Origin of the sequence: Falsiroseomonas sp. (assembly GCF_041690465.1) — a bacterium.
GTDB lineage: Bacteria > Pseudomonadota > Alphaproteobacteria > Acetobacterales > Acetobacteraceae > Falsiroseomonas.
Genome location: NZ_JAWLHG010000016.1, coordinates 1 through 56,264, shown reverse-complemented (window position 1 = coordinate 56,264; position 56,264 = coordinate 1). Strand labels below are relative to the sequence as shown.

The 56,264-nt window shown below is 72.0% G+C and carries 47 protein-coding genes, 1 tRNA gene and 1 pseudogene (1 of these 49 running past the window's edge); 19 read left to right on the top strand and 30 right to left on the bottom strand.

The annotated features are described in order from the left end of the window. Nucleotides 1-871, top strand: the 3' end of a protein-coding gene (locus ACESM1_RS16575; protein ID WP_372621880.1) for a heavy metal translocating P-type ATPase. 1,430 nt of this gene lie to the left of the window's left edge; 871 of the gene's 2,301 nt are visible here — the last part of the coding sequence; its start codon lies off the left edge, out of view; the stop codon is at nucleotides 869-871. Continuing rightward, nucleotides 864-1,244 (top strand): YkvA family protein, encoded by a 381-nt coding sequence (locus tag ACESM1_RS16570; RefSeq protein ID WP_372621963.1) that lies wholly within the window; start codon nucleotides 864-866, stop codon nucleotides 1,242-1,244. The genes ACESM1_RS16575 and ACESM1_RS16570 overlap by 8 nt, the downstream gene beginning before the upstream one ends. Nucleotides 1,245-1,248: 4 nt before the next feature. Here the strand turns inward: ACESM1_RS16570 and ACESM1_RS16565 are convergent, their stop codons facing one another. From ACESM1_RS16565 to ACESM1_RS16540, 6 genes are all read right to left on the bottom strand, one after another. Beyond that, nucleotides 1,249-2,214, bottom strand: coding sequence for an SDR family NAD(P)-dependent oxidoreductase (locus ACESM1_RS16565; protein WP_372621878.1), 966 nt, complete (start codon nucleotides 2,212-2,214; stop codon nucleotides 1,249-1,251). Between the two features lie 66 nt (nucleotides 2,215-2,280). After that, on the bottom strand, nucleotides 2,281-3,849 hold the full coding sequence (locus tag ACESM1_RS16560; RefSeq protein WP_372621876.1) for a TRAP transporter large permease subunit: 1,569 nt from the start codon (nucleotides 3,847-3,849) through the stop codon (nucleotides 2,281-2,283). After that, complete coding sequence (locus tag ACESM1_RS16555) at nucleotides 3,846-4,328, bottom strand: TRAP transporter small permease subunit (protein WP_372621874.1); 483 nt, start codon at nucleotides 4,326-4,328, stop codon at nucleotides 3,846-3,848. Before ACESM1_RS16555 ends, ACESM1_RS16560 begins: the two co-directional genes overlap by 4 nt. Nucleotides 4,329-4,397: 69 nt before the next feature. Beyond that, a complete protein-coding gene (locus tag ACESM1_RS16550) occupies nucleotides 4,398-5,489 on the bottom strand; it encodes a TRAP transporter substrate-binding protein (protein WP_372621872.1) in 1,092 nt (363 codons plus the stop codon). A 132-nt stretch (nucleotides 5,490-5,621) separates the two neighbouring features. Beyond that, on the bottom strand, nucleotides 5,622-9,941 hold the full coding sequence (locus ACESM1_RS16545) for a choice-of-anchor I family protein (RefSeq protein WP_372621870.1): 4,320 nt from the start codon (nucleotides 9,939-9,941) through the stop codon (nucleotides 5,622-5,624). Between the two features lie 226 nt (nucleotides 9,942-10,167). Continuing rightward, nucleotides 10,168-10,926: an SDR family NAD(P)-dependent oxidoreductase gene (locus tag ACESM1_RS16540; protein ID WP_372621868.1), complete on the bottom strand. Its 759-nt coding sequence runs from the start codon at nucleotides 10,924-10,926 to the stop codon at nucleotides 10,168-10,170. A gap of 149 nt (nucleotides 10,927-11,075) precedes the next feature. On the opposite strand from ACESM1_RS16540, the gene ACESM1_RS16535 reads away from it, so the two are divergent. Next, nucleotides 11,076-12,629, top strand: coding sequence for an ArnT family glycosyltransferase (locus tag ACESM1_RS16535; protein ID WP_372621866.1), 1,554 nt, complete (start codon nucleotides 11,076-11,078; stop codon nucleotides 12,627-12,629). Nucleotide 12,630: 1 nt separating this feature from the next. On the opposite strand, the gene ACESM1_RS16530 is transcribed toward ACESM1_RS16535, so the two are convergent. From ACESM1_RS16530 to ACESM1_RS16500, 7 genes are read right to left on the bottom strand one after another with little or no spacing between them, the layout of a single operon-like run. Next, nucleotides 12,631-13,428, bottom strand: a complete 798-nt coding sequence (locus ACESM1_RS16530; RefSeq protein WP_372621864.1) for a YdcF family protein — start codon at nucleotides 13,426-13,428, stop codon at nucleotides 12,631-12,633. After that, nucleotides 13,428-14,300: a glycosyltransferase family 2 protein gene (locus tag ACESM1_RS16525; RefSeq protein WP_372621862.1), complete on the bottom strand. Its 873-nt coding sequence runs from the start codon at nucleotides 14,298-14,300 to the stop codon at nucleotides 13,428-13,430. Before ACESM1_RS16525 ends, ACESM1_RS16530 begins: the two co-directional genes overlap by 1 nt. Continuing rightward, nucleotides 14,300-15,178, bottom strand: a complete 879-nt coding sequence (locus ACESM1_RS16520; protein WP_372621861.1) for a glycosyltransferase family 2 protein — start codon at nucleotides 15,176-15,178, stop codon at nucleotides 14,300-14,302. The genes ACESM1_RS16525 and ACESM1_RS16520 overlap by 1 nt, the downstream gene beginning before the upstream one ends. Then, nucleotides 15,175-16,296: a glycosyltransferase gene (locus ACESM1_RS16515; RefSeq protein ID WP_372621859.1), complete on the bottom strand. Its 1,122-nt coding sequence runs from the start codon at nucleotides 16,294-16,296 to the stop codon at nucleotides 15,175-15,177. Before ACESM1_RS16515 ends, ACESM1_RS16520 begins: the two co-directional genes overlap by 4 nt. Then, nucleotides 16,293-17,339, bottom strand: coding sequence for a glycosyltransferase family 4 protein (locus ACESM1_RS16510; protein WP_372621858.1), 1,047 nt, complete (start codon nucleotides 17,337-17,339; stop codon nucleotides 16,293-16,295). Before ACESM1_RS16510 ends, ACESM1_RS16515 begins: the two co-directional genes overlap by 4 nt. Then, nucleotides 17,339-18,880 carry a flippase gene (locus tag ACESM1_RS16505; protein ID WP_372621857.1) on the bottom strand — a complete coding sequence of 514 codons (1,542 nt, stop codon included), beginning with the start codon at nucleotides 18,878-18,880 and terminating at the stop codon, nucleotides 17,339-17,341. The genes ACESM1_RS16510 and ACESM1_RS16505 overlap by 1 nt, the downstream gene beginning before the upstream one ends. 59 nt (nucleotides 18,881-18,939) lie before the next feature. Beyond that, nucleotides 18,940-19,689 (bottom strand): sugar transferase, encoded by a 750-nt coding sequence (locus ACESM1_RS16500; RefSeq protein WP_372621855.1) that lies wholly within the window; start codon nucleotides 19,687-19,689, stop codon nucleotides 18,940-18,942. 260 nt (nucleotides 19,690-19,949) lie between these two features. On the opposite strand from ACESM1_RS16500, the gene ACESM1_RS16495 reads away from it, so the two are divergent. Both ACESM1_RS16495 and ACESM1_RS16490 read left to right on the top strand, forming a co-directional pair. Next, nucleotides 19,950-20,129 (top strand): hypothetical protein, encoded by a 180-nt coding sequence (locus ACESM1_RS16495; protein ID WP_372621853.1) that lies wholly within the window; start codon nucleotides 19,950-19,952, stop codon nucleotides 20,127-20,129. A 210-nt stretch (nucleotides 20,130-20,339) separates the two neighbouring features. Then, entirely contained in the window at nucleotides 20,340-21,791 is a 1,452-nt protein-coding gene (locus ACESM1_RS16490) for a DUF6311 domain-containing protein (RefSeq protein WP_372621851.1), read from the top strand. On the opposite strand, the gene ACESM1_RS16485 is transcribed toward ACESM1_RS16490, so the two are convergent. Then, nucleotides 21,713-22,780 (bottom strand): glycosyltransferase family 2 protein, encoded by a 1,068-nt coding sequence (locus ACESM1_RS16485; RefSeq protein WP_372621849.1) that lies wholly within the window; start codon nucleotides 22,778-22,780, stop codon nucleotides 21,713-21,715. The two genes, ACESM1_RS16490 and ACESM1_RS16485, sit on opposite strands and share 79 nt — an antisense overlap. A 252-nt stretch (nucleotides 22,781-23,032) precedes the next feature. On the opposite strand from ACESM1_RS16485, the gene ACESM1_RS16480 reads away from it, so the two are divergent. Then, nucleotides 23,033-23,479 carry a flagellar biosynthesis repressor FlbT gene (locus ACESM1_RS16480; protein WP_372621848.1) on the top strand — a complete coding sequence of 149 codons (447 nt, stop codon included), beginning with the start codon at nucleotides 23,033-23,035 and terminating at the stop codon, nucleotides 23,477-23,479. A gap of 67 nt (nucleotides 23,480-23,546) precedes the next feature. Here the strand turns inward: ACESM1_RS16480 and ACESM1_RS16475 are convergent, their stop codons facing one another. From ACESM1_RS16475 to ACESM1_RS16465, 3 genes are all read right to left on the bottom strand, one after another. Next, a complete protein-coding gene (locus ACESM1_RS16475; protein WP_372621846.1) occupies nucleotides 23,547-24,314 on the bottom strand; it encodes a response regulator transcription factor in 768 nt (255 codons plus the stop codon). Between the two features lie 164 nt (nucleotides 24,315-24,478). Beyond that, nucleotides 24,479-24,892, bottom strand: a complete 414-nt coding sequence (locus ACESM1_RS16470) for a hypothetical protein (protein WP_372621844.1) — start codon at nucleotides 24,890-24,892, stop codon at nucleotides 24,479-24,481. Between the two features lie 95 nt (nucleotides 24,893-24,987). Beyond that, entirely contained in the window at nucleotides 24,988-26,034 is a 1,047-nt protein-coding gene (locus ACESM1_RS16465; RefSeq protein WP_372621842.1) for a YihY/virulence factor BrkB family protein, read from the bottom strand. Between the two features lie 256 nt (nucleotides 26,035-26,290). Between ACESM1_RS16465 and ACESM1_RS16460 the strand changes: the two genes are divergently transcribed. From ACESM1_RS16460 to ACESM1_RS16450, 3 genes are all read left to right on the top strand, one after another. Next, nucleotides 26,291-28,246 (top strand): AI-2E family transporter, encoded by a 1,956-nt coding sequence (locus tag ACESM1_RS16460; protein ID WP_372621840.1) that lies wholly within the window; start codon nucleotides 26,291-26,293, stop codon nucleotides 28,244-28,246. A gap of 4 nt (nucleotides 28,247-28,250) precedes the next feature. Continuing rightward, nucleotides 28,251-29,282: a hypothetical protein gene (locus ACESM1_RS16455; RefSeq protein ID WP_372621839.1), complete on the top strand. Its 1,032-nt coding sequence runs from the start codon at nucleotides 28,251-28,253 to the stop codon at nucleotides 29,280-29,282. 34 nt (nucleotides 29,283-29,316) lie between these two features. Then, nucleotides 29,317-29,391: transfer RNA gene (locus tag ACESM1_RS16450), tRNA-Thr, on the top strand. Between the two features lie 43 nt (nucleotides 29,392-29,434). On the opposite strand, the gene ACESM1_RS16445 is transcribed toward ACESM1_RS16450, so the two are convergent. From ACESM1_RS16445 to ACESM1_RS16430, 4 genes are all read right to left on the bottom strand, one after another. Then, the gene (locus tag ACESM1_RS16445; protein ID WP_372621837.1) at nucleotides 29,435-31,258 is read right to left on the bottom strand and encodes an ATP-grasp fold amidoligase family protein; all 1,824 of its coding nucleotides are present in this window, start codon (nucleotides 31,256-31,258) and stop codon (nucleotides 29,435-29,437) included. A gap of 8 nt (nucleotides 31,259-31,266) precedes the next feature. After that, entirely contained in the window at nucleotides 31,267-32,430 is a 1,164-nt protein-coding gene (locus tag ACESM1_RS16440; RefSeq protein ID WP_372621836.1) for a hypothetical protein, read from the bottom strand. 80 nt (nucleotides 32,431-32,510) lie between these two features. Next, a complete protein-coding gene (locus tag ACESM1_RS16435) occupies nucleotides 32,511-34,112 on the bottom strand; it encodes an ABC transporter substrate-binding protein (protein ID WP_372621834.1) in 1,602 nt (533 codons plus the stop codon). Then, nucleotides 34,102-35,016, bottom strand: a complete 915-nt coding sequence (locus ACESM1_RS16430; RefSeq protein ID WP_372621832.1) for an ATP-grasp fold amidoligase family protein — start codon at nucleotides 35,014-35,016, stop codon at nucleotides 34,102-34,104. The genes ACESM1_RS16435 and ACESM1_RS16430 overlap by 11 nt, the downstream gene beginning before the upstream one ends. A gap of 287 nt (nucleotides 35,017-35,303) precedes the next feature. Between ACESM1_RS16430 and ACESM1_RS16425 the strand changes: the two genes are divergently transcribed. The 7 genes from ACESM1_RS16425 to ACESM1_RS16395 all read left to right on the top strand — a co-directional run bounded on the left by ACESM1_RS16425 (nucleotide 35,304) and on the right by ACESM1_RS16395 (nucleotide 42,575). Continuing rightward, nucleotides 35,304-36,164 carry an ABC transporter permease gene (locus ACESM1_RS16425; protein ID WP_372621830.1) on the top strand — a complete coding sequence of 287 codons (861 nt, stop codon included), beginning with the start codon at nucleotides 35,304-35,306 and terminating at the stop codon, nucleotides 36,162-36,164. A 4-nt stretch (nucleotides 36,165-36,168) separates the two neighbouring features. Continuing rightward, nucleotides 36,169-36,894: an ABC transporter ATP-binding protein gene (locus tag ACESM1_RS16420; RefSeq protein WP_372621829.1), complete on the top strand. Its 726-nt coding sequence runs from the start codon at nucleotides 36,169-36,171 to the stop codon at nucleotides 36,892-36,894. Nucleotides 36,895-37,213: 319 nt separating this feature from the next. Then, complete coding sequence (locus ACESM1_RS16415) at nucleotides 37,214-38,326, top strand: glycosyltransferase (protein WP_372621827.1); 1,113 nt, start codon at nucleotides 37,214-37,216, stop codon at nucleotides 38,324-38,326. Further along, nucleotides 38,323-39,774, top strand: a complete 1,452-nt coding sequence (locus ACESM1_RS16410) for a glycosyltransferase family 39 protein (RefSeq protein WP_372621825.1) — start codon at nucleotides 38,323-38,325, stop codon at nucleotides 39,772-39,774. Before ACESM1_RS16415 ends, ACESM1_RS16410 begins: the two co-directional genes overlap by 4 nt. A gap of 57 nt (nucleotides 39,775-39,831) precedes the next feature. Then, on the top strand, nucleotides 39,832-40,827 hold the full coding sequence (gene msrP, locus ACESM1_RS16405; RefSeq protein WP_372621823.1) for a protein-methionine-sulfoxide reductase catalytic subunit MsrP: 996 nt from the start codon (nucleotides 39,832-39,834) through the stop codon (nucleotides 40,825-40,827). Between the two features lie 73 nt (nucleotides 40,828-40,900). Continuing rightward, on the top strand, nucleotides 40,901-41,170 hold the full coding sequence (locus ACESM1_RS16400) for a hypothetical protein (protein WP_372621821.1): 270 nt from the start codon (nucleotides 40,901-40,903) through the stop codon (nucleotides 41,168-41,170). Then, nucleotides 41,163-42,575 carry a sigma-54-dependent transcriptional regulator gene (locus tag ACESM1_RS16395; protein WP_372621819.1) on the top strand — a complete coding sequence of 471 codons (1,413 nt, stop codon included), beginning with the start codon at nucleotides 41,163-41,165 and terminating at the stop codon, nucleotides 42,573-42,575. Before ACESM1_RS16400 ends, ACESM1_RS16395 begins: the two co-directional genes overlap by 8 nt. Nucleotides 42,576-42,578: 3 nt before the next feature. Here ACESM1_RS16395 and ACESM1_RS16390 read toward each other — a convergent pair whose 3' ends face one another. From ACESM1_RS16390 to recG, 7 genes are all read right to left on the bottom strand, one after another. Further along, nucleotides 42,579-43,019 carry an NUDIX hydrolase gene (locus tag ACESM1_RS16390; RefSeq protein ID WP_372621817.1) on the bottom strand — a complete coding sequence of 147 codons (441 nt, stop codon included), beginning with the start codon at nucleotides 43,017-43,019 and terminating at the stop codon, nucleotides 42,579-42,581. Further along, complete coding sequence (locus ACESM1_RS16385) at nucleotides 43,016-44,116, bottom strand: DUF4340 domain-containing protein (RefSeq protein WP_372621815.1); 1,101 nt, start codon at nucleotides 44,114-44,116, stop codon at nucleotides 43,016-43,018. The genes ACESM1_RS16390 and ACESM1_RS16385 overlap by 4 nt, the downstream gene beginning before the upstream one ends. After that, nucleotides 44,113-46,065, bottom strand: a complete 1,953-nt coding sequence (locus tag ACESM1_RS16380) for a GldG family protein (protein WP_372621813.1) — start codon at nucleotides 46,063-46,065, stop codon at nucleotides 44,113-44,115. The genes ACESM1_RS16385 and ACESM1_RS16380 overlap by 4 nt, the downstream gene beginning before the upstream one ends. A gap of 2 nt (nucleotides 46,066-46,067) precedes the next feature. Further along, a complete protein-coding gene (locus ACESM1_RS16375) occupies nucleotides 46,068-46,799 on the bottom strand; it encodes an ABC transporter permease (RefSeq protein ID WP_372621811.1) in 732 nt (243 codons plus the stop codon). Continuing rightward, complete coding sequence (locus ACESM1_RS16370; protein ID WP_372621809.1) at nucleotides 46,799-47,551, bottom strand: ABC transporter ATP-binding protein; 753 nt, start codon at nucleotides 47,549-47,551, stop codon at nucleotides 46,799-46,801. The genes ACESM1_RS16375 and ACESM1_RS16370 overlap by 1 nt, the downstream gene beginning before the upstream one ends. Nucleotides 47,552-47,683: 132 nt before the next feature. Beyond that, a complete protein-coding gene (locus ACESM1_RS16365) occupies nucleotides 47,684-48,379 on the bottom strand; it encodes a sulfotransferase family protein (protein ID WP_372621808.1) in 696 nt (231 codons plus the stop codon). A gap of 96 nt (nucleotides 48,380-48,475) precedes the next feature. Then, nucleotides 48,476-50,590 carry an ATP-dependent DNA helicase RecG gene (gene recG / locus ACESM1_RS16360; RefSeq protein ID WP_372621806.1) on the bottom strand — a complete coding sequence of 705 codons (2,115 nt, stop codon included), beginning with the start codon at nucleotides 50,588-50,590 and terminating at the stop codon, nucleotides 48,476-48,478. Nucleotides 50,591-50,617: 27 nt separating this feature from the next. Here recG and ACESM1_RS16355 point away from each other — a divergent pair, with 27 nt between their 5' ends. The 3 genes from ACESM1_RS16355 (at nucleotide 50,618) to ACESM1_RS16345 (ending at nucleotide 55,338) form a co-directional block, all read left to right on the top strand. Next, on the top strand, nucleotides 50,618-51,025 hold the full coding sequence (locus tag ACESM1_RS16355) for a succinate dehydrogenase assembly factor 2 (protein WP_372621804.1): 408 nt from the start codon (nucleotides 50,618-50,620) through the stop codon (nucleotides 51,023-51,025). Continuing rightward, on the top strand, nucleotides 51,025-54,627 hold the full coding sequence (mfd, locus tag ACESM1_RS16350) for a transcription-repair coupling factor (RefSeq protein WP_372621802.1): 3,603 nt from the start codon (nucleotides 51,025-51,027) through the stop codon (nucleotides 54,625-54,627). The genes ACESM1_RS16355 and mfd overlap by 1 nt, the downstream gene beginning before the upstream one ends. A gap of 318 nt (nucleotides 54,628-54,945) precedes the next feature. Next, on the top strand, nucleotides 54,946-55,338 hold the full coding sequence (locus tag ACESM1_RS16345) for a hypothetical protein (RefSeq protein ID WP_372621800.1): 393 nt from the start codon (nucleotides 54,946-54,948) through the stop codon (nucleotides 55,336-55,338). A gap of 13 nt (nucleotides 55,339-55,351) precedes the next feature. On the opposite strand, the gene ACESM1_RS16340 is transcribed toward ACESM1_RS16345, so the two are convergent. After that, nucleotides 55,352-56,011: a DsbA family oxidoreductase gene (locus ACESM1_RS16340; RefSeq protein WP_372621799.1), complete on the bottom strand. Its 660-nt coding sequence runs from the start codon at nucleotides 56,009-56,011 to the stop codon at nucleotides 55,352-55,354. Between the two features lie 52 nt (nucleotides 56,012-56,063). Next, a pseudogene (locus ACESM1_RS16335) lies at nucleotides 56,064-56,264 on the bottom strand (hypothetical protein); the annotation flags it as partial.

Genomic DNA, 56,264 nt, shown 5'->3' with positions numbered 1-56,264 from the left:
AGAGCAGGCGCCGGACGACAAGATTGCCGCCGTTCGCGCGGAATCCGAGGCCGCGCCGACGGCTATGGTCGGCGACGGCGTGAACGACGCACCGGCGCTGGCTGCGGCCGACGTCGGCATCGCCATGGGCGCGCACGGCACCGCCGCGGCTGCCGAGGCCGGCGACGTGGTGCTGCTGGTGGACCGGGTGGACCGGGTGGCGGAGGCGGTGGCGATCGCGCGTCGCGCCCGGAGCGTGGCGCTGCGCGCGATCCTGCTCGGCATGGGCCTCTCGGGCCTGGCGATGGGCGTTGCGGCGGCGGGGTACCTCGCCCCGCTGGCCGGCGCGCTGGTGCAGGAGGCGATCGACGTCTTCGCCATCCTCTTCGCGCTCACCGCGCTGCGGCCGGGACCCGAGGAGGAGGCGCCGGCCAGCCTGCCGGCCGCGGCCGGCCTTGCCGAACGCCACGCCGAGCATGCCGGGCTGCGCGAACTCGCCGAGGCGCTGCGCGAGGGCGCGGAAGCGATCGGTCCCACGCCTGCGGCCCTGCCTGCGCTGGTCGAGGTGGAGCGCCGGCTGCGTGCGGAACTGGTGCCGCATCAGCAGGCGGAGGAGCGCGCGCTCTATCCCGCCGCGGCAGAGCGGCTGGGCGGGCAGGATCCGATGGGCGCCCTGCTGCGCATGCATGCCGAGATCGAGGGCCTGGCCGAGCGCATCGGCATGCTGCTGCGGCTCGCGGCCGAGGGTGACTGGCAGGCGACCGCGCCGGAACTGCGTCGGAGCCTGTTCGCCCTCGAGGCGCTGCTGCGCCTGCACCTGACAGCGGAGGAGGAGACGCTGGCGGGCATGTCGGCCGAGGTGGAGAGGGCAGGGCTTGCTTCACATGCTTGAGGCGGCAAAGCGCTGGGCACGCGGCATCAGGCGGGACGTGCATGCGGTGTGGCTCGCCGCGCGGCATCCCGCGACTCCCTGGTACGCAAGGGCGTTGGCGATCGCGGTCGCGGCCTATGCGCTCTCGCCCATCGACCTGATCCCGGACTTCGTACCGGTGCTGGGCTACCTGGACGACCTGGTGGTCGTGCCGCTCGGCATATTGGCGGTGACGAAGCTGGTTCCGGCACCGGTGCTCGCCGAGTGTCGCGCGGCCGCCGAGGCGGCAGGACGGCGGCCGCGCAGCCTGGCGGGCGCGGCTGCCGTCGTCGTTCTCTGGGCCGCCGGGGCGGCCCTGCTGCTGTGGTGGCTCTGGCCCGGAGGCGCGGCCTGAGGGGTCAGCTGCGCCGCGCCCCGGCGAGCAGGCCGCCGAGCGCCACCAGCCCCACCGCGGCGCCGATGGCCGTCACGGCGAGGCGATGCTGCGCCCTGGTCCGCAAGCCCAGCGTTGTCGCGGGGCGGTCCGGCATAGGCGCCAGCACGGCTCCGTTGGTGCGCGGCGCGCGCGGCCCTCGGTCCAGGCCGCGGCGCATGACGCGGCCAAAGGCCCGGCCCGCCGCCTCGGGTGCCAGCCAGAAGCCCGGCACGGCGGCATGCCCCAGGCCGATCCGCAGCGCCCGCCGCGGCCGCGCGACAAGGTCCAGGATCCGCTCGGCCACATGCGTGGGCGAGAGCATCGGCCCACCGGTGAAGGCGCGGCCGGAATGGTTGGCCGCGTGCACCACGGCCGGCGTGTCCACCACTGTGGGGTAGACCCCGCAAACCTGGACCCTCGAGCGCGACCGGAACTCGTGCCGCAGCGAGTCGGTCAGCCCCGCCACGCCCCATTTGCTGGCGGCATAGGCGGGGGCGAAGGGAACCGGCACGCGGGATCCGATCGAGCCCATGTTCACGATCACCCCGGCATCGCGCGCCAGCATGTGCGGCAGCGCGGCGTGGCAGCCGTTCAGGGCGCCGATCAGGTTGGTCTCGATGGTGCGGCGGTGCACCTCGAGCGGGATCTCCTCGAAGCGGCCGACGGCGCCGACGCCGGCCATGTTCACCCAGACATCGATGCGCCCGGTCTCCGCGATCGCACGGCGCGCGAGCTCCTGCATCGCGGCGGGATCGGCAACGTCGCCGGGGACGGCGATCGCGCGCGGGCTGCCGGCTGCCTCGCAGCGCCTGGCGCAGTCTTCCAGCGCCTCGGCGCGGCGCGCCAGCAGCACGAGATGCGCGCCGCTGCGCGCGAAGGCCAGGGCGGTCGCCAGCCCGATGCCGGATGTGGCGCCGGCGATGACGATCGTGCGGGTCTGGCTTGGCATGGCGGCGGCTCCGTGCTGTCGCCATGCAGCGCGGCGGGGCGGCTGGCGTTCCGCCGCCCCAGGGGCTCAGAACAGCACGCCGGGCAGCCAGGTCGCCAAGCCGGGGAAGGCCATCACCGTGGCGACCGCGATCAGCTGCAGGATCACGAAGGGGATCACGCCGCGGTAGATGTCGCCGGTGCCGACCCATTTCTGCGCCACCCCGCCGAGGTAGAACAGCGAGAAGCCGAAGGGCGGCGTCAGGAAGCTGGTCTGCAGGTTCAGCGCGATCAGCACGGCGAACCAGATCGGATCGATCCCCATCGCCAGCAGCACCGGGCCGACGATGGGCACGACGATGATGGTGATTTCCACGAAGTCGAGGAAGAAGCCCATCACGAACATCACCGCCATCACCGCCAGCAGCGCGCCCCATTGCCCGCCCGGTATCGCGCCGAGCAGTTCCTTCACCGTCTCCTCGCCGCCCAGGCCGCGGAACACCAGGCTGAACAGCGTCGCCCCGATCAGGGTGGCGAAGATCATCGCCGTGATGGTGGTGGTGGCATGCGAGACCGCTGCCAGCACGCCGCCGCGGAAGGTGCGCCACAGCGCCGCGGCAACGCCGGCCGCCAGCCCCACGCAAAGTACCGCCGCGGCCCCGAGCGCGATGCGATCCGCCAGCGGCGGCGCGGCGCGGCCGAGCCGCAGGTCGAAGGCCACGCCCAGCAGCACCAGGCCCACCGCGCAGAGCGCGCCGAGCAGGATGGGCCAGGCGCGGCCTTCCTGGCGCAGCCCCGCCAGCATCGTCGCGCCGATGGCGCCAACGGCGGCGGCTTCCGTCGGCGTCGCCACGCCGCCGAGGATCGAGCCGAGCACCGCGACGATCAGCACCATCGGCGGCACCAGCGCGCGCAGCAGTTCGGCGGTGCCGATCCGCTCCGCTTCCTCGCGCGGGATTGCGGGCGCCAGCTCCGGCTTCAGGAAGGCGACCACCAGCTGGTAGAGGATGTAGAAGCCCACCAGCATCAGCCCCGGGAGCATCGAGCCGGCGAAGAGCTGGCCGACCGAGACCGTCTCCACCGAGAACTTCCCCTGCGCGAGCTGCGCCTGCTGGTACGCCGCGGCGATCACCTCGCCCAGGATCACCATGACGGTCGAGGGCGGGATGATCTGCCCGAGCGTCCCGGCGGCGCAGATGGTGCCGCAGGCAAAGCGCTTGTCGTAGCCGCGCCGCAGCATCGCCGGCAGCGCCATCAGCCCCATCGTCACCACCGTGGCGCCGACGATCCCGGTGGAGGCGGCGAGCAGCGCGCCGACGACGGAGACGCTGATCGCCAGCCCGCCGCGCACCGTGCCGAACAGCCTGCCCATGGCTTCCAGCAGCTCCTCGGCGATGCGGGAGCGTTCGAGCATGATGCCCATGAAGACGAAGAGCGGGATGGCGACCAGCGTCTCCGTCGTCATCGTTCCGAAGATGCGCTGCGCCAGCGCGGCCAGCAGGAAGGTGTCGAAGACGCCGAAGGCGACACCGAGCGCGCCGAACACGATCGCGCAGCCGGTCAGCAGGAACACCACCGGAATCCCGGTGAGGATCAGCACGCAGAGCGCGCCGAACATCAGCAGGTCGAGGACCTGCCCGATCGCCGCTGTGCTCATGCGCCGCCCTGATGCGCGCGGTGCGGGAAATGCGTCTCCGCCGCGCCGGCCAGCACCGCGACGCAGCGTATCGCGATGGAGACCGCCTGCAGCCCGAGCAGGATCGCCATCGCCGGGATCAGCGACTTCAGCGCCGGCACCAGCGGCACGCCACCCACCGCCATCGGCCCTTCGTCCTGTGCCCAGGAGCGCGCCGCATAGTCCCAGGAGGCCCAGACGACCAGCGCACAGAACGGCAACACCGCGACCAGGATGGAGATCAGGTCCACCAGCGCCCGCCGGCGCATCGACCAGCCGGCATAGAGCACGTCCACCCGTACATGCTGATCCACCAGGTAGGTATAGCCGATGGCCAGCATGAACAGCGTGGCGTGCAGGTAGATCACGCTCTCCTGCATCATGACGAAGGAGGAGGCGAAGGCGTAGCGCAGCACCACCACCGCGAACTGCACCAGCACGGTGGCGAGCGCCAGCCACATGACGCCGCGCGCCAGCCAACGGCTCGCGGCGTCATGCGCTTCTGCCAGGCGTAGCAGGGCGTGCAGCGCTCAGCCCCAGCGGATCGGCAGCGCGCGTGCGGAGAAGATGCCCGCATAGGTCTGCAGCATGTAGGCCTGGCTGCGGTTGCGGAACTCCGCGTAGCTGTCGGCCACGCGCTTCACCAGCGGATCCTGATGCGCGCGGAACTCCGCCAGGATCTCGCCCGCCGAGTTGCCGAGCGCGATCAGCACGTCGCGCGGCACCTCCTTCGGCGTGACGCCGTGCCGGGCGACGAGTTCCGCCAGCGCGCGCGGGTGCATCGCGTCGTATTCGGTGGTGATCTCCTCGGCCACCGACTGGCAGGCGAAGCGCACCGCGTTCTTCAGGTCGTCCGGCAGCGCGTTCCAGCGCCCCATGTTGATGCCGATCTCCTCGGCCGAAGATGGCTCCTGCACGCCAGGGTAGTAGTAGTTCTTGGTCACCTGATGCAGGCCGAGCGGCGCGTCGCTGAAGGGACCGAGGAACTCGGCGGCGTCGATGGTGCCGGATTGCAGCGCGGCGAAGATCTGCCCGGCGGGAAGGGCGACCACCGAGGCGCCGGCGCGGCGGAACATCTCGCCGCCCAGGCCGGCGGTGCGGAACCGCAGGCCGCGGAAATCCTCGACGGAGTTGATCTCGCGACGGAACCAGCCGAACCACTGCGGCCCGCTGTCGCCGGTGTTGAAGGGCTTCACGCCGAACTTCGCATAGGCCTCGTCGTACAGCGCCTGGCCACCGCCATGCATCATCCAGGCCTGCCGCTCATAGACGGTCATGCCGAAGGGAAAGCTGCCGAAGAAGCCGATCGCCGGCGTCTTGGAGATCCAGAAGGAGGGGACGCCGTGGTAGAGGTCGGCGGTGCCGGCCGCCACCGCGTCGAAGGCGCCGGGGGCGGGCACCACCTCGCCGGCGGCGTATACCCGGACAGTGATGCGCCCCGCCGTCACCGCGCCGATCCGGTCCGCCACCTTCTGCGCGGCGACACCCGGGCCCGGCAGGTTGCGCGGCCAGAGCGTGACCATCCGCCACTCGATCCGCCCCTGCGCAAGCGCCGGCGCTGCCAGCGCGGCGGAGGCGAGGCCACCCGCGGCCGCCCCCGACACGAATCCACGACGCCTCATCCGCCTTCCCCTCTCGTTCCGCCAGCCCGCCGGTCCAGCCCGGCGATGCCTGCAACGTTCTTGTCGCAAGCGGCGAAGCGGCGCAAGCGGACAGGTGCGGCGGGCGGGGTCCGCCCCGCCCGCCGCGTCGCATCAGATGAAGTCCGATGCGTCCAGCGTGGTGACGCCGCGGACCATGAGCGCGAACTCGGCATCCTCATCCGCGTCGGTATTGCCCAGCACCATCACGGTGTCCGGCGCCACCAGCTCCACCCGCAGCAGGCCGGGGGAGAAGGGGATGAAGGGCAGGGTGGTGAAGGCGAAGTCCTGGATGCCCGGCAGCAGGCGGTTCGCGTCGAAGGCCAGCTCGATCCGGTCCTCGCCGCGGACGAAGCCGTCGATGAGATCGGTGCCGGTCGCGCCGCTGTCGCGCTCCTGCTCCAAGCGGAACACGTCGTTGCCCTCGCCGCCGCTGAGCGTGTCGGCCTGGCGGCCGCCCACCAGCGTGTCGTCGCCCGTCCCGCCCTCGAGCCGGTCGAAGCCGATGCCGCCGCTCAGCAGGTCGTCGCCCTCGCCGCCGGTAAGCGTATCGGCGCCGAGGCCACCCTCGAGCGTGTTGTCGAGTGTGTTGCCGACCAGGAGATTGGCCCTGCCGTTGCCGGTCCCCGCGAGGGCGTCGTCCTGGAGGACGAGCTGTTCGACCAGATCGGGCAGGGTGTAGCTCGCCAGGCTGCTGAACACCGTGTCCTGGCCGCCCCGGCCAAGCTCGACCACCAGGTCGCCGGCGGAGTCGACGAGATAGGCATCGCCGCCCAGCCCGCCTTCCATCGTGTCGTCGCCGCTGCCGCCATCCAGCGTGTCGGCGCCGACGCCGCCGGCCAGCATGTCGTTGCCGCCGCCTCCGTCCAGCTCATCCCGTCCTGCGCCGCCGTCCAGCGTGTCCGCACCGGCCAGACCCGTGAGGACGTCATCGCGGACGAAGCCGAAGATGCTGTCGTCGCCAAGCGTGCCTTCGATGCTGTCGGCCTGCACCGTGCCGGTCAGCGTGTAGCCGTCGAGCACGGCATCGGCCCGGACGTTGAGTTCCTGGATGCGCGTGTCGCCCGAGGCCGGCGTTTCCGGCTCGCTGTAGGCCTCGGCCGGCGTCGCGTGGTTGGCGGCCATGAAGTCCTTCATCGCCTGCTGCTCGCCGACTGCATTGGCCGGGATGTTGGCCGCATCGGTGAAGCTCAAGGCTTCGTCCAGCGGTGCGCTGAGCGTGCCGTCATCGAGCAGGAAGCGGAAGTTCGAGCCGTTCGCCTTGATCGGGTAGCCGTCGCCGCCATTGGCGAGGAAGCTCAGCGTGACCATGCTGATCGTGGCCGGCGCCTCGGGGCTGACCGCGCCGTTCTCGACGATCCGGGCGAGGATCCGCCCGGCCTCGTCGATCACCGCGACGTTCAGAACCCGCGAGCCGGCCGCGTTGTCAGGGTCGTAGGAGAAGCTGAGCCCGCCGATCTGCGGGAAGCGGCCCTGGCCGCCGAGCGAGGCGACGCCATGCTCGAGGATCGCCTTGATCCCCGCCGCATCGGTGTCGAATACCATCAGCAGGTTGTTGAAGCGCAGCGAGTTCTCGATGTCGAGGGTCGAGACGCCGCCTGCCGGCTTGCCGGCGCCGGGGTTGGCCAGCGGCGGCTCCTTGTCACCGGTGACTACGTCCACTGCGCCGATCTGCGCCCGGATGCCGCCGCCATTCTTCAGCGAGCCCACCAGCACGCCATCCCCGAGCGCCTCCTGCGCGGCGAGCAGGTTGGCGTCGGCGGTGATGTTGCCGAGGTTGGTCTCCTGGTTGCGGACCTGGTTGCGCTCACCTTCGAGGTAGACGTTGGTGTAGCCCCAGACCTCGCCGTCCTTCGCATCGATCACCGCCTGCACGGCCTCGGTGATGTCGGCCACCTGCTCGCCCTTGGTGCCTTCCGCGAAGGCGGTGGTGGCGAGGTCGGCCTCGTCCACGCCCCAGGCCGCGGCGACGTTCGCGGCGGTCGCCGCATAGGCGCCGTTGACGTCCTCGTCGAGCGAGCCGGGGATGATGTTGCCCTCGCCGTCGAACTCCACGACGAGGCGGCCGAGATAGGTGAACTCGTTGTCGGTGTTGACGATCAGCGTGGTGCCGCCATCGGCGCCGGTGGCGAGCAGCGGGTAGCTGTCGGCGAAATCCGCCCCATGGCCCGGGAAGGCCACCGGCACGTCGTTCGCGTCGCCGAGCCGCGTGTTGGAGCCGGCGGCGAGGATGATGTCCACGCCCTCCAGCAGCGGCGCCAGCGCGACCTCGAAGGCGATCTGCTGGAGATGCGCCATCAGGATGATCTTGTTCACGCCCTGGTCGCGCAGATCGTCGATCACGATCTGCAGCTGCGAGGCGAGCAGCGCCATGTCGTTGTCCTCGCTCCCGTCGCCCGCGAAGCCCTTCACCTCGACGCCGCCGGTGGAGGAGATCGTCTCGACGATCTGCGTCGTCGCGCCGACCAGGCCGATGAGCTGGCCGCCCTTGTTGAGCACCGCGGAGGGCACGATCTTGCGCGCCAATCCCGCGGCATCCTCGAGCCCGCCGAGGCCGACCGTCTCCTGATAGCGGCCGCTGATGGCGCCGTCGGCCGAGAAGTCGAGGTTGGCGGAGAGATAGGGGAAGGCAGCGTCGTTGATGATGTCGGAGAAGGCGTTGGTCCCGAGGTCGAACTCGTGGTTGCCGATCGTCGAAGCCTCGACGCCGATGCGGTTGTGGATCTCGATGTCCGCGGCGCCGGGGTTGTTGCCCTTGTTGTGTTGTGCAGCAACCGAGCTGTCGGTGCCGGCCGCCAGGAAGGGGCCCGGCAGGAAGTTGTCGCCGCCGGCCAGGATCAGCGTATTGGCGAAGTCGTCCTCGAAGGCGTCCACCAGGGCGGCGAGGTTGGGCGCGGTCTGGCTGGCCAGCAGCCCGGCCTCGCCATCGGCGAAGTGCAGCAGCTGCAGCGTGAAGCTGGGAGAGGCCTCGAAGACCGAGATGTTGTTGCTGCTCTCGTTGGCGGAGACGTAGAGCGCCTGGCCGGTCGGGCTGTCGGCGGCGGAGATGAACAGCGTGCCTTCGGGGTTGCGATCGCCGGGGTTCTGCGCCACGCCGGTGTAGGTCACGGTCAGCGGGTCGGTGACGTCGAACACCAGGGTCGTAGCTGCACGCTCGAGGCCGACGAAGGCGTAGATGCGGCCGTCGATCTCGCCGACGGTCACGCCCTCCGGCTCGCCTGCCTTGTTGTCGCTGCGGCCGTCGTCGAACAGTGCGGGGAACTGGCTGGAGATGATGCGCTCCATGAAGTCGCCGCTGTCGAACACCATGTCGCCCGCGGCGTCGCGGATGGTGAAGGAACGGCCGCCATAGGCGAGGATCTGGTCCACGTCCCCGTCGCCGTCGGTGTCGCCGCGCAGGCCCGGCGCATTGGAGACGGTCAGGCGGCCGAGTTCCGCATTGGTCTTCAGAACCGCCTCGTCCGGGAAGATGGCGTCATCGAGGTCGTATGAACCGCTGCCGACCCGGATGGTCTCGTCCGGGTTCAGGAAATCGTCGCGGTCATCGCCCTCGTTCGCCATCACGTAATAGGTCTGGCCGCCCGCCTCATAGGCGGCGATCGCATCCGGCATGTACAGCCCGGACACCGGGTTGCCGGTGGCGAGGTTGATCGCGGCGCCGCCACTGGCGCTGTCGCGATCGCTGAAGTCGGCCAGCAGCGCGCTGAAATCCTGGGTGCCGAGCGGGACGATGGCGGTGAAGGTCGCGGTCGCGATGTCGAGCAGGCCGACCGCATTCGCCTCCTGCAGCGTCACCATCGCCTTGGTGCCATCGGGCGACACGGCGACGTATTCGGGCTCGACGTCGTCGGAGACGGAATTGCCAGCGAAGATCCGCACGCCGGCGGCGCGCAGCGCGTCCTCCTGGCCGTCGAAGGCGGTGAAGCCGGCGGTCTGCACGGTCGCCGCGCCAACGCCGCCAGAGATGTCGATGATCGAGACCGAGCCCTTGCCGCCAGGCGTGCCGTCATCGAGGTATTCGCCCTCGTTCGCCGTCAGCACCTTGGTGCCGTCGGGGGTGAAGGTCAGGCTGTCCGGCAGGACGCCGACCGTCACCGCGCCGAGCAACGCATTGGTCGCCGCGTCGAGGAACACCACCTGGCCGTCGGATGCCTTGTCGGCGTTCGGCAGCGCCACCGCGACAATGCCGTTCTTCACCGCCACCGAGGTCACATCGGTGGTCGCGAAGCCATAGGGCGCCGCCGTCAGGTCGAGCGTGGTGATCAGCGCCGGTGCCGACGGGTTGCTCAGGTCCACCACCTGCAGGCCGCCACTGAAGGTGACGAAGAGCCGGTCGGTGCCCGGGTCGAACGCGGCGATCTCCGCGCCGCTCAGCGAAAGCGCGGCGATCGGCTGGAAGTAGTGGGCGTTCGTGGGGGTGGTCGAGAGCGACATCGCGTGTTCCTGCCGGCTTGCGTTGCGGACCGGCGAACGACGCGAAACCACGTCCCGACCAGCGCTTGCCGGCGCCGGCGGGTGCAGACGATTCGTTAACCCATCCGTGGGCGGGATTCCCACGCAATGAGCGAAGCCCCGATGACGAAATTGTTTCGGGCCCGTTAAATGCCGCACGCGGCATCCAGAAATGCCGCCGGCATGCGCAATTTCTGTCCGGCTGCCCTCAGGCCGGCGGCAGGCGCAAGGCCCCGTCCAGCCTTATGGTCTCGCCGTTCAGTAGCTGGGTCGCGGCGATCGCCAGCACCATGGCGGCGAATTCCTGCGGCCGGCCAAGGCGCTGCGGAAAGAGGGGCTGGCGCCCGAGCGCCTCGCGCACCTCCGCCGGGAAGCCGTCCATCATCGGCGTGTGGAACAGGCCCGGCGCGATGGTGACGACGCGCACGCCGAAGCGCGCAAGTTCGCGCGCCGCCGGCAAGGTCAGCGCCACCACGCCGCCCTTGGAGGCGGCATAGGCCGCCTGGCCGATCTGCCCCTCATACGCCGCGATGGAGGCGGTGCAGACCACCAGCCCGCGCTCGCCGCTCTCCTGCGGGGCGTTCGTGGTCATGCGCGCAGCGGCCAGGCGCAACAGGTTGCAGGTGCCGAGCAGGTTGACGCGCAGCACGCGCTCGAACAGGGCGAGGTCATGCGGCCCGTTGCGGCCGACGATCCGCGCGGCCGGGGCGATGCCGGCGCAGGCCACCGCGATCCGCAGCGGCGCCAGCGCCCCCGCGGCGTCGACGGCGCGAACAAGCGGCGCCTCCTCCGCCGCATCGCCGGCGACGGCGGTGCCGCCTATGCGGCTTGCCACCGCCTCGGCCTTCGCCTGGTCGAGGTCGAGCACCACCACCTTCGCACCCGCCTGCGCCAGCGCCTCGGCCGTGGCCGCGCCCAGCCCCGAGCCGCCGCCGGTGACGATTGCCGATGCCCCGTCGAGCCGCATGCCCGCCTCCCACCCTGCTTCTGCCGGTCAGCATAGGCCGGGCTGCCGCCGCCGTTGAGCCGGATGTGTGCCGCCTGGCGGGCTTGCGCGATGCGCGCAACGAGGGTTTAGGGTTTCACGGCGGCGTGGCCGCGTCCGCCCGAGGAGCCATGCCCGAATCTCCGTCCGCATCCTTCGCCGCCCGCGGCACCGCGCCCTGGCAGAAGGATGCGGCGGCGCTGCTTCTGCTGGTCGTGGCGGCCGTCCTGCTGCGCCTCACCTCCTTCGTGCCCGCCGTCGTGGACACCGATGAGGGGCTCTACATGGTGCAGGCGCGGGAATGGCTGAACGGCGGCTGGCCGCTGGTCGCCGCCTGGGACATGCACCCGATCGGCGCCCCGGCGATGGTGGCGCTCGCCTTCCTGGCGTTCGGCGTCTCGGTCGAGGCGGTTCGGCTGCTCGGGCTGATCTGCGTCGCCGTCACCGCCTGTGCGCTCTACGCCGCGGCGCGCGGGGTGGGGGCGCCGCGCGCGATCGGGCTGGGCGCCGGGCTGCTCTACGCCGCGCAATCCGTGCTGCTCACCGGCATCTGCACCAATACCGAGATCCTGATGGCGCCTTTCGTCGCCACCGCCATGGCGATCGCCATGCGCGGCGCGGCGCGGGCGCTCGGACCGGAGCGCGCGGCGCCCGGCTTCGGCGCGATCGTCGCCATGGGGCTGCCCATCGGCTGCGCTCTGCTGATCAAGCAGGTGGCGGCGCCGGAAGGCTGCCTGGCCTTTGCGCTGCTGGTCGGGCCGGCGCTGCTGCGCGGGCTGCTGCCCTGGCGGCGGCTGGCGGGGATGGCCGCGCTCTACGCCGCGCTCTGTGCCGGGCCCTTCGCGCTGGCGGGCTTCGCTTACTGGACGCAAGGGTGGCTTGATCAGTACCTCGATGGCTCGCTGCTCGCGCCCTTCCGCTACGCGATGGAGCGCATCGAACCCGCCGAGGCCATGCGCCGGATCACCGCGGCGGCGCTGCTGGTGGGCTTCGGCCTCGGCTTCGCGCTGGTGGCGCTCGTCGCCTGGCGACCGCGCGAGGCGTTGCAGCCGGTGCCGCTGCTCACGGCCTTCGCGGCGCTGTGGTTCGTGGTCGCCTCGCTCGCGATTTCCGCGCCCGGCTTCTACTTCGCGCACTATTTCCTGCTGTGGCTGCCCTCGCTGTCCATCCTGGCCGCAACCGGCGCCTTCCGGCTGGCGGTGGCGTTCGCGCGTCCCGGCCTGACGCCGGCGGCCTTCGCCGGCCTCATCGGCATCATCGCCGCCGATGCGTGGCTGTTCGAGATGCAGTATCGCTTCGACCGCGGCCCCGGCCTGGTGAACCGCGACCCGGTGCGCAAGGTCGCGGCGCAGGTGGCGCGGGCCGCCGGGCCGGGCGGCGATGCGCTGATCGCCAACTACCACGCCAGCGTCTATGTCATCGCCGGCGTCCGCACCGCCACGCGCTTTCCCTTCCCGCCGCACCTGACCGGGGTGTTCGAGGATCTGTCCGACACCAGCACCGAGGCCGAGCTCGACCGCGTGCTGGCCGCCCGCCCCCGGGTGATCGTGGTGGATCGCGGCTGGATGCAGACCATGCGCCCCGCCGCCGCGGCGCAGGTGATGGCCGCGGTCGCCGAGGGCTACGAGCTCTTCGCCAGCGTCCCCGAAACGCGCGGCCCGGTGGAGATCTACCGGGCGCGGTAGATCACGGCGCCGGGAACACCGCGTCTGTGCGACCCATCATCCGGTAGGCGGCCAGCCCGATCCACTCGCGCAGCGCCCATTCCGCCTGGTTGAGCCGCGTCGGGAACGGCCATTGCCACCACAGCCCGGGATCGCGGCCGGTGGTGTAGTTCACCGGCCAGGCCGTCACGTTCCACCCGGCCGCCCGGAAGCTGCCCATGGCGCGCGGCATGTGGCTCGCCGAGGTCACCAGGAGCCAGGTTTCGCCTTCGCCCGGCCGCACCAGGCGATGCGTCAGCACGGCGTTCTCATGGGTGTTGCGGCTCTCCTGCTCGAAGGTCAGGCGCCCGGCCGGCACGCCGAGATCGGCGAAGAGGCGCCGTGCGGTGTCGGCCTCGGTCGGGCCGCCCGGAATCAGCGCGGCGGAGCCGCCGGTGAAGACCAGCCGCGCCTCGGGGTGGCGGCGCGCGAGCGCGACGGCCTCGGTCATCCGCTCGGCGGCGCCGTTCAGCGCAGGGATGCCGTGCGCCTCGGTCAGTTGCTGCTCCACCGCGCCGCCCAGCACCACGATACCGGCGACCGGGCCGGGCAGGGCGGCGGGCCGGGGGAAGCGTGCCTCGAGTGGCAGGGTGAGCAGCGCCGAGACCGGCAGGACGAACACCGCCGCGTACCAGCCGAGCCCGAGCGCCAACGGCCAGCGCCCGAACCGCCGCCCGCGCCAGACCAGCACGAGGCCGAACAGCGCGAGCACCAGCGCCAGCGTGTTCGGCCGCGCCACCGCCCAGAAGACTTTCGATGCCAGGAACAGCGCGTCCTGCATCACAGATCCAGCACGCGCATGGGGTGCATCCGCCCGCGCAGCAGGTCGCCGAGCGCGATCAGATTGCCGCGCAGCCTGCCGGCGCGGTCCACATGCGGCTCCGGCTTCAGGCTGCGCAGGGTGTTCATCGCCAGGTGCCGCGCGGCGGAGCGCAGCGCGCGGTTCCAGGGATAGCAGCCCTTGCGCGCCAGGTAGATGGCGTTCGCCACCTGGCTGTAGCCGAGCTTGGTGCCGGGCACGCGGCCCGACTTGGTGCCGAGATGCACGCCACGCGCGCCCGCCAGCCGCAGGATGCTGCCATGCGCGCCGAGCCGCCGCGTCAGGTCGAGATCCTCGTACCAGCCATAGAGCGGCAGCTGCTCGTCGAAGCGCAGGCCGTGGGCGCGCATCGGGGCGAGGCGCAGCGCCATGTTGCAGCCATAGCCGTTGAAGTGTGGCGCGGCGGCAATCGGATCGCCGGCGTAGCTGTCCGCGGCGAGGATCGCGCGCCCCTCTTCGACCGAGATTCCCGGCCCCTTGGCGCCATCCGCAATCACCGTGCCGGTGGTGACGACGCAGTCGGGATGCGCCGCGAGGACGCGTTCGGTCACGCCGAGATAATCGGGCAGCGGAAGGAAATCATCGTCCAGGAACAGCACCGCGTCGTAATCCGCCACCGCGTCGAGGATAGCGTTGCGCTGGCGCGGCAGGCCCGCCGGCGCGGTGAGGAACTCGATGCGCGGAAAGCGCGCCGGCAACGCCGCGACGTCCTCCGGCCCGACATGGCAGACGATGGTTCGATCCGGCTGCCGCGTCTGCTGCGCGAGGTCCGCCAGCACCTCGCCCAGAACGGCCGCCCGGCCGCGCGTGGCAATGCCGATCGCCAGCCGCATCACGCGTCGCCCTGGATCGCCGGCTGCACGCGCCCGGCACGCGCATCGGCGCGCAGGAAGCCTTCGGCGCGGCCGAGCAGCGTCATCGCGTAATAGGCAGCGTCGCGCGGCCTTCCCTTCAGCAGGCTCAGCACCGCGCCGCCGAGCGGGCGCAGCGCGAAGCGCAGGCAGATGCCGGGCGAGGCGTGGTGCCGGCGCAGCGCGAAGCCGAGGCCGCGCCCGTAGAGCCGCGCGCGAGCCACCGCCACCTCGGTCAGCCGCTTGTCGGGATGCACCACGCGCAGCGCCGGCTCGTAGCGCGCCGCATGGCCGGCCCCGACGGCGCGCAGCACCAGATCGTTGCCCTCCGCCGAGCCGATCGGCGTGCCCGGCCCCATCCCCTCGTCGAACCCGCCGAGGGCAAGCGCCAGCGGCCGGCGGAGCCAGAGGTTGAACTCGATGACGCTGGTCCAGACGTTGGTGGCGTCTATCGGCCCGCCCTCCGCCCGCCAGCGGCCGGAGCCGAGGCCGCCTGCGGGACTCGCGGCGGGGCCGGTCAGCACCATCAGCGCCGGGTCGCGCCCGAAGGCGGCGGCCACCTGGTCCAGCAGGCCTGGCGGATAGAGGCAGTCATCGTCCGGGAAGCCGACGATTTGACCGCGCGCCGCGCGCAGGCCGAGGTTGCGCGCATGGTTGGCGTTCGCCACCGAGGAGCGCAGATGCGTCAGCGCAAGCCGGCCGCGATAGGGCGCGAGCACACCCGTCAGCCGGTCGTCGTCGTTCTGGTCCACCACGATCAGCTCGGCGTCGGCGCGATCCTGCGCCAGCAGGCTTTCGATGAATTCGGCGATCTCGGCGGTGCGGCCGCGCGTGGCCATCACCAGGCTGAAGCTCGTCACGGCGCCGGCATCCCCCGCGCCGCACAGGCGGCAGTCACCTCGCGCAGCAGGTTGGCGCGGAAGGCATCGCGCGAGAACCGCTCCGCATTGGCGCGGCAGGCCTCGGGCGCGATCGTCAGCGCCTCGAAGCGGCGCACCGCGTCGGTGATCGCCTCGACGCTTTGCGCGCCGAACAGCACGCCGGTCGCGCCATCCTGCACGATGTCGGCGGCGCCGCCGCGGCCATAGGCGATGAGCGGCGTGCCGCAGGCCTGCGCCTCAACCATGCCGATGCCGAAATCCTCCTCCGCGGCGAAGACGAAGGCGCGGGCGGATTGGAGCAGCGCCACCAGTTCCATCTGCGGCAGCCGGCCGCGGATGGCGATGTTGGTCGCGCCGGCCGCCGCCGCGCGCAGGCGCGGCATCGAGGGCCCATCGCCGATGACGATCAGCTGCCGGTCCGGCATGGCCCGGAACGCCTCGGCCACCAGCTCCACGCGCTTGTACGGCACCAGGCGGGATGCGATGACATAGGCTTCGCCCTTCGCCGGGCGGAAGGGGAAGCCCTCGATGTCCACCGGCGGGTGCACCACCGTGCTCTCCCGCCGCCATGCCTTGCGGATGCGCTCGGCGATCCAGGCGCTGTTCGCCAGGATCACGTCGGGCCGCGCGGCGGAGGCGTGGTCCCAGGCGCGCAACCGCCCCAGCAGCCAGCGCGTGGCCGCGCCCTTCACGCCGCGGTCCATGCCGGACTGGCGGAGATACTGGTGCTGCAGATCCCAGGCATAGCGCATCGGGCTGTGCACGTAGCTGACATGCAGCGTCGCGGGGCCGGTCAGCACGCCCTTCGCCACCGCATGCGAGGAGGACAGGACCAGATCGTACTCCGAGAGATCGAACTGCTCGACCGCCAGCGGCATCAGCCCGAGATAGTAGCGGAACCACTTCCGCGCGCGTGGCAGGCGCTGGATGAAGGAGGTGGTCGGCACCTTGCCGCGCAGGAAGCCGCGCTCGGCCTCCGGCATGAAGTCACAGACGGTGAACAGGTCGGCCTCGGGGAACAGCTCGAGCATCTGCTCGACCACCCGCTCCGACCCCGCATAGGTGTCCAGCCACTCATGGACGATGGCGATCTTCATCGCGTTCCCAGGATGTCCAGCAGCCGCCGCGCGGCTGCGTCCCATGAATACAGCTGTGCGCGCGCGCGCCCCTCGCTGCGCAGCGCATCGGCCAGCCCCGGCTCGTCGAGCAGGCGCGTCAGCGCGGCAGCCGGCGTCGCCGGGCCCTCGGCATCGAACCACAGCGCCGCCTCGCCGCAGACCTCCGGCACCGCGCCGGCTCGCGCCGCCAGCACCGGGCACCCGCACCACATCGCCTCCAGCGGCGGAATGCCGAAGCCCTCGTAGCGCGAGGGGAACAGCAGGCAGAGCGCGTTCTCGTAAAGCGCGCGCAGCTCCGCATCGCTGACCCGGCCGAGCAGCCGCACGCCGCTGCCCTCGGCATCCGCCGCGCCGCTGAATGCGCCGCCCTGCACCGCGCCGGCGACCGCCAGCACCATGCCGCGCGAGGCCAGCAGGGCGGCCGCTTCGCGCAGCGCGGCCAGGTTCTTGTGCGCCGCCCGCGTGCCCACCGCCAGCGCGTAGCCGCGCGGCGCCAGCCCGTGCTTCGCCAGCACGCCGGCATCGGCCGGCGCGCGCAGGATGTGCTCGCCGCCCTCCGGCATCACCGCGATGCGCGCCGGGTCCAGCCTGAGCCGCCCCGCCAGCCGCGCACGCGAGAAGCCGGAGACGGTGACGATCCGCGCACCGAGCCGCGGCAGCGCCAGGTGCAGGCTGCGGTACCAGGCGCGGAAGCCGAGCGAATAGCTCTCCGGCGTGTCGAACACGCCGGCATCGTGGATCACCACGAAACGCGGCCCGCCGCATTGCAGCGGCGCGGTGTTGCCGAGGCTGAGCAGCGGCAGGCTGCCGGAGGCGCGCGGCAGGTCGAGCTGCTCCCAGCTCTGCCCGACCCGTCGCCCGACATGCTCCACCGGCACGTTCCCCAGCCGGTCCGGCGCGCCATGCGGCGCGAGCAGGCGAAGCGGCGTGCCGGTGGCCGCGATCGCCTGCGTCACCTCGGCGGCGAAGCGCTGCACACCGGTGACGTTCTGAGTCAGGAAGCGGCCATTCACGGCGAGCATCAGGCCGGCTCGCCCTTCAGCACGGCGCGGATCCGCCAGGGACGGCGCAGCAGGAAACGCGCCTCGCGCCGCTCGGCCGTGGTCATCGCCAGCGTGGCGGCGACCCCGAAGCCGCCGAGCGCCAGCACGGCCACCGCCAGTAGCGGCGCCGCCGCGTCGAAGGCCAGCAGCGCGGCCAGCCCCGCGCCGCCGGCCAGCAACGGCAGCGCCAGGTCGCGCGCCGTCTCGCGCGCCGCCGGGTAGAGCCGCGCGACGAACCACAGCCGCCCCGCGGCATCGGTCGCGCAGCGCAGTGCCCAGGCCGCCGCCGCGCCCTCGATGCCGAGCCACAGCAGGCCGACCGCCGAGAGCGGCAGGAACACCGCCGCCTGGGCAAGCTGCCACTTGGCGTTCACGTCCGGCCGCCCGATCGCGTCCAGCAGCGCGCCCGGAGCGAAGGCGGTGCAGGAGAAGAAGATGCCGACCGCCAGGATCTGCAGCACCCGTCCGCCGCCGGCCGCGAACTCGGCGCCGAGCCACAGCCGCAGCAACTCCGGCCCGAGCGCCACCAACAGCAGGCAGGCCGGCAGCACCGCCGCCATCGCCAGCAGCGCGCCGCGCCTCAGCAGCCCCGCCGTCATCGGCGCATGCGTCGCATAGGCCGAAGCCATCGCCGGCAGCATCGCCTGCGCCACCGCCACCGGCAGGATCCACATGCGCATCACAAGATCGAGCGGCGTCGCGTAGAAGGCCACCGCCGAGAGTGTCAGCAGGGCGCCGACCAGGAAGCGGTCGGCATAGAGCAGTGCCTGCGTCAGGATGCCCGATGCGCTCATCCAGCCGCCCATGCGCAGCAGCGGCGCGACGGAGGCCCAGCGGGGCAGGGCGGGCCCGAGCCCCGGCAGGTCGCGCCGCGCCAGCCAGAAATAGCAGACGGTGTTCGCCAGCCGCGCCGCCAGCAGCACCAGGATCACGCCCACCAGGCTCTGCCAGACGAACAGCACCAGCACCGGGCCGAGATAGTAGAAGGTGGAGACCGGGATGGTGATCAGGTTGGCCGCGCGGAAGCGCTGATAGGCCGCCAGCGTGCCCCAAAGCGCGGCGTTCAGCACCACCAGCGGCGTCGCCAGGCAGAGCAGGCGGAAGGCGGTGACGGCCTCCGCCTGCAACTCCGGCGGCGTGTTCAGCAGCCGTTGCACCAGGAAGGGGACGAAGAGGAACGCCACCGCCGCAACCCCTGCACCGACCAGCGCCAGCGCCGTCAGCGCCGCGCCTGCAAGTTCCGTCGAGCCGGCCCGCTCGCCCTTGCCGATGCGCGCCGCCAGCGCGCGGGTCAGCGCCGCGCCGAGGCCAAGGTCGAACACGCCGAACACGCCAACCAGGGCCAGCGCCAGGGTGAACAGCCCCCAGCGCTCGATCCCCATCTGGTGCACCAGCACCGGCGTCAGCGCGAGCGCCAGCAGCAGCGGCAGCCCGCGGCCGGCAGCATTCCACAGCGTCCCGGAGAGCAGCCGCCCCCCGGAGGCGCGTTGTTCGGCCGTCTCGGCCATGAGCTGGGACATTCTCGCCTTGGGCCCGCCGGCAGGGGCGGGCCGTACTGCCTCTGAGGCGGCGGTGAGTATCAGTAGGCGCCGCGCCTGGCGAGGACCGCGAGCGGCGTGCGCAGCAGGATCTTCACATCTTCGAGCAGGGAGGGCCTGGTGGCATAGGCCACGTCGAGCGCGACGCGCTGGGCGTAGGAAGTGTCGTTGCGCCCGCTCACCTGCCACGGCCCGGTGATGCCCGGCCGCACCGAGAGGTAGTGCTGCGCCGCGGCACCGTAGAAGGCCGCGAGCTCGGCGGCCTGCACCGGGCGCGGGCCGACCAGGCTCATCTCGCCCTTCAGCACGTTGATCAGCTGCGGCAGCTCGTCGAGCGAGCTGGCGCGCAGGACCCGGCCGACCCAGGTGACGCGCGGGTCGTTCTTCAGCTTGCGGGTGGCGTCCCACTCGGCCCGCGCCGCGGGGTCGCTTTCCAGCAGCGCCGCGAGGCGGCGGTCGGCGTCCGTGACCATGGAGCGGAACTTGAGGCAGCCGAACAGCCGCCCGCCGCGACCGACCCGGGGATGTGCGTAGAAGACCCGCCCGCCGTCCAGCCGCACCAGCAGCGCGATCGCCAGGAAGACCGGCAGGGCGAGCAGCAGCAACGCGCCCGCGCCGAGCAGGTCCAGCGCGCGCTTGGCGCCGGGGCGGAGGGCCGCGCCCAGCCTGTCCCCGCCACCCGACAAGGCGCCGCCGATGGAACCGGCGTCACCCGCCAGCAGCGGATGGATGGAGGAGCACCGCGTTTCGGGCTCGCGGGCGAGCGTCTGGACGGCATCCAGGCCAGGCATGGAGGATCCTCGTCTACGGGTTTCCCCGTCTCTCCTTGGGGTAGTCGGCTCCCTGGATCCGCCGCGCAGCGCGTGCCGGCGGTTGCGATCCTCGAAACCGACCTTGTCGTGGGAGAGGGGTAGCCCCGATGCCCGGCCGGTTTGCGACGCGCTTGCGGCGGCATTGTGGCGTCTGGCGATTGATCGATTTCGTCCCGCCTTTCCGGCGAATCGGGACGAATCTGCGGGAATTGTCGCCTCAGTTCCGCCATGATTGGCCGATGGGTCAGATCCTCCTGCACCGTGTCCGCCGTCTTCCTGGCGACGCCGCCCACCACGACAGGCCGGCCCGGCCCTCGACGGATGCGCTCGGGCCGGCGCGCGGCATCCTCTGCGGCGTGGCGCTTTCCCTGGTTTTCTGGGGCGGCCTGGCGCTGCTGCTGATCAGCACCAGGGGCTAAGCCCGCTGCCACAAGGCGGGCGCGATCCTCGGATAGACGCGCGACACTCTGTTCGAGGATCCGAACCTGTCGCATCGTCAAGCATCGGCCCTGGCCTATGGCAGTGCCCTGGCGCTCGGCCTGGCGCTGGCGGCCTGGATCTTTCCGCCCGATTTCCTGTTCCCCACCGCCGGTGGGCCCTGGCGCCCGGTCGGGGACAGTGCGCAGCACATGATCGCGCAGCGCTATCTGATCGCCGACGATTGGCGCTGGCCACCCACCCTGGCAGCCAACCTGAACACGCTGGAAGGCGGTCTCAACACCGCCTTCGCCGACTCGATTCCGGCGCTGGCGCTCACGCTCAAGCTGCTGCGCGGCCTGTTGCCGGAAGGCTTTCACGGCGTCGGCCTCTTCTACGGCCTGGCCTGGGTGCTGCAGCCCATCGCCGCGGTCTGGGCGCTGCGCGGCGCCGGCGAGCGGCGCCTGCTGCCGGCGCTCGGCATCGCATTGGCGGCCACGGCGATGCCGGCATGGATCGGGCGCTTCGGGCATGCCGCGCTCACCGGGCATTTCCTGCTGCTGACCGGGCTCGGCTTCTATCTGCGCCTGGTGCGGGCGCCGACGACCGGGCGCTGGCTGGCGGCCGGCGCACTGCAGGTGATCGCCCTGCTGGTGCATCCGTATCTCGCGGTGATGACGCTCGCCCTTCTCGGCGCGGTGCCGGCGACCCGGATGCTGCGCGGTGAAGCCTTCCTCGGCGCGGGACTTGCGGTGGCCGCGAGCTTTGCCGCGGTGACTGCCGTGATGTGGAGCTTCGGCTATCTCGGCGCCACCGGCCTGCCGGGCGACGGCCTCTTCGCGATGAACCTGCTCTCGCCGGTCTGGCCGGCCGGCTCCGCCCTCATCGGCCTGCCCTGGTCGCAACTGGTGGATGCCACCGGCCATGGCGGGTGGGAGGGCTACAACTGGCTGGGGCTCGGGCTGGTCGGCGCGCTCGCGGCAGGGCTGCTGGGGCGGCCGCGCGCAGCGGTGGCGGGGATGTGGCGGCATGCCGGGCTGGTGCTGGTCCTGCTGGCGCTCACCGCCCTGGCACTGAGCTTCAGGGTCGGATTCGGCTCCCGCATCGTGCTCGATCTCGGCCAGCCGCCGGCGGCGCTGGAGCAGTTCCGCGCCTCCGGGCGCTTCTTCTGGCCGGCGGCCTATGCGCTGTTGATCGGCGCGATGCTGCTGCTGGCCCGCATCGCGCCGCTGCTGTGCCTGCTCGCCGGGCTTGTGCAGTTCGCCGACGCCCAGCCCTTGCGCGCCGCGCTCGCCGGCTGGGCCAGCCAGCGCGTACCATGGTCGGTGCCGGCGCCGGAACTGCGGCAGGCGCTGGCGGAGGCCAGCACGCTCACGCTGCTGCCGCCCTGGCCCTGCGTGGACCGCCGCACCGGAGACGAGACCTACGCCCTGCTGCTGGAAACGCTGTCGCTCGCCTCGGAGCATGGCGTGCCGGCCAACACGATGTACGCCGCGCGCTGGCACCGCCCGCCGCAATGCCGCGAGACGGACCTCGCCGCCGCCCCCTTCGCGCCGGGCGAACTGCGGCTGATCCTCCCCTCGGTTCAGGCGGCGCTGGCGCCGCTGGTCCCCGATTCGGCAAGCCGATGCAGGCCGATCGGCGTGCTGCTCGCCTGCCGGTAGGCCTCGCCCGAAGGGATGTGCCGCTCGACGATGTAGAGCGGCCGCCCCTTGGTCTCGTTGAAGATCCTGCCGAGATATTCGCCGATGATGCCGAGCGTCATCAGCTGCACCCCGCCGAGGAACAGCACCACCGCCATCAGGCTGGGATAGCCCGCGACCGGATTGCCCCAGAGCAGCGTGCGCAACACGATCAGCGCGCCATAGCCCGCTGCGACGACGGCGGTCACCAGGCCGAGATAGGTCGCGATCTTCAGCGGCCCCACGGTGAAGGAGGTGATCCCCTCCAGCGAGAGGTTCCACAGCTTCCAGTAGTTCCACTTGGTGGTACCCGCCGCCCGCGGCGCGCGGTCGTAAAGCACCGGGACCGACGGGAAGCCGACCCAGGCAAACAACCCCTTCATGAAGCGGTGCTGCTCGCGCAGCGCCAGCAGGGCATCGAGGGCGCGGCGGCTCATCAACCGGAAGTCGCCGGTGTTGGGCGGCAGCTGCACGCGCCCGCCGATCCGCTGCATCACCCGGTAGAAGGCGCCCGCGGTGGCCTTCTTCGCCCAGGTCTCGCCCTCGCGCACGCGGCGCTGCGCATAGGCGATGTCGAAGCCGCGCCGCCAGGCGGCGACGAGGTCGGGAATCACCTCCGGCGGATCCTGCAGGTCGACGTCGATCACCACCACCGCCTGGCTCGCCGCGGCGTGGTCGAGGCCGGCGGTCAGCGCGATCTCCTTGCCGAAGTTGCGGCTGAGATTGACCACCGAGACCCGCGGATCCGTCGCCTGCAGCTGCAGCAGGATGTCGAGCGTCGCGTCGCGCGAACCGTCGTTGACAAAGACCACCTCCCACGGCAGGCCGAGCGCCTCCATCACCGGCACCAGCCTTGCGTGGAAGGCGGGCAGCACCTCCTGCTCGTTGTACGCGGGCACGACAACGGAGAGCGCTGGCCGCGGCTGCTCCTGGTCATATGCCCTCATGGGCGAGGGGGCAGGGTGGTTCATGGCGGCGTGATGCTTCCGGCTTGCGGCGGCATTGCAGCAGGATCCGGCCGGATCGGAGGCCGGTCTGCATGCACGAAGGCTGGTTTCGCAATTGCTGATCTGCGGTCGGCGCGGCGGCGGGTCAACCGGAACCTTCGCGAGACGACCCGGCGCAAGGCGCAAGGGGGCTGCGTGCGGTCAAGATACGGTTAGCAAGCCGGGTGCAGCGTTCGGCCACGCCCCGCAGGCCGGGGCGCGGGGAAGCCGCTTGGTATGGACGCCGAAGACCACCTGCCGCCGCAACACTCCCTGGCGCCCGGGCCGGGCCGCTTGGTGATCGAGTTGCGCCCGGGCCAGCGGCTGCTGGTCAACGGGGCCGATCTCCTGTTCCGCTCCCGCGGCGCGGTGGTGCTGTGCAACCGCGCGCGCTTCCTGTTCGGCCGGCAACTGCTGGACCCGGCGGAGGCCACCACGCCGGCGCGACGATTCTACCTGGCGCTGCAGGGCGCCTATGCCGGGCCCGAGGAGGCCCGTGTCGCGTGCGAAGCGGCCGCGCGCCGGATTGCCGCGGAGCAGATGGAGAGCCGTTCCGCCGAGGGCCGGGCGCTGCTGCGCGAGGCGCTGGCCGAACTCGGCCGCGACCGGGGACGCGCGGCGCTGCTGCTGGCCCGCCGCCTGTTCGCCGAGGATGACGCCGAAGCGGCCTCGCGCGCTGCCTGACGGCCGGCCTGGCTCCTGTTCGTGCGTCTCCTGGTGGCTCGGCGATGCCGCCGGAGTCGGAAATGCGTCAAGCTGCCGGGAGCGGGGTGCCGCCGAGAGCGAGATGGGCGCGCCGCGGGCGTGCCTGCCCGGCGGCGAAGCGGGCGCGCGCGGCCGTGACGGCACCTGGCCCGGGCTCCTCCACCACGTAGCCGCGACCCCAGACGGTGCGCACGATCTCCGCGGCGCCGGCGGCCGCCAGCTTGCGGCGAAGCTTGCAGACGAAGACGTCCAGGATGCGGTTCTCCGGCCCGTCCTCGGCGGCATAGAGCCGCGCCATGAACTGCTCCTTGGTGAGCAGCACGCCGCGGCGGAGCATCAGCGCCTCCAGCACCTCGAACTCGCGGCGCGTTATGCGCACCGGGCGGCCATCCACGCTCACCTGCGCCCGTCCCTGGTCGAGCAGCACGTTTCCGCAGGCGATCTGCGCCGAGCTGTGGCCGAGCGCACGGCGCACCACCGCCTGCAGCCGCGCCACCAGCAGCGGCGTCGGCACCATCGGCCCGAGCACGTCGTCGGCACCGGCATGCAGCGCCTCCTGCTCCGCCTCCGGATCGAAGTGGCTGGCAAGGATCACCACCGGCAGTCCGAGGCCGCGGCGGCGGATCTCCCGAAGCGGGGCGATCACCTGGGCGCGGCAACTCGCGACCGACAGCAGCGCCACGTCGAACGGGCCGCTGTGCTGGGCGATGGCCGGCAGATCCTCGAACGGGTCGGCGAGCTCCACCGAGTGGCCCGCGCCAAGGCCTGGCGGTGTCGGGCGGCGCGGGTCGGGGGAGCCGAGCAGGATTCGCATGAGGAGCCTCGCGATCTTCGCCGATGCCTCCCGGGACAACCCAGGATTGCGCTCCTCACAACTAGCGGCTTTGTGATCGACGCTCAACAGATGGTATACATGGTTACGCTCCAGATCGTGCGATGGGCGACCCCCTGTGGCGCGCAGGCACCCCTGTGCGGATCTCAGGAGGGCCGGCCACCCGAGGGCAGGTCCTGCTCCTCCTCGTCTTCGTCCTCCTCATCCTCCTCCTCGCCAGCCTCGCCGCGCCATTCGCCGGCGGGCAGGGCGATCTCGGGCGTCGGGTTGGCGGCGAGGATGGCGGCGGTCTCCTCGTCGAAGGCCTCGACCCCGGCGCTGCCATCGGCCGGGGCCAGGCCGAGCAGCGTCGCGGTGGCCGCGGCGACCCGCGCGGCCAGCGCGGCGCTGCGTTCGTCGCGGCATTCCAGCAGCACCTCCGCATCGGTGCCGTCGCCCTGGACGAGTTCCACCAGGAAGAACGCGGCGCCGGTTCGCGCGCCGCTCTCCCAGATCCCTTCCTCGGAGCGGTGCATCGGGGTGATGGCGATCGTGATGGCGGGGATGGCGGTGTCGGACATGGCGGCGGTCCTCTCCTCGGTTCCGCCGACGAAGCGCGCGAGGGGCCGCGGGGATGCGCGCCGCGCCCCAGCGCCTTCCTCCTCGGCGCCCGTTCTCAGCGGTGCGCCTCGCCCACCGTGTCGGCCACCACGGCGCCCCGCGAGCCGAGCGGCCTCGGCCCGCCCTGCGTGGTGTCCACCGCGGTCTGGTGCTCCATCTCCGCGTTCAGCTCGGCGCCGACCAGCACGATCACGGCGGAGATCCATATCCAGGTCATGAAGCCGACGCCGGCGCCAAGCGAGCCGTAGATGCGGTTGTAGCTGTCGAAACTCGACACGTACCAGGAGAAGCCCATCGAGGCGGCGATCCACAGCAGTGCCGCCACCACGCTGCCCGAGCTCACCCAGCGCCATTTCGCCGCCCGCCGGCTCGGCCCGAAGCGGTAGAGCAGCGCCAGGCCAAGCATGATCGCCAGCAGCAGCACCGGCCAACGCAGCAGGTCGAGCAGCCGCGGCGCCTGCGCCGCCAGCCCGAACGGACCGAGCAGCACCGGCAGCACCACCACGGCCGCCACCGCCGTCATCACGAACAGGATGGCGCCGAGAGTGAACAGGAAGGTCGTGGCATAGAAGCGCAGCAGGCTGCGCTTCTCGCGTTCGCGGTAGACGATGTTGAGTGCGTCGAACAGCGCCGCGATGCCGGAATTCGCGCTCCACAGCGCCACCGCCAGGCCGGTCACGAAGGCGATCCCCAGTGTATCGCCACGCGCCCCGGCCACCCGTGCCAGTTCGTCGCCGACCAGCTTCAGCACGCCATCCGGCACCACATCCTCCAGCAGCGCGAGGTGGTCGCGGATGCTCACCGCATCGGCGAAGAAGCCGTAGAGCGAGACCACGGTCGCCAGGGCCGGGAAGATCGCCAGCAACGCGAAGAAGGCGACGCCGCCGGCGGTGGCCAGCACGCGGTCCTCCGGGATGGCCAGCAGCAGCCGCCAGAGGATGTCGCGCCAGCCCTGCGCGGGAATCTGCGCCGGGGCCTGGGCCTCCCGCCCGCGGCCCGGCTCGGCGGCCCGCACACGCGCAAGCGCGATCGGCGAGCGGTCGCCGCGCTCCGCCTCCGAGCGCCAGTCGCCCTCGCCGCGGCCGGTAGGCTCAGGCTTCATCGACCGTCCCCATGCATCGCCGCCACACGCTCCCCGGCCCTGGCCTGCCGCCGGATGGCGCCGTGGCTGCCATGGCCTGCCTCCCCTTCGCACACCGCCCCGGAATGCGGGCGCGGCATCGGAAAGGCAACGGCCGAGCCGGCCGCGCGTTGCCGTCGCCGGACACCAGCGCGCGCCTTTGCCCCGCCGAGCCAGCGCGCGCCACGGTCGTGGCAGCGTCCGCCCGCCGCGTGCCGCCTGCCGGAGAGCGCGCACCATGCCCGACAGCCTGCCCGAACGGCCATCGCTCCCGGACCGCGTCCGCGCCGCCGAGGTGCCGGGGATGCGTTCCCTGCCGACCGTGCTGGTGGGCGTGTTGGCGGTGGCGGCGCTGCATTTCGGGCGCGAGCTGCTCATCCCGATCACGCTGGCGGTCCTGCTCTCCTTCGTGCTGGCGCCGGTAGTCAGCGGGCTGCGCCGGCTCTGGCTCGGCCGCGTCCCCGCGGTGCTGCTCGCCGCGCTGCTGGCGTTGAGCGGGGTGCTGTTCGTCGCCGGCCTCATGGCCACCCAGGTGGCTGAGTTGACCACCGAGATGCCACGCTACGCCTATACGATGGAACGCAAGCTCGACACGTTGCGTGGCATGACGGTGGACCGCATCGTTGCCGTCCTGGACCGCATCAGCGGCACGCTGGAGGAGACCTCGCCGGACCCGCAGACCGCGCCGGAGCGCGCCCCCTCCCGCGCGCGGGAGGCGCCGCCGCCCCTGCCGGTGGAGGTCCGCCAGCCGGAGCCGACGCCGCTCGAATTGACCAGGCGCATCGTCCAGCCGGTGCTGGCACCGCTGGCCAATGCCGCCATCGTCTTCGTGGTCGCGGTCTTCGTGCTGCTGCAGCGGGAGGATCTGCGCGACCGGCTGATCCGCCTGGCGGGATCGAGCGACCTCAATCGCACCACCACCGCGCTCGACGACGCGGCGCGGCGGCTGAGCCGCTACTTCCTGACCCAGCTGGTGATCAACAGCGCCTACGGCACGGTCACGGGGGTGGCGCTCTACCTCATCGACGTGCCTGGCGCCCTGCTGTGGGGGACGCTTGCCGGGCTGATGCGCTACGTGCCCTTCGTCGGCACGCCGATCGCCGCTGCGCCGCCGATCCTGCTGGCCGCGGCGGTGGACCCCGGCTGGACCATGGCGCTGCTGACCGCCGCCTGGTTCCTGGTGGGCGAAGCCGCCATGGGCCAGGTGGTGGAGCCCATCGCCTTCGGCCACAGCACCGGCCTCTCACCGGTCTCGGTGATCATCGCGGCGATCTTCTGGAGCTGGCTGTGGGGGCCGATCGGGCTGATCCTGGCCATGCCGCTGACGCTCTGCCTCGTGGTGCTCGGGCGGCACGTCAAGCGGCTGGCCTTCCTCGACGTGCTGCTCGGCGACCGGCCGGCGCTGACGCCGCCGGAAAGCTTCTACCAGCGCATGCTGGCCGGCGACCCCGACGAGGCGCTGGACCAGGCCGAGCAACTGCTGCGGGAGCGCCCGCTCTCGGCCTACTACGACGAGGTGGTGATGAAGGGCCTGCAACTCGCCGCCGCCGACGTGGCGCGTGGCGCCCTGCCGGCAGAGCGACTGGTGCCGGTGCGCGACGCCGCACACAGCGTCATCGCCGATCTCGCCGACCATGCCGAGGTCGCAGCCGCCCCCCCGCCAACCAAGCCCGCGGAGCGCAAGCAACCGGAGCCCCCCAGCCCGAAGCGCACACCCGAGGGCCCGCCGCCGGTGCTGGCCCTGCCGCCCGGCTGGACCTCGCCGCGCGCGGTGCTCTGCGTCGCCGGCCGCGGCCCGCTCGACGAGGCGGCGGCGCTGATGCTGGCGCAGCTGCTCGGCAAGCACGGGCTCGGCGCGGAGGTGGTGCCGCACGAGGCAGTGGCACGCGACCAGACCGCGCGGCTGGATGTCGCCGGCGTCGCGATGGTGTGCATCTGCTACCTGGAGATCACCGGAAGCCCCGCGCATCTGCGCTACCTGCTGCGCCGGCTGCGCCAGCGCGCACCCGAGGCACGGATCCTCGTCGGGCTCTGGCCACCGGAGGAGGCGGTGCTCGGCGACCGCGAGTTGCAGGCGACCATCGGTGCGGACGGCTACGCCGCCTCGCTGCGCGATGCGGTAAGCGCCTGCCTGGAGGCGGCGCGCGCCGCCGGCACGCCAGCGGCCGGCGCCCTGGCGCCGGCCGGGAAGTAGCCTCGTGTCCGCGCCGGAGGCCTCGCCGGTCCCCTGGCTCGGGCCGTTCAGCCTCGACCTGCGGGTGCTGCTCGACGGCGCGCTGGAGGTGACGCTGCCGCCCGACGCGCTGCGCCCCTTCGCCCTGCTCCGCGCGGACCCGGCAACGCTGTGCTTCCGGCCTGATGCAGCGGAGGCGGCCGCGCTCGCCTCGCAGCCGGCGGCGGCCTTGCGCGCGGCTTTGCGCCAGGTGCCGGCGACCGACCAGTCCCTTGCCGCGCGCGCGCAGCGCTGGCGTCTCGGTGCCGCGCTCGCCGCCGTGGAGGCGACGGAGGCGATCCGGGCGGTCGGCGGGGCAGGGGGGTGGCTCGCCGCCGCGGCGGCGCGCCGGGCGTGGTATCTGCATTCGCTGCATGCCGGGCAGCCGCCGACGGCCGAGGTGGTCGCCGCGGCCTGTCGTGCGGTGCCGCACGGCCTGCGGCATCTCGGCAAGGCGCTGCCGACCGCCGAGGCGCTGCGCCTGCTCGCGCCACTCGGCCGGATCTGCGAACTCGGCGCGGGCTTCGGCCTGTTCGCCCGGGCGCTGGACCGTGCGGGGCTGGCCGTCGCGGCGAGCGACCCGGACCGGTCGGGCGAGACGGGTATCGCCTTCCCGGTACGCAAGGGCCTGGATGCCGCGGCGACGCTGGCCTGGTTCGCTGCCCGCGGCCCGGTCCCGCCGCTGCTGATGGTCTGGCCGCAATTCGACGAGGGCGACTGGTTCGCCGAGGTCGTCGCCGCCGCGCAGCCCGGCCAGGTGATCGCGCTGGCCTCGCCCGAGTTGGAGTTCTGCCTCCAGGGTGGCCTGGCGGTGGTCGGCAGCGAGGAGCTTGCCCGTGCCGGCCCCGGCTGGCGGGCGGCCGAGGCGATGCTGCGGCTGCTGTCCTCCGCCTTCGAGAAGCTGGGCGAAGCGCCGGTGGTCGCCGCCGGCTGGCCCGTGGTGTGCACGCCGCTGCGCCTCTGGCGCCGGCACGATGCGGCGGCGGGCGCGGGCGGGGGGTTGCGGCGCCCCCCCTGACGGGCTAGGAAACCGGCCGCTTCCGAGCCGGTCCGCTGCTGTAGCTCAGTGGTAGAGCACTCCCTTGGTAAGGGAGAGGTCGACAGTTCAATCCTGTCCAGCAGCACCAGCCTGGTCCCGGCGCCGGACCTTCCCCACCCGCCATCGCACCACTACGCGCCGCCGCGCTCCTCGCGCCGCGCTGCCGCGATCTCCCGCTCGATCACCGCCTCGACCGCGTCGCCCCGCGCCGCCGCACTCCACATCCGGCCGAGGCGCGCATCCCAGGATTGCGGCACGAAGGCGCCATTGGCAGCGAGCGAATAGGCCGTCACCTCGTTGACCTTCACGCCCTCCGCGCAGATGGCGAAATCCACCCGCAGATGCGCGAAGCCCGCCGCAAACGCCTCGGCGGCCGAGACCACCTGCGCGAAGTCGGCCGGCGCCAGCGCCACCGGGCCGATCGGGCAGACCAGCTTCATCTCCACCGGCTCGCCGGCCCGGTCGAACCAGCGCTCGCGGCGCTCCACGCGGCCCTTGGTGCCGCGCAGCACGCGCAGCAGCGCCACATGCCCGCCGAAGACATAGGCCTCCGCCTCCAGCAACTCGCCGCCATCGGGCGCAGTCAGCAGCGGCTCGGCAAGCAGCCGGCGGGGCAACCCGCGATAGCCCCATTCCAGCGCGGTGTCGAAATAGTCGTTGGCCAGCCAGCCGCGCGCCTTCGCCGCCAGCCGCGCCGGATCGCGATCCGCCGCGCCGCGCACCACCGCGTAGTAGCCGGAGCCATGCGTCGCCTTCAGCACGAAGCGCTCCGGCAGCGCGTCCCACTCGATCTCGCCGGGATCGCGCCACACGCCGAGCGGCGGCACCACGAACGCCTCGCCCAGCTCGCGCCGCACCAGCTCGCGCATCGCCAGCTTGTCGCAGAAGGTCGGGAAGCGCGGATCCCGCTCATCCAGGATGCGCGCCAGCATGTGGTCGTTGTAGGTCTCCGGCGGGTCTAGCCGCGGCGCGCGCCCGTTCGCCGCGCGGAAGCGGCGGGTCAGCTCCGCCCGCACCACGCGGGGGCCGACCAGCGGAAGCCTCCTTGCCGCCGCCAGCATCGCCGGCGAGGGGCGCTTGCGTACCAGCAGGCGCAGCAGCGGCAGGCGGCGTTCCGCCCAGCGCAGCGGCTCTGTCGCGCGCCAGGCGAGCGTGCCGCGTACCCGCGCGACCTCCGTCTCGCGCTGCTCCAGCGCACGCGCCCGGCCGAGCAGCGGCATCTGGCTGGAAGCGGCGCTGCGCGGGCCGGCATCGCGCACCCGCCCCGGCGTGACCGGCCAGCGATGGAAGCCGGAGCGCCGGTTGTCGAGCGGCAGCACATAGGGCAGCAGCCCGCTCTCGCGCAGCGCCACGTTCACCGAAAGCTGGTCGCGCCGGGAATAGCGCAGCACATGCGCGGCCCAGATCTCGGCGAAGTCCCGCACATCCGCACGGTGGTGCTCGCGCAGCAGGATCGCGGTCCACCACGGGCGCTCCTCCAGTACGGCGGGATGCACGAGCTGGTAGTGGTTCAGCTGCTCGAAGATCCGCGCCTGGTCGTCGAGCCCCATGCGCGCGACAGCGACGAACTCGTCGAGCAGCGTCTCCCGCCCGGTGTGGCGGGGCAGGGAGAGGCCGGCGCGGATGTCGCGCGCCGCCCACAGCGCCTCCGGCGGCTGCTTCAGGACCACGCTGTTGTCGATGTAGAGGGAGGCGTCGAATTCCGGCAGATGCAGGTGCGGCCGGATCTTCAGGTCGCGCTGGCTGCGCACCGGGTCCATCCGGAAGGCCGGGCGGACCAGCCGGCATTCCCAGCTCTCGCTGCGCAGCTCGGGATCGTCGGTGAGGCAGATGAAGCGCAGCCCCGATCGTCGCGCCATCGGCTGCTCGTTCAGCCGCTCATAGCCACCGGTCAGCGCCGTGTAGACGCAGAGCGGCGCGGCACTCTTCGTCTGCTCCGACACAGCCTCCGTCATCGGGCGCCTCAGCCGCCCTGCATCAGGCGCATGTGGTCCTCGATCAGCCGCGCCCAGGGTGCCGGCACCACCTCGCGCCAGGCGGCGCGGGGCGAGAGCGGGTCGGGCATGCGGCGGATGAGCTCGCGCTTCAGGTAGGGAAAGCCCATCCGCGTCACCAGCGGCCGCCAGAGATGGTGCGTCGGGTTCAGCGGGAAGCGCCACAGCGCGTCCGCACGCGCGAAGCGCGGCCCGAGCGCGCGGCGCTCCGCGCGATCCACCATGCCGCAGAGCGACGGGTAGTCGAACAGTGCGCCGCAGAACTGCCGGTCCTTCAGCATGCGGTGGCTGAGCCCGATCTCGCCGCGCTGCACCAGGCGCCACTTGCTCGCGCTGTCCGGCAGCTTCGCCAGGTGGTCGGCCAGGCTCGCGATCGGGCCGGCGCCGCGTGCCAGCAGCGCGTAGGATTGCAGATGCGGCCCGCCCGCGAGGCTCTCGGTCATGCCGAACAGGCCCTCGCCGCTGGCGCGCCAGGCTGCGACCAGCGGATCGAGCGGGGCGAAGGGGCCGAGCACGCTGTCATTCGCCAGCAGAAGCTCCGCCGGCCGGCCGAACCGCGCTTCCACCAGTCGCAGACCGTCGCGCCAGGCGCCGAAATCGCGCCCGGCATTGCCGCGCCGCACCCGCAGCACGGCATGATCCGCGATCGCATCCCAGTCCGGCGCTGGCGGGGCGGCGTTGCTGATGAACACCACGGCGAAGCCCTGCGCGCGCCACAGCAGCACCTGCCGCCGCACCAGCTCCGAGATCCGCCCGTCGGGCGACCAGTGCAGATAGAGCGCGAAGGAACCTCCCCCTGGCCGGGCGCGGCCCTCCTCGACCTCCATCGGCGCGGGCCGCGGCGGCAGGAGGCGGTCGGCCACCGCTGCGCCGCCGATCTCCAGTGCGACGCTCGTGGCCCGCCGGAGGAAGCGTGGCAGCGAATTGGTGCCGAGGCCCTGCAACAGGCGCGGGCTGCCCGGGCGAAGCTCGGTCAGGGGCAGAACGCGGAAGCAGGGGAGGGATGGGGCGGCCGGGCAGCCGGCTTCTGTCTCGGGCAGCAGGAGCTCCCGCAGCGCCGCATCGGCAGACCACGAAGGCGTGGAGGGCGAGGATTGCTGGAATGCGACGAAACTGGAACGTTGCGATGCCATTTTTGGGACTATGCGCGGGCTTTTGGTGGTCGTCACGCGTTTATTTGTCGCTCAATAGACATTTCCCTCCCCGACATCCATCAGCGCGCGGGGTGGGCCGAGATGGCGAGGGTGTACTCATCCCTCCGCGGGCGGTAGTCGACTCCACGGTTGCTCGCCCAGACCGCATGCTGGAAGTAGAGCGGCAGCACGCCGCGGTCCGCCATCGCGATCCCGGTCGCCCGCGCCAGCGCCGCGAGCCGGGCCGGCTCGTCAGCCTCGCGCATCGCGGTGGCGAGCGCCGACTCGAAGGCCTCGTTCGCATAGCCGAGGAAGTTCACCTGCCCCCAGCCGGTCGGGCGGCCAGGTGCGCCAAGCAGCGCCCGCAGCGCCAGCGAGGCATCGCCCGTCTCGGTGCCCCAGCTGTTGAGCGTCATGCTGGCGTCGTGCCGCCGCTGCCGCGCACGGAACACCGAGAACGGCGCCACCACCGGCTCCGCCGCGAGACCGACGCGGCGCAGCATCCCCGCCACTGCCACCAGCACCTTCTCGTCATTGAGGTAGCGGTCGTTCGGGCCGTGCAGCACCAGCCGCGCGCCCTCCGGCACGCCGGCCTGGCGCAGCAGGCGGCGCGCTTCCGCCGGATCGTGCGGGTCGGGCAGCAGCGAGGGGTCGGTGCCAATCATCCCCGGCGGCAGCAGCTGGCCGGCCGGCAGCGCCATGCCGCCCATCACCTGCGACACGATCGCCCCACGGTCCAGCGCCAGGCTCAGTGCGCGGCGCACCAGCGGGTCGCGCAGCGGATTCGGCTGCAGCGGGCGCCCGGCGCTGTCGGTCATGAAGGGCGTGACCGGCCGCATCGCATCGAGCGCCAGGAAGATCAGCCGACTGGTCACCGCCTGCGACAGCCGCAGGTCAGGCCGCCCGCGGATCGTCTCCAGCGCCGTGGTGGGCACCTGGTCGATCAGATCCACCTCGCCGGCGAGCAGCGCGGCGACGCGCGCGCCATCCTGCGACCGCGGCAGCATCTGCACCCGCGCCCAGGCCGGCTTCTCGCCCCACCAGGCCGGGTTGCGCTCGAACAGCAGCTCCGTGCCCCGGCGCCAACCCGCGAAGCGATATGGCCCGGTGCCCGCCGCGCGCTGGCCGCTGCTGAAGGCATCGGGTGGCGCCGCCGCAGCGTGGCGCGAGACGATCATCGGCGCCGTCAGGTCGAAGGGCAGCGCCGGATGGGGCGCTGCGGTGCGCAGTTCCAGCGTGTGCTCGTCCAGCACCGTGAATCCGACCACCTGCCGCAGGTAGGAGGCGTAGCCGCCGACGCCGCCCGGCGGGTCCATCGCCCGGCGCAGCGAGGCAGCGACATCCTCGGCGCCGAAGGGCTGACCGTCATGGAAGCGCACGCCCGGGCGCAGCCGGAACACCCATCGCCGCGGATCCACCCGGTCGAGTTCCCAGGACACGGCAAGCCCGGGCACCGGGCGCTGCGCCGCGTCCATTGCCACCAGCGGCTCGAACACATGCCGCAGCGCCTGCGCGTTCGGCTGGGAAGCGCTGAGATGCGGGTCGATCCCGCTGGTCTCCACCGCGACGCCGATCCTCAGCAGCTCCGCCGGGGCGGCGGGCGCCGGGGCGGCGAGCCAGAGCGGGAGGCAAAGCGCGACCGGCGCGGCGGCCGCGCGCCAGGGGTGGCGTTCAGCGGGCAAGGGCCGGGCCCCGCGCGGTGGCGGCGGTCCACAGCGCGCCGAGCCGCTCATCCCATTCGCGCTGCGCCCAGCGCGTCATGCCGGCGCGATGATAGGGCGTCAGCTCGCCGATCCGGGGGCCGCAGCCGGTGAGGTAGAAATCCACCCGCAGATGCGCGAACCCGGCCGAGACGCGCTCGGCGGCGGCCATGGCGGTCTCGGCCTCCTCGCGCGTTGCCGTCACGCCGCTGGGCCGCAGGCCGATGCGGATCTCCAGCCGACGACCGGACGGGTCGTACCAGGTGTCGGTGCGGCCCCCCATCCCCTTCTGGCCGGTCTGGATGCGGTAGTAATGCGCCCGGCCGCCGAAGGTCAGCACCTGCAACTCCGCCGGCGGGCCGCCATCCGGCCCGACCAGCAGCGGCTCCGCCAGCAATCGCCGCGGCAAGCCGCGATAGCCCCATTCCAGCGACTCGTCGAAGTAGTCGCTCGACAGCCAAGCCCGCGCCCGCGCCGCCAGCGCGGCGGGATCGCGCTCGGCCGGGTTGCGCACCAGCGCGAAGCGGCCGGAGGCGTGGTTCGACTTCAGCACGAAACGCTCCGGCAGGCGCTCCCAGTCGATGCGCTCCGGGTCGTCCCAGACGCCAAGCAGCGGCACCACGAAGGCGGGGCCGGCCAGCCCTGCGATCACCTGCCGCACCGCCAGCTTGTCGTTGATCACCTTCAGCCGCGGATCGCGGTCGTAGAGCATGCGGTGGAGGATGTGATCGTTGAATGTGACCGGCGGATCGAGTTGCGCCCGTTCGCCGGTCGCGCGGTGCTGGCGGCGGAGCAGCGTCGCCCGCACCAGCGGTGGCCCGACCAGCGGCAGTCGGCGCAACAACCTGAGCGCCGGCCGCGCCAGGCGCAGCAGGGCCTCGGGCATCTGTGCTGCCGGCGCAGCCGGCATGTGCGCCGTTCCGTATCCCGCCATCGGCTCTCCCTCGCGCTGGCCACGATGCGCCGCGAGCCAAGTGCGATCAACAGCCCGTGAGCGCGCCCGGCCAGACAGGATTGACGGCCCCGGCCGCAGGGCGGAAGAGCATCGCCGCGCGCCGCCACCAGCAGGCGCGCCCCGCAGCCCGGAGCCGCGCATGCCCGACAGCCCCCACCGCGTGACCGCACCTTCCGTTCGCATCGGCGGCTGAGCAGCGTACGGACCGGGTCACGGGCATGGACGGCCAGGCTTCCGGCGGGCTCGCCGAGCGCGCCATGCCGGTTCTCGAGCATGATGCCGGCCGCCCCTGCCGGCGGCAGCGGGCGATCGCCGACCTCACCACCGGTTTCGCGCGCTGGCGGCTGGCCTGGGCGCTGGCCTGGCTGGACATCCGCCATCGCTACCGCGGCTCGGTGCTCGGCCCGTTCTGGCTGACCATCTCGACCGGCGCGATGGTGGCCGGTCTCGGCTTCATCTATTCGCGGCTGTTCCGGGTGGAGCCGGCCGACTACCTGCCCCATCTGGCGGTGAGCCTCGTCACCTGGAACCTCATCTCGCTGACGGTGCAGGACGCGACCGGCAGCCTGAACTCCGCCGGGCGCATGATCCGCCAGCTGCCGATGCCCTTCACCGTGCATGCGCTGCGCGCGGTGCTGCGCAACGCCATCGTCTCCCTGCACAACGCGCCCTTGATCCTCGCGGTGTTCCTGCTGCTCGGCCACGCGCCGGGGCCGGAGGCGCTGCTGCTGCCGCTCGGCATCGCGCTGATCCTGGTCAACGCCTTCGCCGCGACCATGCTGCTCGGCATGCTCTGCGCGCGATTCCGCGACATCGGCCAGATCGTGGCAAGCGTGATGCAGTTCGGCTTCTTCATGACACCGGTGCTCTGGCGCCCGTCACAACTGTCGCCGGAGTTGCAGCCGCTGCTGTTGCTCAACCCCTTCTACACGGTGCTGGAGACGGTGCGCGGGCCGCTCGTGGAGGGTGGCGGGCCGCTCGCGGCCTGGCTGGCGGCGCTGCTCTACACCGCGCTGCTGGTCGTTGCGGCCGCCGCCTTCTTCGTCCGCTTCCGCGGCCGCATCGCCTACTGGGTGTGACGGCATGGCTCTGATCGAGGCCGAGGGCCTGACCATCGCCTTCCCCTTCTACCACCTCGGCGCGCGGTCGCTGAAGAAGCGGCTGCTGGCCAACGCCCGGCTGCACACCGACGCCTCGAACCGGGTGGTGGTGACCGCGCTGCAGGAGATGACCTTCCGCATCGGCCGCGGCGAGCGCGTCGCGCTGGTCGGCCCGAACGGCGCCGGCAAGACCACGCTGCTGCGCACGCTCGGCGGCATCTACGAACCCGCCGGCGGCAGGCTGCGCGTGGAGGGCGCGGTCGGTGCGCTGATCGACCTTGCCTCCGGCATGGAGGCCGATGCCACGGGGCGGGAGAACATCGAGCTGCGCGCCCTCTACCGCGGCCTGGCCGGCGCCGAGCGGCAGCAGCTGGTGGCCGAGGTCGCCGCCTTCTCCGGGCTCGGCGATTTCCTCGACGTGCCGATCAAGACCTATTCGGCGGGGATGGAGGTGCGGCTGGCCTTCGCGCTGGCCACCGCGATGCGCCCGCAGGTGCTGCTGATGGACGAATGGTTCCTCGCCGGCGACAGCGCCTTCATGGAGCGCGCACAGGCACGGCTCGCCGAGATGGTGGGCGCGGCCGACATCCTGGTGATCGCCACCCACGACATGACGGTGGTGCGGCGCTGGTGCACGCGGGTGATACGGCTGGAAGGCGGGCGGATCACCGCGGATGGTCCGGTCGAGGCGGTGCTCGCCGCGGCGTGAGGCAGGGGCTCCGGGAGCGGGGGCCGTGCAACCCCCTCCGCGCCCGGCCGTTGTGGTGGCGTCACCAACACGGGCACAGCCATGAACAGCATCGTCTACATCGTCGGCGCCGTCGTCATCGTCATCGCGATCCTGAGCTTCCTCGGCCTCGGCTGACCACGGCGGCAGGGTGCCAGGAGGCTGGCCGCGATATCTGCGGAGGCCGAGGCGCCCGGCGCCTGGTCCAACTCCAGCGCACGGCGCTCCAGGCCGCTTTCGTAGAGCAGATTCACGCCCCCGGGCGATTCCGCCCTCCGGCGATCTGCTCTAAGCCCCCGGCGTGACCGCGCCGACCGACCTTTCCCTGCCGGCCCACCTTGCCGTCGTCATCCCGGTGTTCCGGGAGGCAGCGAACGTCGCGCCGTTGGTTGCACGGCTGCATGCGGCGCTCGCCGGCATCGCCTGGGAAGCGGTGTTCGTGGACGACGACAGCCCGGACGGCACTGCCGCCGCCGTGCGCGCGATCGCCGCCACCGATCCACGCATCCGCTGCATCCGCCGCATCGGCCGGCGCGGCCTGGCCTCGGCCTGCATCGAGGGCATGCTCTCGGTCTCCGCGCCCTTCGTCGCGGTGATGGATGGCGACCTGCAGCACGACGAGGCGATCCTGCCGGCCATGCTCGCCGCGGTGGAGCGCGGCGCCGACATCGCCATCGGCTCTCGCCATGTCGAGGGCGGCGCTGCGCAGGGCGGCTTCTCGGCGGCCCGCGGCGCGCTCTCGGATGCCGGAACGCGGCTCGCGCAGGCGTTGCTGCCGGCGCCGGTCGCCGACCCGATGAGCGGCTTCTTCCTGCTCCGGCGCGATCTGGTGGAGCAGGTCGCGCCCCGCCTGACCGGCCGCGGCTTCAAGATCCTACTCGACATCCTGCTGACCGCGCCGCGCGGATTGCAGGTCGCCGAGATCCCCTACGCCTTCCGCGCGCGCGAGCACGGCGCCTCCAAGCTGGACGCCACGGTGCTGCTGGAATTCGCCGGCCTGCTGCTGGACAAGGCGACCGGCGGCGTGGTGCCGCTGCGCTTCCTGGCCTTCGCCGCGGTCGGCGGCTTCGGCGTGCTGGTGCACATGGCCGCACTCGCCGTGCTGGTGGGGCTTGGGGGGCTCGGCTTCGCCGCGGCGCAATGGGGCGCGACGCTGGTCGCCATGACCGCCAACTTCGTGTTGAACAACCGCATCACCTATCGCGACGCTAGGCTGCGCGGTGCGGCGCTGTGGCGTGGGCTGGTGCTGTTCTACCTGGTCTGCGGCGTCGGCGCGGCGGCGAATGTCGGCATTGCCGGGCTGCTGGTGCGCGACGGAGTGCTCGCCTGGGGGCTGGCCGGCGCGGCAGGGGCGCTGATCACCGTGGTGTGGAACTACGCCGTCTCCGCCACCCTGATCTGGCGCGCGCGATGAATCCCTGGCTGGCGGCGCTGCTGGCGGTCACCGCGCTGCGGCTGCTCGTCGCGGCGATGGTGCCGCTGGCGCCCGACGAGGCCTATTACTGGGTGTGGTCGCGCGCGCTGCAGCCCGGCTACCTGGACCACCCGCCGATGGTCGCGCTGTTCATCCGCGCCGGCACGCTGCTGGCAGGCGAAGGCGCGCTCGGCATCCGGCTGATGGGGCCGATTTCCATCGCGGTGGTCAGCGTGCTGCTGGCGTGGGCGGCGGACTCGCTCTTTCCGGCGCGGCGCCCGGGCATCGCCGCGGCGGTGCTGTTCAATGTGACGATGGTGGTCGGGCTCGGCAGCATCCTCGCCACGCCGGACCTGCCGCTGCTGGTGTTCTGGACCGCGGCACTCTGGGCGCTGGCGCGGCTGCACGCGACGCAGGACGGGCGTTGGTGGCTCGCCTTCGGGCTGCTGGCGGGGCTGGCGCTGGCGTCGAAATACACCGCTGTCCTGCTCGGGCTCGGCGTGGTGCTGTGGCTGGCCGGAAGCCGCGCCGCCTGGCGCTGGTGGCGGGACTGGCGGCTCTACGCCGGCGGCGCGCTCGCACTGCTGGTCTTCTCCCCGGTGCTTGCCTGGAACGCAGCCCAGGGCTGGGCCTCGCTGGCCAAGCAGGGCGGCCGCGCGGGCGCCGATGCCCCGGGCTTCACGCTGCGCTACCTCGGCGAGCTGCTCGGCAGCCAGATCGGCGCGGCGACGCCGATCATCTTCGTGCTGTGCGTCGCCGGGGCGGGCCTCGCCGCGGTGGCCTGGGCCAGGCGCGGCGATGCGGCGGCCGCGCTGCTCTCGGCGATGGTCCTGCCCGGGGCGGCGATCTTCCTCTGGCAGGCGACGGGCAGCCGCGTGCAGGGCAACTGGCCGGCCATCCTCTACCCCGCCGCCTGCATCGCCGCCGCCGCCTTCACCCCGCGTCGCCTGATGGCCTGGCGGCGGCCGGCGGTGGCGCTCGGCGCCGTGATCGCCATCGCCGTCTATGTGCAGGCCGCCTTCGCGCCGGTGCCGCTGCCTCGCCGGCTGGACCAGACGCTGGCCCGCCTCGGCGGCTGGGACGATTTCGCCGCGCAGGTCGAGGCGGAGCGGCAACGGCTCGGCGCCGGTTTCGTCGCGGCCGAGGAGTACGGCCTGGCCGCCCAGCTCGCGCTTCGGTTGCCGCCGGGCGTGCCCGTGGTGGCGCTGGATGCCCGCTGGGCATTTTTCGACCTGCCCCCACCCCCGCCGGGCGTAACCGGATTGCTGGTCCAGAGCGAAAGGCGATCAGGTGCCCCCGCCTGGCCCGGAGCCGAGCCGGTCGGGAGCGCCGAAGGTCCCCTCGTCCGCGCCCGGCGGGGCATCGAGGCGGAGCGCTACCGGCGCTTCCGGGTCGAGACCCACCGGGAGCTGCCGCCTTCGGCGTTGCTGCCGCGTCCCGTGCCTTGACGCGGCGCCGGGCGGCGCGACCTAGTAGCCATCGGCCCGCGAGACACGGAGAGAGACATGCGCATCCTTCGCAGGCGTGGCTGGGAGATCCCCGAGCGGGAGGCGACGCCCGAACAGGCCTACCTCAATCGCCGCACGCTGATCGGTGCCGGTGCCGGTGCAATGCTGCTGCCCGCGGCCGCCGCCGAGGCGCAGTGGCTGTTCGGCCGCCGCGAGCCCGCCGCCGACCCCTGGACCCGCAACCCCGCCGACATCCCCGACCTGCCGCCGGCCATGCGCAACACGCGCTATCAGCCCGGCCGCGACCTGACCGGCGAGCGCGAGCCTGTCACGTTCAACAACTTCTACGAATTCGGCAGCAACAAGGACATCTGGCCGAGCGCGCTGAAGATGCCGACCCGCCCCTGGACGGTGAAGGTGGACGGCATGGTCGAGGAGCCCGGCGAGTTCGACGTGGACGACCTGATCCGCCGCATCGGCCTCGAGGAGCGGGTCTATCGCCTGCGCTGCGTCGAGGCCTGGGCGATGACGGTGCCCTGGACCGGCTTCCAGCTTTCGAAGCTGCTGGAGATCGTGAAGCCGCTCGGCTCGGCGAAATACGTCCGCTTCGAGACGGCGCAGGTGCAGCCCCACATGATCGGCCTGCGCCAGAGCTGGTACCCCTGGCCGCATATCGAGGGCTGCACCATCGAGGAAGCGGGCAACGAGCTGACCTTCATGCCGGTCGGCCTCTACGGCAAGCCGCTGCCGGCGCAGAATGGCGGCCCGTTCCGCGTGCTCTTCCCGTGGAAGTACGGCTTCAAATCCGGCAAGTCGCTGGCCCGCATCACCCTGACCGACGAGCGGCCGAAGAGCTTCTGGGAGACGCTGCAGGGCAGCGAATACGGCTTCTGGGCCAACGTGAACCCGGAGGTGCCGCATCCCCGCTGGAGCCAGGCGACCGAGCGGCTGATCGGCAGCAACGAACGCGTGCCGACGCGCCTGTTCAACGGCTATGGCGAGTTCGTCGCGGATCTCTACACGAACCTGCAGAACGAGCGGCTCTGGGCGTGAGCGCATCCGATGATCGGAGGGCGCAGGCGCGGCACGCGCCGAGCACCGGAGGTCTGAATCCGATGCGCCGGTCATGAGGATCCTCGGAGTGGTGCTGCTCGTTCTGGCCGGCGGCATCGCCGCCTGGTTCGGCCCGGGCGCGCCGCTCGGCGCGGCGATCTTCGCGATCCACCCGCCCTTCCTGAACACCTTCCAGGCCGGCGTGCAGCGCCGGCTCTCGCCCGAGCTCTGGAACGACGTCTTCCTGCCGGTGCTGGAATGGCCCGGCTGGCTGATACCGCTCCTGCTGGGCGCGCTGTTCCTGGCGATCGGCCTGCTGCGGCGCCGGCGACGCCATGGCTGAACCGCCTGCCCGCGTGCTGCTGGTGGAGGACACCGCCTCGCTCGCCGCGGTCTATGTGGAGTACCTGCGCGCCGCCGGCTACCAGCCGGAGCAAGCCCGCACCGCGGAGGAGGCGATGCGGCTGGCCCGGGCCGCGCCGCCCGATGCCGCGCTGCTCGATCTCCGGCTGCCGGATGGCGACGGCATGTCCGTGCTGCGCGCGCTGCGCCGCGAAAGCCCCGATGTGGCGGTGGTGGTGATGACCGCGCATGGCAGCGTGGCGACCGCGGTGGAGGCGATGCGCGCCGGCGCCGCCGATTTCCTGGTCAAGCCCTTCGCCGCGGAGCGCCTTTCCGTCACGCTCGGCAATGCGCTGGAACGTGCGGCACTCCGGCGCGAGGTGCGCGACCTCACCTCCGGCAAGCCCCGCCTCGCCTTCCAGGGCTTCATCGGCGCGGCACCCGCAATGCAGGCGGTCTATCGCGTGCTGGAGACCGCGGCGCAGTCCAAGGCCACCGTCTTCATCACCGGCGAGAGCGGCACCGGCAAGGAACTCGCCGCCGAGGCGGTGCACCGGCTCTCGCCGCGCCATGCCGGCCCCTTCATCGCGATCAACTGCGCGGCGATCCCGAAGGACCTGATCGAGAGCGAGATCTTCGGCCATGTCCGCGGCGCCTTCACCGGCGCGGTGGCCGACCGCATCGGCGCGGCGCAGGCGGCCGATGGCGGCACGCTGTTCCTCGACGAGCTCTGCGAGATGGACCTTTCGCTGCAGGGCAAGCTGCTGCGCTTCATCCAGTCCGGCACCTTCCAGCCGGTCGGCAGCACCACGCCGCGGCGCACCGATGTGCGCTTCGTCTGCGCCACCAACCGCGATCCGCTGGAGGAGGTGAAGGCCGGCCGTTTCCGCGAGGATCTCTATTACCGCCTGCATGTCGTGCCTGTCCGCCTGCCGCCGCTGCGCGAGCGTGGCGAGGACGTGATCGCCATTGCGGAGGCGCTGCTCGCCCGCAGCGCAGCAGAAGAGGGCAAGCGCTTCCTCGGCTTTTCCGAGCCCGCGAAGGCGGCGCTGCTGACGCATCACTGGCCGGGCAATGTGCGCGAGCTCGAGAATGCAGTGCGCACCGCCGTGGTGCTGCACGACGCCGACCAGGTGGAAGCGGCGATGCTGCCGCTGCGCGCCGCGGAACCGGAGCAACCCGAACCCGCCGCGCCTGCCCCGCCGGTCTTGGTGGCGCCTCCGCGTGAGCGGCCGGTCGCCGACCCCTCCCGCCTGATCCGCCCGCTGGCGGAGATCGAGCGCGAGGCGATCGAGCGCGCGGTGCTGCTGTGCGACGGCAACATCCCCAAGGCGGCCGCCTTCCTCGGGATCAGCCCGTCCACGCTCTATCGCAAGCGCGCCAGCTGGGGTGCCGCGGCGGAGTAGGGGCTACAGCCCGAGCCGCCTCCGCGCGAGCGCGATCACGCGCAGCGCCTCGGGCCATAGCGCGAAGGGCGCAGGATCGGCGCTGTCGCACCACGCCACCTCGGTCACGTCGCCGCCCGGCCGCGCCTCGCCCGCTTCCCAGCGCGCGAGGTAGTCGATGATGGTGTAATGGAAGCGCGGCCCGGCATCCGGCTCGCCCGGCGTGATCGCATCAACCACCGCGAGCAGTTCGAGCGGGCCGACCTCGATCCCCGCTTCCTCGCGCAGCTCGCGCCGCGCCGTTTCCTCCGCACGTTCGCCGAGGCGCTGCGCGCCGCCGGGCAGCGACCACTCGCCCATCCGTGGCGGCCGTCCGCGGCGGACGAGGAGCACCTGTTCCCCGCGGAAGGCGAGCACCCCGATGCCCACCCAGGGGCGGGTCGGGTTCTCGCGCGGGTTGGTCACTGCTGCTGCTGGGCAGGCTGCTCTGCGGGCGCAGGCGGCTGTGTCGGCTGTTCCGAAGGGGGCTGCGCCGTGGGCGCCTGCTCCGCCGGTGGCTGCTGCCGCTCCTGCTTCGCCAGGTCCGCCAGCCGCGGCACCAGCGCCTTCTCCTTCCACTGGCCGACCTGATACGCCCAGCCGTGCCAGCGTGCATTCAGCCGCTGCGCCTCCTCGTCGCCCTCGGCCGAGAGGCGCACCCAGATGTTCTCGCCGTCCTTGTGCACGACCGCGGCGATGCGCAGGTTGTCGGTCAGCTCGAACCGGCCCTCGCCGAGCCGCTCGCCCGGCATGTCCGCCTCGCGCTTCACGTCGAGGAAGGTGAGGAACTCGAAGGCGCGGGAGACCTCGTCCACGCTGATCTCGTCGAGCTCCGGCGTCTGTTCCGGCTGCACCACGGCCAGCCTGTCCTCGGCATCCGGGCCACGGCGCAGCACCAGCGGCGGCTCGCCGACCCGGGAAATCTCCGCCACCCGCAGCCGCTCGCGCGGAATGTTGGCGATGTCGCGGTCGATCCAGAGATTCGGGTCGGCATCCAGCGGCAGCCGGCCCTCGGCAAGCCACGCCTGGGTCTCGCCGGGGCGGCGGATATAGACGCTCTCGGGCACGTTGCCCTGCACGCGCATCCGGCGCCGGCCGACGATCAGCTCGGCGATCGGCCGCCCCTCCGCATCCAGCACCCGCAGCAGCGAGGAGGTCGCGCCCTCCTTCGTCGGGTCCTCGACGCCGAGGCGTTCCAGCATCTCCGGGTTGGCGGTGCGCGGCTCGGTCAGGCGCAGCTCGGTGAGCCCGACCAGCAATTCGCGCACGCGCTCGGGGCGCACCGGATGGTCGGCCTTGGCCGGCAGCACCCAGGCCTCGCCGGCGCGGTTGATGGTGAGCGTGCCGTCATGCCGCACCACCTCGATCCGCGCCGCATTCGCCAGCCGTGGCGCCAGGCCCGGGAAGGCGAGCGGCACGGCGGTGGAGAGCGGCACCTCGGTGCGGTTCGGCGTCAGCAGCACCGCGGCGCCGACCGTCGCGGCGGCGGCGGTGCCGAGCAGCAGTAGATTGCGCCGCTTCATGCCCGCGCTCCCGCGCGGCGCCTGGCCCGCACCACGCCGAGGAAGATCGCGAACACCGTCAGCAGCGCCGGCACCAGCGCGATGTTCAAGACGCGCAGCCAGCCCTCCAGCCCCTCGATGTCGCGCCGCAATTCGAGCTGCACCTGGCGCAGCTCGCTGCGGGTGCGACGGATCTCCTCGCGCGCGCGGTCGATCTCGGCGCGCTGCTCGGGGGTGATCACCGGGCTGGCCTGCTGCCCCTGTGCGCCGGGCCCGGTCGGGCCCTGGCGGAGCTCCCGCAGCCTGCGCTCGGTGGCTTCCAGCCGTTCCTGCAAGCCACGCTCGGTCTGGCGATACTGCGCCTCGGCGCCGCGGCGGATATCCTCCACCATCTCGAAGGGCCGCAGCGATTCACCGCGCGAGCGGAGCCCCACCAGCGCCTCGCCGCCTGCCATCGTGTCGGCGATGTTGATGACGAAGGCGCCATTGTCGCTGAAGGGCGTGGCCACCTGCTGGCCGAAGAAATCCTGGGTGCGGACCCAGAAGCGGTCCTCCAGGATGTCGGCATCGTTGACGACGACCAGGTTCGCCGGCCCTTCGGTGCGGGCGCGGTGCGCCGGGAAATCGGCCGGGCGCTCGGCGCCCTCCGGCGGCGGGGGCGCGGCTTCGAAGGCGGAGGAGAGCTGCCCGCGCACCCGCGCGGCGAGAACATGCGCCTGGCCGTCGGGCTGGAAGTCCGCGAGCAGCCGTGCCGGGTTCGGCTCCTGGCGAACACGCGTGGCATCCACCAGCTGCGAGCGTTCGCTGCTGGTGACCAGCGGCGTGAACTCGATGGCGGCACCCTCGCGGCGGCGTACTTCGCCGGCCGAGGCGACGGTGACCTGGGCCAGCTCGGCCGTCGCGATCTCGCTGTCGTTCAGCCCGGCCTGCGGCACGTTGAACCAGGCGAGATAGTCCACCACCTGCAGCCGGTCGCGCGGGTCGCCGCGCACGCGCCAGGCGCCGCGCTGATCGAGCACCACCTGGTCCGTGGGCGCCTCGATCCCCCAGGCGTTCAGCAGACGGTCGAGGCTGCTCGACGTGTCGCGCGAAGGCGGCTGGCCGGGGGAGGGGCGGGAGGCCTGGCTCTCGCTGTGCGGATCGGTCATCGCAATCAGCCTGCCGCCGCGCATCACGAACTGGTCGATCGCGTAGAGCGTGGCGTCCGGCAGGTTCTGCGGATGCGCCACCAGCAGCACCTGCACATCCGGCTCGATCACCTGCGCATCGGCGGCGATGTCGCGCACGGTATAGAACTGGCGCAGCTGGTTCATCACCACGAAGGGCTGCCCGACGCCGGGCTGGCGCATCATCATCGCCCGCGGATCGCCGTTCAGCGGCAGCGAGGAGAGCACCCCGAGCACCGGCCGCGTCGGGTTCGACAGCTCCCAGACCAGCTTGGTCAGGTCGTATTCCAGGAAGCGCTCGCGCTCCGGCTGGAAGAAGGCGATGGTCCGCTCGTCGTCGAGCAGGTTGGAGCCGACCAGGCCGAACCACACCTGCTCGCCCGACTGGTCCACCGGCACGCCCTGCAGGCCATAGGCCTGGGCGCGGTCCTCGGTCTCGGAAAAGGGCTCGGGGTCCAGCACCTCGAGCCGCAGCTTGCCACCGCTGACCGAGACGTATTCCTCGAGCATGGCGCGCACGCGGTCGAAATAGGCGCCATAGGCCGGGATCGCGGCGCCGAGGCGGCGCGAATAGAACAACCGCAGCGTCACCGGGTCCTGCAGCCCCTGCAGCACCTGCTTCGTGCCGTCGGAGAGGGTGTAGAGGCGGTTCTCGGTGAGGTCGAGCCGCGCGCGGCTCAGCAGGCGGTCGGCCAGCATGTTGACGCCGACCGCGAGGATCGCGGCCAGCACCAGCGCGAGGGCGGCGGAGAAGCCGCGCTTGCCGCGCTGGACGGGGGCATTGGTGGCAGTCGTGGTGCTCATGCTCAGTCCGCCTTCCTCTGGTCCACCGCGACGGTGTTGGCGAAGAGGAAGAAGCCGATGAAGGAGGCGAAGAAGACGATGTCGCGCGCCGAGATGATCCCTCGCGAGAAGCCGTTCAGCCGATCCGTCACGCTGATCGCCCGCGCGATCTCGGCAAGCTCAGGGATCCGCTTGGAGAGGAACTCCGTCACCACCGGGCTGCCGGCGGCGGTCAGGAAGAAGCAGGCGGCGACCGCCAGCACGAAGGCGATCACCTGGTTCTTGGTCAGCGCCGAGATCGCCGCCCCCACCGCCAGGAAGGCGCCGGCCACCATCAGGCAGCCGAGATAGCCCGTCGCGATCACGCCGTTGTCCGGCTCGCCCAGCACGTTGACGGTGATCACCAGCGGGAAGGTCAGCGCCAGCGCGATGCCGCAGAAGGCCCAGGCGGCAAGGAACTTCCCCACCACCGCCTGCCATTGCGCCAGCGGCAGCGTCAGCAGCAGCTCGATCGTGCCGAGGCGCCGTTCCTCCGCCCAGAGGCGCATGGTCAGCGCCGGCACCAGGAACAGGAACAGCCAGGGCACGAAGGTGAAGAAGGGCTGCAGGTCGGCCTGGCCGCGGGTGAAGAAGCCACCGAGGGTGAAGGTCAGCGCCCCGGCCATGATCAGGAAGATGACGATGAACACATAGGCCACCGGCGTGGCGAAATACCCCGCCAGCTCCCGGCGGAAGACGGTGAGCGTGCCGCCCATCAGGCCAGCTCCCTCTCGCGCGCCGGCGCCGCTTCCTCGCCGAGCGTCAGGGCGCGGAACACCGCATCCATGCTCGGCCCGCGCGCGGCGAGCTCCGCCGGCGTCGCATCGGCCACCACCTTCCCGCGCGCGATGATCACCGCGCGGGTGCAGACCGCCGCGACCTCCTCCAGGATATGGGTGGAGATGACGATCGCCTTCTGCGGCGCCATGGCGCGGATCAGGTTGCGCACCTCATGCTTCTGGTTGGGATCGAGGCCGTCGGTGGGCTCGTCGAGCACCAGCACCGGTGGGTCGTGCAGCAGCGCGGCGGCCAGGCCGACGCGGCGCTTGAAGCCCTTGGAGAGCGTCTCCACCGGCTGCAGCCGCACGCCTTCGAGCTGGGTGAGGTGCATCGCATGGGCCACGCGCTCGCGGCGCTCGCCGCCACGAAAGCCGCGGGCGCGGGCGCAGAAGCCGAGAAAGCCGGTGACGGTCATCTCGGGGTAGGTGGGCGCGCCCTCGGGCAGGAAGCCGAGATGGCGCTTGGCGGCCACCGGGTTGTCCACCACGTCCTCGCCGCAGATGCGCGCGGTGCCGGCGGTCGGCGTCATGAAGCCGGCGACCATGCGCATCGTGGTGGACTTGCCGGCGCCGTTCGGGCCAAGGAACCCCAGCACCTCGCCCCGCGACACGGTGAAGGATACGTCGTCCACGGCCGTGAAGGCCCCGAAGCGCTTGGTCAGGCGCTCGATTTCTATCAGCGCGGTCAAAACCGATCCCCAGGCTTCCCCAGAGGCGCCGATTAAGGAGGCGGGGGGGCGGGCGCAAGCCCCCGTGCGGGACGGCGGTCGGCGACCTCTACCCCCGAGGCACGGAGCGGTCCGTCTCCGCGTCGGCTGCGGTCAGGCCGGCGTACCCGCCGGCTCGCCGCCGAAATGCGCCCAGAACTCGTCGCGGGCATTGCTGCGCGGAAAGGCGGTCGCCGGAACGGGCACGCCCAGGAACCGGCAGAGCGGATCCCAGCCGTCGGCAGGGGAGAAGATCAGAAGCCGTTCCGGCGGGATGAAGGCGCGCACCTTGGCGTTGTTGCGCTGGTAGGCCTTGATGGAGGTTTCGCGGTCGAACCCGCCGAACACGTCTTTGATGAGCAGCTTGTCCATGGTTTCGAAGATCGCGGCGATGGGCGGCGGAAGGGGGATGGTCTCGCGAAGGGCGAAGAACTTGCCGATGGTGCCGGAGTAGCTGGCCCACCACTCATCTTCGGGCCGCTCCGTGTGGATGACCTTGGCCTCGGGAAAGGCGAGGGAGAGTTCGTGCCAGAAAGCGGCACCCGGGAAGTCCACCTGGCTCCTGTAGCCGGAGAAGACCGCGGCCCAGTCCACCTTGGCGCCTGCGGCAAGCGCGGCCCAATGGGCAGGCTGAGCGGCGTCCCTCATCACCTCGACCATATGGTGGCAGGGGCCAAACCCCAGCTGTTCCAGCGCGGTCTTGGTGGACATGGTGCCAGTCCGACCGAAGCCGGACCCGATGATCTTCAACCCCATCGCCGCCGTTCCCTTTTTTGATTTCGGCCGAGGTTGGATGACGATCCCGCTCATTGCCAGAAGATTCCCTGATGCCCGTTCGGGTCGAGACCAGCTTGCGTGGAGGCCGAGGGACGTCTGAACGCCCCGCGCCGCAAGCGGGCCACCACGTCATCCCGCATCCAGCTTCGCCAGCGTCGGATCGTGCCCGAACAGCGCCAGCAGCGTCAGCGCCGCCCGACCGCGCGGCGAGGCCAGTTCCGGGTCGCGGTCGAGCAGCGCGGCGGCGTCCCGATGCGCGATATGGGTCAGCCGGTCGAACTCCTCCGGCTCCTCTCGCGGGTCGAGCAGGCGGCCGGCAATCATGCCGGATTGGCGTTCCCGCAGCACGTCGCCGCCGCCACGCGTACGCAGATCCTCCTCGGCGATCAGGAAGCCATCCTCGGTGTCGCGCAACACAAGCAGGCGGCGCTTCTCGCCATCCGACAGGCCCTCGGAGTGGATCAGCAGGCAGGAGGAGGGCCTGGACCCGCGCCCGACGCGACCGCGCAGCTGGTGCAGGGCGGCCAGGCCGAAGCGCTCGGCCTGCTCGATCAGCATGATCGTCGCCTCCGGCACGTCCACGCCCACCTCGACGACCGTGGTCGCCACCAGCAGCTTCGTCCGTCCGGCGGCGAAATCGGCCAGCGCCGCCTCCCGCACCGCCATCTCCTGCAGCCCATGCGCCATGCCGACCTGGCCGGGGAAGCGGGCCGACAGTTCGGCGAAGCGGTCCTCGGCGGCAACGGAATCGTCGCTCTCGCCGCCGGAGATGGCCCGCACCACCCAATAGGCCCGTTCGCCACGCGCCAGTGCCTCGCCCAGGCGGTCCACCACCTCCGGCAGGCGTTCCTGGGAAACGATGCGGGTGGCGATGGGCTGCCGGCCGGCCGGCTTTCCCTCCAGGCGGCTGACCGCCATCTCGCCCCACTGGGTCAGCAGCAGCGTGCGAGGGATCGGCGTCGCGGTCATCACCAGCATGTCGGCGTCCTTGCCCTTGTTGGCGAGCATGAGTCGCTGGCCGACGCCGAAACGGTGCTGCTCGTCCACCACCGCCAGGCCGAGGTCGTGGAAGGCGACGGCGTCCTGGAACAGCGCATGGGTGCCGACGACGATGCCGATGCGCCCGGAGGCCAGGCCGCGCAGCACCTCCTTCCGCTCGGTGCCCTTCACATTGCCGGTCAGCAGCCGGACCTCCACGCCCGCGGGGTGGCACAGCTTCACCAGCGTGCGCAGATGCTGCCGGGCGAGCAGTTCGGTCGGCGCCATCAATGCGCCCTGCGCGCCCGACTCGACGGCGCGCAGCATCGCCAGCACCGCCACCAGGGTCTTGCCCGCGCCGACATCGCCCTGGAGCAACCGCAGCATCCGCCGCGGCGCGCCCATGTCGGCGCCGATCTCGGCCAGCGCCTGGGCCTGGCCGGGCGTGAGGGCATGGCCGAAGGCTGCCAGCGCCTTCGCCTGAAGCTCGCCGGTGCCGGGCAGCGCCCGCCCTGGCCGGCTGCGCTGCCGCCGCCGGACCAGGGCGATCGCCACCTGGCTGGCCAGCAATTCGTCATAGGCCAGCCGGCGCCGCGGCGCGGCGGGCAGGGGCCCCGCAGGGCGTTGCAGGCTGCGGATGGCGACATCGAAGGCCGGCCAGCCCTCGCGCTGGACGAGGGGAAGGTCGGCCCATTCGGGCAGCGGGTGCAGCCGTTCCAACGCCGCCTCCATCGCGCCGCGCAGGCGCTTCGGCGTCAGGTCCCGCACCAGCGGCCAGACCGGCTCCACCAGCGGCAGCGCCTCCGGCCGCTCGGCGCTCAGCGGGTTGAGCATCGCCCAGCCGCGCGACCCCTCGGCCAGCACCCGCCCGGCAAGGAAGCGGAAGGATCCGGCCGGCAGCAGCTTCTGGATCCAGGGCAGACGGCCATTCATGTAGCGGATGGTGAGCGGCCAGCCGCCGGCCAGCGCCTTCACCTCCACATAGGGGCGTCCGGTGGAACGCGCCCGGGCGGCGCGGAGGCTCTTCACCTCCACCTCCAGCACGCAATCCTGGTCGAGCGGCGCCTCCTCCGGGCTCGCCACCCGGCGCCGGATCACCACCCGCTCCGGCAGGTGCAGCAGCAGGTCGAGCACGCGCTCGCCGCCCGTCGCCTCGGCCAGCAACTTCGCCAGCGTCGGCCCGACGCCATGCAACTCGTCGAGTGGCGCGAGCAACCCGGCCAGCCCGCGCGCGTCCTGCTCCGGGCCGGAACTCAACACAGCCATGCCGTCGCTCGGGCTGACAGGATTCCCATGCGCCTCTATATGGCAGGCCCGTGCGCTGGTGCCGACATGCCCGACAATAGCGACTCCGACGAAACCGTGCTTTCCCCGCGCCGGCGCAGGTTGATGTTCCGCGCCTGGCATCGCGGAACGAAGGAGGCCGACCTCATGATTGGCGGCTTCGTCGCGCCCAACATCGCCAGCTTCACCGACTCGGAACTGGACGAGCTGGAAGCCGTGCTGGAACTGCCCGACGTGGACCTGGCCGATTGGCTCTCCGGCCGCCGCGCCATTCCCTCCCACATCACCACGCCGATGCTGGAGCGCATGGCGCTCGAATGCGGCGCAGCGGGCGCGGGCGTGCCGCCCGAGCTCAAGCCCGCGTCCGATGACCGGAAGGCCGCTGGGCCTGAAGGCCTGAATCGGCCGAGCAAATAATGGATACGATTCTCGTCCACGGCGCCCCCGAGGGCTTCGATGCGCTGCTGCTCGCCCGCCGCCGCGCCGAGACGCGCAACCCGGTCCTGCATGTCTGCCGCGACGATGCGCGGATGGCCCGGCTCGCCGAGGCGCTCGCCTTCTTCGCCCCACATGCCGAGGTGCTGCGCTTCCCCGCCTGGGACTGCCTGCCCTATGACCGCGCCTCCCCGAACCCGGAGATCGTCGCCGAGCGCGTCGCCACGCTGACCCGCCTGGCCGAGCGCACGCTGACCCCGCGCATCCTGCTCACCACGGTGAACGCGCTGGTGCAGAAGGTACCGCCGCGCGCCGCCTTCACCGGCGCGACGCTGGCGCTGAAGCGCGGCGGCCGACAGGACCCGCAGAAGCTGGCGGAGTTCCTTGAGGCCAATGGCTACCATCGCACCGGCACGGTGATGGAGCATGGCGAATACGCCGTGCGCGGCGGCATCGTGGACCTGTTCCCCGCCGGCGAATCCGACCCCATCCGCCTCGACCTGTTCGGCGACGAGATCGAGGACATCCGCCGCTTCGACACCGCCAGCCAGCGCAGTGGCGACAGGCTGGACGCGCTGACGCTGCGCCCGGTCGGCGAGTTGTTCCTCGACGCGCCCTCGATCAGCCGCTTCCGCACCGCGTACCGCGAGTTGTTCGGCGCCGCGGCGGGGGAGGATCCGCTCTACGTCTCGGTCTCCGCGGGCCGGAAGCATCCGGGCATGGAGCACTGGGCCGGGCTGTTCCATGAGAAGATGGAAACGCTGCTCGACCATCTCGGCGAGGGTGCACCAGGGGAGACAACGGTCAGCTTCGACCACCAGGCCGACGACGCGCTGGCGGTGCGGATGGAGATGATCGCCGACCACTACGAAGCTCGCCGTGGCCCGACGCGCGAAGGCGAGGTGCCCTATCGCCCGGCGCCGCCCGATCGCCTCTACCTCGACCTCGACGCGTGGGAGACCATGCTGGCGGAGGCGACGGTGATGCGCTTCATCCCCTTCGCGCCCGCGTCGGAGCTGCCGGGCGTGGTGGATGCCGGCGGCCGTCCGGGCCGGCTGTTCAGCGACGTGCGCGCCGAGGGGAAGAACGTCTTCGCCGCCTATGGCGAGCACGCCAAGGCGATGGCCGCGCGCGGGCACCGCCCGGTGCTCGCCGCCTGGACGCGCGGATCGCGCGAGCGGCTCGGCAGCCTGCTTCGCGAGAACGGCGTTGCCTCGGAGCCGGTGGACGATGTGCTGCATCTCCAGAAGCTGGCCAAGGGCGCCGTCGGGCTGGCGGTCCTCGGCGTGGAGCGCGGTTTCGTCTCTCCGGACATCGTCGTCACCGGCGAGCAGGACCTGCTCGGCGAACGGATCGCCCGTCCGCCGCGCCGCCGCCGCCGGGCCGACCAGTTCATCGCGGATGCCACCGAGATCGCCGAAGGCGACTTGGTCGTTCACCAGGACCACGGCATCGGCCGCTATGACGGGCTGGCGACGATCGACGTTTCCGGTGCCGCGCATGAATGCCTGCGCCTTGTCTATGACGGCGGCGACAAGCTGTTCCTGCCGGTGGAGAACATCGAGCTGCTGTCGCGCTTCGGCAGCGAGCAGGCCGGCGTCGCGCTCGACAAGCTCGGCGGCGGCGCCTGGCAGGCGCGCAAGGCCAAGGCCAAGCAGCGCATCGCCGACATGGCCGCGGGGCTGATCCGCATCGCCGCCGAGCGCGCGACGAAGGAGGCGATCGCCGCCATCCCGCCCGAGGGCGCCTGGGACGAGTTCTGCGCCCGCTTCCCCTTCGCCGAGACCGACGACCAGCAGCGCGCCATCGCCGACGTGCTGGAGGACCTTTCCGCCGGCAAGCCGATGGACCGCCTGATCTGCGGCGATGTCGGCTTCGGCAAGACCGAGGTGGCGCTGCGCGCCGCCTTCTGCGTCGCGATGTCGGGCAGCCAGGTGGCCGTCGTGGTGCCGACCACGCTGCTCTCCCGCCAGCACACACGCACCTTCGCCAGGCGCTTCGAGGGGCTGCCGGTGAAGATCGCGCAGCTCTCGCGCATGGTGACGCCGAAGGAAGCGGTGGCGGTGCGGGAAGGGCTGAAGGACGGCTCCATCAACATCGTCGTCGGCACCCATGCGCTGCTGGCCAAGGGCGTGGAGTTCGCCGATCTCGGCCTGGTCATCGTTGACGAGGAGCAGCATTTCGGCGTCGCCCACAAGGAGCGGCTCAAGCAGCTCAAGGCCGATGTGCATGTGCTGACGCTGACCGCGACGCCGATCCCGCGCACCCTGCAGCTGGCGCTCACCGGCGTGCGGGAGATGAGCGTGATCGCGACCCCGCCGGTGGACCGCCTGGCGGTGCGCACCTTCATCATGCCCTGGGACGGCGTGGTGGTGCGCGAGGCGATCCAGCGCGAGCGTTTCCGCGGCGGCCAGGTGTTCTGCGTCGTGCCCCGCCTCGAGGACCTGCCGAAGGTGCGCGAGCGGCTGGCCGAGATCGTGCCCGAGGCACGCATCGCGGAGGCGCATGGCCGCCTCTCGCCGACCGAGCTCGAGCGGGTGATGACCGAGTTCGGCGACGCCAGGCACGACATCCTGCTTTCGACCAACATCGTCGAGAGCGGGCTCGACATGGCGGCGGTGAACACGCTGATCATCCACCGCGCCGACATGTTCGGGCTCGCCCAGCTCTACCAGCTGCGCGGCCGCGTCGGGCGCGGCAAGCAGCGCGGCTACGCCTATCTCACCTGGCCGCAGACGCACCGGCTGAGCGCGGCGGCCGAGAAGCGGCTGGAGGTGATGCAGACGCTCGACAATCTCGGCGCCGGCTTCACGCTTGCCAGCCACGACCTCGATATCCGCGGCGCCGGCAACCTGCTGGGCGACGAGCAGAGCGGCCATATCCGCGAGGTCGGCATCGAGCTCTACCAGCAGATGCTGGAGGAGGCGGTGGCGGAGCTGAAGCACGGCCCCGGCGCGGCGGCGATCGAGGACCGCGAGTGGACGCCGCAGATCAATCTCGGCCTGCCGGTGATGCTGCCCGAGGCCTATGTGCGCGACCTGCCGGTCCGCCTCGGCCTTTATCGCCGCATCGGCGGGCTGCAGAACGAGGCGGAGATCGAGGCGATGGCGGCCGAGCTCGCCGACCGCTTCGGCCCGCTGCCGCCGGAGGCGGAGACGCTGCTGCAGGTGGTGTTCCTGAAGTCGCTCTGCCGCGCCGCGGGCGTGGAGAAGCTGGATGTCGGGCCGAAGGGCATCGTGCTCGGCTTCAGGGGCAACCGCTTCGCCGATCCCGGCGCGCTGGTCCAGTGGGTGGCGGGGCAAGGGGGCGTGGTGAAGTTGCGCCCCGACCACAAGCTCGCCCTGTCGCAAGAAATGCCCTTCGACGCGCGCATCAAGGAGGCACGGAAGCTTCTGACGGCGCTGGCCGAGGTCGCGCAGGGGCGTGTGCCGGAGGCGCCGAAGCCGCCGAAGCAGGCAGCACCACCGCCCCGGCCGGTCGCGGCGCCCGCGAAGAAGGGCGTCTTCCGCCCAACCATCGTGCCGCCTCCGCCGAAAGGCGCAACGACGAAGCCGATCCCGTTTCCGGGCCGGTGGAAGAGATAAGGGTTGTCAACGGTCCGCAGTCGGTGAGCCTCTCGCCGAGGCTGACCTGAAGCGGAGTCGAGCAATCTATGCGTCGAGCGGCGCCGGCAGGCCTCTTCGCCGTTGTCCTGGCGCAAATGGCTCCTCATGGACGTGCCTTCGCGCAGGATCCCTTTGCGACCGTCGCAAGCGCGCAGCGCTCGTCATCGGTGGACATAGCCATGCGCGACATTCGGCTGGTGGTGCCGCGCGAATACGTCATCGCCGTGTTTCTTGGCAGCCACCGCGCGGTCAATCTCGGCGTGTCGCGGCTTGCCGGCAGAAACTAAGCTGACCAGCATGTTTGCGATCTGGGACCGCAGCTTCGTCGAGCCTGCAGAGCGAAGCCTCGTCCTGTCGGCAAGCGAGGCGCCAGTGCCGGCGGGTCTCATCATGCATCGCGCTTTGCCGGACGACAGGCCCTCTCCCACCCGCCAGGATCGCTTCGACCCGCCCGCGGACTCGGCGCACCGTCCGGAGGCGATCTATTGCACCTCGCCGCCCTCGCAGTTGGTGGTCCGTGGCACGCAGCGGTTGGACAACTTGCGATGCCAGCATCACTTCGTGTACCGCGGACTCGAAGCCGAACTCCGCTACCGCCGCGAGCACCTGCCGCGTTGGCGTGCAATCCGGGACGGTGCCGTGCGACTGCTCGACAGCTTCGTGCTTGAGCGGGACGAGGCGCGCGAATAAAGGAGAGGGCCGTTCACCCCTCCACCAGCGCCACGTCCAGCAGCCGCTCCAGCACCTCCGGCTCCTGCGCGCCGGCGATGGCGTGGCGGCTCTGCACCACGAAGCAGGGCACGCCGTTGATGCCGAGGCGATGCGCGCGAAGGTTGTCGGCATGCACCGCCTCCGCTTCCTGCACCCCGGCCAACGCCCGGCGCGTCTCGACGGGGTCCATGCCGAGAGCGGCGGCGATTCCCGCCAGCACGCCATGGTCGCCGATGTCGTCGCCCTCCGCGAAATAGGCTTCGAACAGCGCCTCGACCGCGGCATCGGCCAGGCCCTGGCGGTCGGCCATGCGGACCAGGCGATGCGCGTCGAGCGAGGGCGGGATGCGGCGGATCCGGTCGAAGGCGAAGCGCAGCCCCTCCGCCCGGCCGAGCTCCGCGATGGTGGCGTGCAGCCGGCGGGCGCGGTCCTCGCCGCCGAACTTGCGCATCATGTAGTCCTGCCGCGGCACCCCGCCCGGCCCGATATCCGGGTTGAGCAGGAAGGGCCGCCAGGCGATCTCCGCGGCAAGGTCCGGCCGCGCACGAAGCGTGCGGCGCAGCCGATGGGCACCGAGGTGGCACCAGGGGCAGACAAGATCGAAGACCACCTCGATCTGCAGCCTGGCGCGGGGCGGGGCGAGGACGTTCACGCGCCGAGGATAGCAGGCTGGCGCGGCCGGGGCGACGGGGGGCCGCGAAGTGTCAGGCTGCCTTCACGGCCGGCTCCGCGGCCTGCTGCATGACCTCGGCGAGCAGGCCATAGGCCGCCGCCCAGGCGGCACGGATCTCCGGCGTGAAGGCGTCCCCTAGACCCGAGTAGCCCAGGCTGGAATCGGCTTGTGATTGGATGCGGCGCGGCAGGGTGTGATTCGTAGGCGTCCAGCTTTGGCTGGAGGCGGAGAT

Coding starts and splice junctions, on each gene's coding strand:
- ACESM1_RS16510 (WP_372621858.1), bottom strand. CDS start 17,339: ATGCTCGCCGTGAATGGCCGCTTCCTGACTCAGAACGTCACCGGTGTG.
- ACESM1_RS16555 (WP_372621874.1), bottom strand. CDS start 4,328: ATGTGGCTGGCGCTCGCCACCGTGCTGGTGCAGTTCGCGGTGGTGGTG.
- ACESM1_RS16375 (WP_372621811.1), bottom strand. CDS start 46,799: ATGGGCGGCACGCTCACCGTCTTCCGCCGGGAGCTGGCGGGGTATTTC.
- ACESM1_RS16440 (WP_372621836.1), bottom strand. CDS start 32,430: ATGGCATCGCAACGTTCCAGTTTCGTCGCATTCCAGCAATCCTCGCCC.
- ACESM1_RS16465 (WP_372621842.1), bottom strand. CDS start 26,034: ATGAAGCCTGAGCCTACCGGCCGCGGCGAGGGCGACTGGCGCTCGGAG.
- ACESM1_RS16490 (WP_372621851.1), top strand. CDS start 20,340: ATGATCGCGCAGCGCTATCTGATCGCCGACGATTGGCGCTGGCCACCC.
- ACESM1_RS16535 (WP_372621866.1), top strand. CDS start 11,076: ATGCCCGAATCTCCGTCCGCATCCTTCGCCGCCCGCGGCACCGCGCCC.
- ACESM1_RS16545 (WP_372621870.1), bottom strand. CDS start 9,941: ATGTCGCTCTCGACCACCCCCACGAACGCCCACTACTTCCAGCCGATC.
- recG (WP_372621806.1), bottom strand. CDS start 50,590: ATGGCTGTGTTGAGTTCCGGCCCGGAGCAGGACGCGCGCGGGCTGGCC.
- ACESM1_RS16420 (WP_372621829.1), top strand. CDS start 36,169: ATGGCTCTGATCGAGGCCGAGGGCCTGACCATCGCCTTCCCCTTCTAC.
- ACESM1_RS16565 (WP_372621878.1), bottom strand. CDS start 2,214: ATGCCAAGCCAGACCCGCACGATCGTCATCGCCGGCGCCACATCCGGC.
- ACESM1_RS16395 (WP_372621819.1), top strand. CDS start 41,163: ATGGCTGAACCGCCTGCCCGCGTGCTGCTGGTGGAGGACACCGCCTCG.
- ACESM1_RS16495 (WP_372621853.1), top strand. CDS start 19,950: ATGGGTCAGATCCTCCTGCACCGTGTCCGCCGTCTTCCTGGCGACGCC.
- ACESM1_RS16345 (WP_372621800.1), top strand. CDS start 54,946: ATGTTTGCGATCTGGGACCGCAGCTTCGTCGAGCCTGCAGAGCGAAGC.
- ACESM1_RS16430 (WP_372621832.1), bottom strand. CDS start 35,016: ATGCCCGAGGCCCTGCTGCGCCTGGCGCGGCCGGCGCTCAGGTTGTTG.
- ACESM1_RS16470 (WP_372621844.1), bottom strand. CDS start 24,892: ATGTCCGACACCGCCATCCCCGCCATCACGATCGCCATCACCCCGATG.
- ACESM1_RS16540 (WP_372621868.1), bottom strand. CDS start 10,926: ATGCGGCTCGACGGGGCATCGGCAATCGTCACCGGCGGCGGCTCGGGG.
- ACESM1_RS16570 (WP_372621963.1), top strand. CDS start 864: ATGCTTGAGGCGGCAAAGCGCTGGGCACGCGGCATCAGGCGGGACGTG.
- msrP (WP_372621823.1), top strand. CDS start 39,832: ATGCGCATCCTTCGCAGGCGTGGCTGGGAGATCCCCGAGCGGGAGGCG.
- ACESM1_RS16380 (WP_372621813.1), bottom strand. CDS start 46,065: ATGAGCACCACGACTGCCACCAATGCCCCCGTCCAGCGCGGCAAGCGC.
- ACESM1_RS16550 (WP_372621872.1), bottom strand. CDS start 5,489: ATGAGGCGTCGTGGATTCGTGTCGGGGGCGGCCGCGGGTGGCCTCGCC.
- mfd (WP_372621802.1), top strand. CDS start 51,025: ATGGATACGATTCTCGTCCACGGCGCCCCCGAGGGCTTCGATGCGCTG.
- ACESM1_RS16445 (WP_372621837.1), bottom strand. CDS start 31,258: ATGACGGAGGCTGTGTCGGAGCAGACGAAGAGTGCCGCGCCGCTCTGC.
- ACESM1_RS16385 (WP_372621815.1), bottom strand. CDS start 44,116: ATGAAGCGGCGCAATCTACTGCTGCTCGGCACCGCCGCCGCCGCGACG.
- ACESM1_RS16400 (WP_372621821.1), top strand. CDS start 40,901: ATGAGGATCCTCGGAGTGGTGCTGCTCGTTCTGGCCGGCGGCATCGCC.
- ACESM1_RS16485 (WP_372621849.1), bottom strand. CDS start 22,780: ATGAACCACCCTGCCCCCTCGCCCATGAGGGCATATGACCAGGAGCAG.
- ACESM1_RS16560 (WP_372621876.1), bottom strand. CDS start 3,849: ATGAGCACAGCGGCGATCGGGCAGGTCCTCGACCTGCTGATGTTCGGC.
- ACESM1_RS16525 (WP_372621862.1), bottom strand. CDS start 14,300: ATGCGGCTGGCGATCGGCATTGCCACGCGCGGCCGGGCGGCCGTTCTG.
- ACESM1_RS16355 (WP_372621804.1), top strand. CDS start 50,618: ATGCGCCTCTATATGGCAGGCCCGTGCGCTGGTGCCGACATGCCCGAC.
- ACESM1_RS16425 (WP_372621830.1), top strand. CDS start 35,304: ATGGACGGCCAGGCTTCCGGCGGGCTCGCCGAGCGCGCCATGCCGGTT.
- ACESM1_RS16410 (WP_372621825.1), top strand. CDS start 38,323: ATGAATCCCTGGCTGGCGGCGCTGCTGGCGGTCACCGCGCTGCGGCTG.
- ACESM1_RS16505 (WP_372621857.1), bottom strand. CDS start 18,880: ATGTCCCAGCTCATGGCCGAGACGGCCGAACAACGCGCCTCCGGGGGG.
- ACESM1_RS16365 (WP_372621808.1), bottom strand. CDS start 48,379: ATGAGCGGGATCGTCATCCAACCTCGGCCGAAATCAAAAAAGGGAACG.
- ACESM1_RS16460 (WP_372621840.1), top strand. CDS start 26,291: ATGCCCGACAGCCTGCCCGAACGGCCATCGCTCCCGGACCGCGTCCGC.
- ACESM1_RS16530 (WP_372621864.1), bottom strand. CDS start 13,428: ATGCAGGACGCGCTGTTCCTGGCATCGAAAGTCTTCTGGGCGGTGGCG.
- ACESM1_RS16475 (WP_372621846.1), bottom strand. CDS start 24,314: ATGCGAATCCTGCTCGGCTCCCCCGACCCGCGCCGCCCGACACCGCCA.
- ACESM1_RS16500 (WP_372621855.1), bottom strand. CDS start 19,689: ATGCCTGGCCTGGATGCCGTCCAGACGCTCGCCCGCGAGCCCGAAACG.
- ACESM1_RS16515 (WP_372621859.1), bottom strand. CDS start 16,296: ATGAAGATCGCCATCGTCCATGAGTGGCTGGACACCTATGCGGGGTCG.
- ACESM1_RS16480 (WP_372621848.1), top strand. CDS start 23,033: ATGGACGCCGAAGACCACCTGCCGCCGCAACACTCCCTGGCGCCCGGG.